Annotated in this window: 43 protein-coding genes (1 of these 43 only partly in view); 24 read left to right on the top strand and 19 right to left on the bottom strand. The window is 54.8% G+C overall.

The features are described 5' to 3' along the window. Nucleotides 1–1,751 carry the 5' portion of a DEAD/DEAH box helicase gene (locus tag KTT_RS26505; protein WP_126600488.1) on the bottom strand. It extends 3,460 nt beyond the left edge of the window, so the window shows 1,751 of its 5,211 coding nt (coding positions 1–1,751); the start codon lies at nucleotides 1,749–1,751; the stop codon falls past the left edge of the window. A gap of 499 nt (nucleotides 1,752–2,250) precedes the next feature. On the opposite strand from KTT_RS26505, the gene KTT_RS26500 reads away from it, so the two are divergent. Both KTT_RS26500 and KTT_RS26495 read left to right on the top strand, forming a co-directional pair. Beyond that, nucleotides 2,251–4,335 (top strand): UvrD-helicase domain-containing protein, encoded by a 2,085-nt coding sequence (locus KTT_RS26500; protein WP_126600486.1) that lies wholly within the window; start codon nucleotides 2,251–2,253, stop codon nucleotides 4,333–4,335. Between the two features lie 25 nt (nucleotides 4,336–4,360). After that, complete coding sequence (locus tag KTT_RS26495) at nucleotides 4,361–4,996, top strand: dual OB domain-containing protein (protein ID WP_126600484.1); 636 nt, start codon at nucleotides 4,361–4,363, stop codon at nucleotides 4,994–4,996. A 300-nt stretch (nucleotides 4,997–5,296) separates the two neighbouring features. Here the strand turns inward: KTT_RS26495 and KTT_RS26490 are convergent, their stop codons facing one another. Further along, nucleotides 5,297–6,130 carry an MBL fold metallo-hydrolase gene (locus KTT_RS26490; protein ID WP_126600482.1) on the bottom strand — a complete coding sequence of 278 codons (834 nt, stop codon included), beginning with the start codon at nucleotides 6,128–6,130 and terminating at the stop codon, nucleotides 5,297–5,299. Nucleotides 6,131–6,539: 409 nt separating this feature from the next. Between KTT_RS26490 and KTT_RS26485 the strand changes: the two genes are divergently transcribed. The 3 genes from KTT_RS26485 to KTT_RS26475 all read left to right on the top strand — a co-directional run bounded on the left by KTT_RS26485 (nucleotide 6,540) and on the right by KTT_RS26475 (nucleotide 9,535). After that, a complete protein-coding gene (locus KTT_RS26485) occupies nucleotides 6,540–7,394 on the top strand; it encodes a MerR family transcriptional regulator (protein WP_126600480.1) in 855 nt (284 codons plus the stop codon). Between the two features lie 405 nt (nucleotides 7,395–7,799). After that, the gene (locus tag KTT_RS26480) at nucleotides 7,800–8,348 is read left to right on the top strand and encodes a carbonic anhydrase (RefSeq protein WP_126600478.1); all 549 of its coding nucleotides are present in this window, start codon (nucleotides 7,800–7,802) and stop codon (nucleotides 8,346–8,348) included. A gap of 92 nt (nucleotides 8,349–8,440) precedes the next feature. Then, complete coding sequence (locus tag KTT_RS26475) at nucleotides 8,441–9,535, top strand: NmrA family NAD(P)-binding protein (RefSeq protein ID WP_126600476.1); 1,095 nt, start codon at nucleotides 8,441–8,443, stop codon at nucleotides 9,533–9,535. Between the two features lie 47 nt (nucleotides 9,536–9,582). Here KTT_RS26475 and KTT_RS26470 read toward each other — a convergent pair whose 3' ends face one another. Continuing rightward, complete coding sequence (locus tag KTT_RS26470; RefSeq protein WP_126600474.1) at nucleotides 9,583–9,972, bottom strand: MBL fold metallo-hydrolase; 390 nt, start codon at nucleotides 9,970–9,972, stop codon at nucleotides 9,583–9,585. 137 nt (nucleotides 9,973–10,109) lie between these two features. On the opposite strand from KTT_RS26470, the gene KTT_RS26465 reads away from it, so the two are divergent. The 3 genes from KTT_RS26465 (at nucleotide 10,110) to KTT_RS37455 (ending at nucleotide 11,392) form a co-directional block, all read left to right on the top strand. After that, complete coding sequence (locus tag KTT_RS26465; RefSeq protein WP_126600472.1) at nucleotides 10,110–10,418, top strand: hypothetical protein; 309 nt, start codon at nucleotides 10,110–10,112, stop codon at nucleotides 10,416–10,418. 299 nt (nucleotides 10,419–10,717) lie between these two features. Then, the gene (locus tag KTT_RS26460; protein ID WP_126600470.1) at nucleotides 10,718–11,161 is read left to right on the top strand and encodes a BlaI/MecI/CopY family transcriptional regulator; all 444 of its coding nucleotides are present in this window, start codon (nucleotides 10,718–10,720) and stop codon (nucleotides 11,159–11,161) included. Nucleotides 11,162–11,266: 105 nt separating this feature from the next. After that, the gene (locus KTT_RS37455; protein ID WP_268904544.1) at nucleotides 11,267–11,392 is read left to right on the top strand and encodes a hypothetical protein; all 126 of its coding nucleotides are present in this window, start codon (nucleotides 11,267–11,269) and stop codon (nucleotides 11,390–11,392) included. Between the two features lie 251 nt (nucleotides 11,393–11,643). Here KTT_RS37455 and KTT_RS37450 read toward each other — a convergent pair whose 3' ends face one another. Genes KTT_RS37450 through KTT_RS26440 form a run of 5 tightly spaced genes read right to left on the bottom strand, consistent with a single transcriptional unit; the run spans nucleotide 11,644 to nucleotide 20,409 of the window. Next, nucleotides 11,644–11,766, bottom strand: coding sequence for a hypothetical protein (locus KTT_RS37450; protein WP_268904543.1), 123 nt, complete (start codon nucleotides 11,764–11,766; stop codon nucleotides 11,644–11,646). Nucleotides 11,767–11,797: 31 nt separating this feature from the next. Then, complete coding sequence (locus KTT_RS26455) at nucleotides 11,798–12,487, bottom strand: hypothetical protein (protein ID WP_126600468.1); 690 nt, start codon at nucleotides 12,485–12,487, stop codon at nucleotides 11,798–11,800. Beyond that, entirely contained in the window at nucleotides 12,484–13,926 is a 1,443-nt protein-coding gene (locus KTT_RS26450) for a hypothetical protein (RefSeq protein WP_126600466.1), read from the bottom strand. Before KTT_RS26450 ends, KTT_RS26455 begins: the two co-directional genes overlap by 4 nt. Further along, on the bottom strand, nucleotides 13,865–18,805 hold the full coding sequence (locus tag KTT_RS26445; protein ID WP_126600464.1) for a hypothetical protein: 4,941 nt from the start codon (nucleotides 18,803–18,805) through the stop codon (nucleotides 13,865–13,867). Before KTT_RS26445 ends, KTT_RS26450 begins: the two co-directional genes overlap by 62 nt. After that, the gene (locus KTT_RS26440; protein WP_126600462.1) at nucleotides 18,802–20,409 is read right to left on the bottom strand and encodes a CHAT domain-containing protein; all 1,608 of its coding nucleotides are present in this window, start codon (nucleotides 20,407–20,409) and stop codon (nucleotides 18,802–18,804) included. Before KTT_RS26440 ends, KTT_RS26445 begins: the two co-directional genes overlap by 4 nt. Nucleotides 20,410–20,822: 413 nt before the next feature. Here KTT_RS26440 and KTT_RS26435 point away from each other — a divergent pair, with 413 nt between their 5' ends. The 7 genes from KTT_RS26435 (at nucleotide 20,823) to KTT_RS26405 (ending at nucleotide 31,806) form a co-directional block, all read left to right on the top strand. Continuing rightward, a complete protein-coding gene (locus KTT_RS26435; RefSeq protein ID WP_160146152.1) occupies nucleotides 20,823–21,503 on the top strand; it encodes an SUMF1/EgtB/PvdO family nonheme iron enzyme in 681 nt (226 codons plus the stop codon). 83 nt (nucleotides 21,504–21,586) lie between these two features. Then, nucleotides 21,587–22,414, top strand: a complete 828-nt coding sequence (locus KTT_RS26430) for a hypothetical protein (RefSeq protein WP_126600458.1) — start codon at nucleotides 21,587–21,589, stop codon at nucleotides 22,412–22,414. A gap of 173 nt (nucleotides 22,415–22,587) precedes the next feature. After that, on the top strand, nucleotides 22,588–23,271 hold the full coding sequence (locus KTT_RS26425) for a hypothetical protein (protein ID WP_126600456.1): 684 nt from the start codon (nucleotides 22,588–22,590) through the stop codon (nucleotides 23,269–23,271). After that, complete coding sequence (locus KTT_RS26420; protein WP_160146151.1) at nucleotides 23,271–26,045, top strand: tetratricopeptide repeat protein; 2,775 nt, start codon at nucleotides 23,271–23,273, stop codon at nucleotides 26,043–26,045. The genes KTT_RS26425 and KTT_RS26420 overlap by 1 nt, the downstream gene beginning before the upstream one ends. A 16-nt stretch (nucleotides 26,046–26,061) precedes the next feature. After that, nucleotides 26,062–27,765 carry a hypothetical protein gene (locus tag KTT_RS26415; protein ID WP_126600452.1) on the top strand — a complete coding sequence of 568 codons (1,704 nt, stop codon included), beginning with the start codon at nucleotides 26,062–26,064 and terminating at the stop codon, nucleotides 27,763–27,765. 120 nt (nucleotides 27,766–27,885) lie between these two features. Next, on the top strand, nucleotides 27,886–28,791 hold the full coding sequence (locus KTT_RS26410; protein ID WP_126600449.1) for a TRAFAC clade GTPase domain-containing protein: 906 nt from the start codon (nucleotides 27,886–27,888) through the stop codon (nucleotides 28,789–28,791). Between the two features lie 105 nt (nucleotides 28,792–28,896). Beyond that, nucleotides 28,897–31,806, top strand: a complete 2,910-nt coding sequence (locus KTT_RS26405; protein ID WP_126600447.1) for a hypothetical protein — start codon at nucleotides 28,897–28,899, stop codon at nucleotides 31,804–31,806. 82 nt (nucleotides 31,807–31,888) lie between these two features. Here KTT_RS26405 and KTT_RS26400 read toward each other — a convergent pair whose 3' ends face one another. Further along, nucleotides 31,889–32,218, bottom strand: coding sequence for a hypothetical protein (locus tag KTT_RS26400; RefSeq protein ID WP_126600445.1), 330 nt, complete (start codon nucleotides 32,216–32,218; stop codon nucleotides 31,889–31,891). Nucleotides 32,219–33,103: 885 nt separating this feature from the next. On the opposite strand from KTT_RS26400, the gene KTT_RS26395 reads away from it, so the two are divergent. From KTT_RS26395 to KTT_RS26380, 4 genes are all read left to right on the top strand, one after another. After that, nucleotides 33,104–33,310, top strand: coding sequence for a hypothetical protein (locus tag KTT_RS26395; RefSeq protein ID WP_126600443.1), 207 nt, complete (start codon nucleotides 33,104–33,106; stop codon nucleotides 33,308–33,310). Nucleotides 33,311–33,517: 207 nt separating this feature from the next. Then, nucleotides 33,518–35,677, top strand: coding sequence for a TOMM precursor leader peptide-binding protein (locus KTT_RS26390; protein ID WP_160146150.1), 2,160 nt, complete (start codon nucleotides 33,518–33,520; stop codon nucleotides 35,675–35,677). Between the two features lie 4 nt (nucleotides 35,678–35,681). Then, nucleotides 35,682–37,709 (top strand): TOMM precursor leader peptide-binding protein, encoded by a 2,028-nt coding sequence (locus KTT_RS26385; protein WP_126600439.1) that lies wholly within the window; start codon nucleotides 35,682–35,684, stop codon nucleotides 37,707–37,709. 59 nt (nucleotides 37,710–37,768) lie between these two features. Then, the gene (locus KTT_RS26380) at nucleotides 37,769–39,208 is read left to right on the top strand and encodes a SagB family peptide dehydrogenase (RefSeq protein ID WP_126600437.1); all 1,440 of its coding nucleotides are present in this window, start codon (nucleotides 37,769–37,771) and stop codon (nucleotides 39,206–39,208) included. Between the two features lie 129 nt (nucleotides 39,209–39,337). Here the strand turns inward: KTT_RS26380 and KTT_RS26375 are convergent, their stop codons facing one another. Beyond that, nucleotides 39,338–39,955 (bottom strand): TetR/AcrR family transcriptional regulator, encoded by a 618-nt coding sequence (locus KTT_RS26375; protein WP_126600434.1) that lies wholly within the window; start codon nucleotides 39,953–39,955, stop codon nucleotides 39,338–39,340. Between the two features lie 449 nt (nucleotides 39,956–40,404). Here KTT_RS26375 and KTT_RS26370 point away from each other — a divergent pair, with 449 nt between their 5' ends. Further along, on the top strand, nucleotides 40,405–43,365 hold the full coding sequence (locus KTT_RS26370; RefSeq protein WP_160146149.1) for a tetratricopeptide repeat protein: 2,961 nt from the start codon (nucleotides 40,405–40,407) through the stop codon (nucleotides 43,363–43,365). Nucleotides 43,366–43,504: 139 nt separating this feature from the next. On the opposite strand, the gene KTT_RS26365 is transcribed toward KTT_RS26370, so the two are convergent. Then, the gene (locus KTT_RS26365; protein WP_126600430.1) at nucleotides 43,505–44,878 is read right to left on the bottom strand and encodes a branched-chain amino acid ABC transporter substrate-binding protein; all 1,374 of its coding nucleotides are present in this window, start codon (nucleotides 44,876–44,878) and stop codon (nucleotides 43,505–43,507) included. A gap of 340 nt (nucleotides 44,879–45,218) precedes the next feature. On the opposite strand from KTT_RS26365, the gene KTT_RS26360 reads away from it, so the two are divergent. Then, nucleotides 45,219–46,019, top strand: a complete 801-nt coding sequence (locus KTT_RS26360; RefSeq protein ID WP_126600428.1) for a Cof-type HAD-IIB family hydrolase — start codon at nucleotides 45,219–45,221, stop codon at nucleotides 46,017–46,019. 224 nt (nucleotides 46,020–46,243) lie between these two features. After that, nucleotides 46,244–47,143, top strand: a complete 900-nt coding sequence (locus tag KTT_RS26355; protein ID WP_126600426.1) for a S1 RNA-binding domain-containing protein — start codon at nucleotides 46,244–46,246, stop codon at nucleotides 47,141–47,143. 57 nt (nucleotides 47,144–47,200) lie between these two features. Here KTT_RS26355 and KTT_RS26350 read toward each other — a convergent pair whose 3' ends face one another. Further along, nucleotides 47,201–48,994, bottom strand: coding sequence for an ATP-binding cassette domain-containing protein (locus KTT_RS26350; protein ID WP_126600424.1), 1,794 nt, complete (start codon nucleotides 48,992–48,994; stop codon nucleotides 47,201–47,203). Continuing rightward, nucleotides 48,991–50,742 (bottom strand): ABC transporter ATP-binding protein, encoded by a 1,752-nt coding sequence (locus tag KTT_RS26345; protein ID WP_235845882.1) that lies wholly within the window; start codon nucleotides 50,740–50,742, stop codon nucleotides 48,991–48,993. Before KTT_RS26345 ends, KTT_RS26350 begins: the two co-directional genes overlap by 4 nt. Before the next feature lie 243 nt (nucleotides 50,743–50,985). Between KTT_RS26345 and KTT_RS36290 the strand changes: the two genes are divergently transcribed. After that, nucleotides 50,986–51,132, top strand: a complete 147-nt coding sequence (locus KTT_RS36290) for a hypothetical protein (protein WP_160146148.1) — start codon at nucleotides 50,986–50,988, stop codon at nucleotides 51,130–51,132. A gap of 147 nt (nucleotides 51,133–51,279) precedes the next feature. Here KTT_RS36290 and KTT_RS26340 read toward each other — a convergent pair whose 3' ends face one another. From KTT_RS26340 to KTT_RS26320, 5 genes are all read right to left on the bottom strand, one after another. Beyond that, a complete protein-coding gene (locus tag KTT_RS26340; protein ID WP_126600422.1) occupies nucleotides 51,280–51,615 on the bottom strand; it encodes a HepT-like ribonuclease domain-containing protein in 336 nt (111 codons plus the stop codon). After that, a complete protein-coding gene (locus KTT_RS26335) occupies nucleotides 51,612–51,902 on the bottom strand; it encodes a nucleotidyltransferase family protein (protein WP_126600420.1) in 291 nt (96 codons plus the stop codon). Before KTT_RS26335 ends, KTT_RS26340 begins: the two co-directional genes overlap by 4 nt. 138 nt (nucleotides 51,903–52,040) lie before the next feature. After that, nucleotides 52,041–52,712, bottom strand: coding sequence for a metallophosphoesterase family protein (locus KTT_RS26330; protein WP_126600418.1), 672 nt, complete (start codon nucleotides 52,710–52,712; stop codon nucleotides 52,041–52,043). 288 nt (nucleotides 52,713–53,000) lie between these two features. After that, a complete protein-coding gene (locus KTT_RS26325; protein WP_126600416.1) occupies nucleotides 53,001–54,842 on the bottom strand; it encodes a S53 family peptidase in 1,842 nt (613 codons plus the stop codon). A gap of 493 nt (nucleotides 54,843–55,335) precedes the next feature. Beyond that, on the bottom strand, nucleotides 55,336–55,749 hold the full coding sequence (locus KTT_RS26320; RefSeq protein ID WP_126600414.1) for a hypothetical protein: 414 nt from the start codon (nucleotides 55,747–55,749) through the stop codon (nucleotides 55,336–55,338). Nucleotides 55,750–56,071: 322 nt separating this feature from the next. Between KTT_RS26320 and KTT_RS26315 the strand changes: the two genes are divergently transcribed. Next, nucleotides 56,072–56,551 (top strand): PLD nuclease N-terminal domain-containing protein, encoded by a 480-nt coding sequence (locus KTT_RS26315; protein ID WP_126600412.1) that lies wholly within the window; start codon nucleotides 56,072–56,074, stop codon nucleotides 56,549–56,551. Between the two features lie 27 nt (nucleotides 56,552–56,578). Here the strand turns inward: KTT_RS26315 and KTT_RS26310 are convergent, their stop codons facing one another. Continuing rightward, a complete protein-coding gene (locus KTT_RS26310; RefSeq protein ID WP_126600410.1) occupies nucleotides 56,579–57,538 on the bottom strand; it encodes a helix-turn-helix transcriptional regulator in 960 nt (319 codons plus the stop codon). Nucleotides 57,539–57,671 lie beyond the last annotated feature (133 nt).

Raw genomic sequence — 57,671 nt, 5'->3', positions numbered from 1 at the left:
ACGCCGCAGTGCAGGCAGAAGCGGAACGGCGCCGGCACGAAATGGCAGGCCAGCTCATCCTCGGCGGGCGTCGTATCGCTGCTCTCCCGGAACGAACCATCGGGATGCACGCGCAGTGCCAGCGGCAGATCCTTTCTGCGACTGCTGCGCACGCGCACGCCAGATTTCGTTTCTTCGATCCAGCTGTCGGGGAGCCGCTCCAGCTGCGCTTCGCCCTCCTGCGGCCAGGGATGATCAGGGCTGTAGTAGAGGAAGCCGATCTGGCTCTCATCATCCACATGATCATTGAGGGCGCGTGGCACGAAGCGCTGATCGCGGATGCGCACGCAGTAGTATTCCTGTCCGCACTCGCGGCAGAAGACCAGCGGCAGCAGGACGTGCATCTGCTCGCGCGTCCCCGGCACAAATTGCTGCCGCTGCAGGGTCAGATAGCGCCGCGCCTCCAGCGAGGCATAGAGCGTATCCCCCTTGCTGATAAACTGATGCAGGCGGAAGGCAAAGGGAGGCCGTCCCGTTTCCGGATGCGGCTCGCACTCATAGCCGGCCAGCAGGGTCTGCTGGATGGCCGCGATACAGCGCTCCAGCGGTGCGCCGGTCAGCTGACTCAGCTCGGCGGCCGCGCCCCGTTCGCCTTCGATACTCTTGGGGACTGTGCGCACAAAGCGGCCGTCGCGCTCGGTAATGCCGAATGTGCTCTCGATCCAGATCGACAGCGGATCCTGGATAAAGCTCTGATAGTCCCTGGGTGGCTGATAGGCGCGATCCAGTACCCGCTCGCTCAGGCGGCGCTGAAACTGCTCGTCCCGCTCGGTCACGCGGGTCGTCGGGATCAGCGTTTCACCGATGATATGCTCGGGCCGCACCTCGGTCCCGAAGATCTGCGTGGCCATGCGCGCCACCTCGGCCTGCTGCTCCTCGTAGCGACCGGCCCCGGCCAGCGTCGCCGAGGTCCCGATGCACTGCAAATCGCCCGCCGCCAGGCGATCGCGCACGCGCCGCACCAGCAGCGCCACATCGGAGCCCTGCCGACCGCGATAGGTATGCAGCTCGTCCAGCACCAGAAATTGCAGGTTGGGCAGGGAGATCAGGGGACGTTCCACCGAGCGCGTCAGGATCAGTTCCAGCATCACATAGTTGGTCAGCAAGATATCGGGCGGCTGCGCGATGATCTGCTGGCGCTGCTCGTCCGACTCCTGCCCGGTATAGCGCGCGAACGTCACCGGGCTTCTGCGGCCCGCGTAGCCATACTCCAGGAACTTCTCCAGCTCCTTCAACTGACTGTTGGCCAGCGCGTTCATCGGATAGACCACGATGGCCTTGATCCCCTTGCCGCTGCCCTGGCGCAGCACATGATCGACGATGGGGATGATATAGGAGAGGCTTTTGCCCGATCCGGTGCCGGTGGTCAACACATAGCTGGCCCCCTGCCGCGCCACCCGGATGGCCTCCGCCTGGTGGCGGTGCAGGCGCAGCGGCGCTCCCAGATCGTTGCTCGCCGACTTGCCGCTACGGAAGATGCGCGCGCATTCGCGGTGCAAGATCCCCTGCGCCACCAGCTCATCAATCGGCTCCCCCGGCTCAAATAGCGGATTGAGTTGAATCAGCGGCTCCGGCCACAGCACCCCTTCGCGCAGCTTCCCCTCGACAAAGTCTCTGATTGTGGTATCGCGGATCTGGATAAAGCTCTGAATATACGAGGCATAATCGTGAATGAGCTGATCACGAAATTGAAAAATAGTGTTATCAGGCATGATCGGGCAGCTTTCTATGCACCAAGCACTAGAAATCAACTCAGGAGTGGAGAAATAAAACCAGTGAACTACTTATAATTAAGTATTTCAATGCATCGCCATTGTAGGGCCTTTAATACAGCTCTGTCAAGAGAAAACGGTAAAATTTTTTGAACTTCGGTGAATACCGAAGAACTCGCCAGACTATGAATTTCGTCCTCAGCCGAAAAACTGTGGTAACCTGAAAAAAGATCGCTCGCTGCCAGCATAGCTCTCTTTACTTCAGTTCCTTGCCAAACCAGTAAAGATCTCTGTATGCTCTACGCAGTTCTTGCGAGACTCCCTTCCTTTGTAATGAAAAGTTACCATCAGCTTTTTTGGGCATCATACATTGCAAAAGTTCTCTTTTTCAGGTAAGATACGGTATCGGCGACTTATTTTTACTGATGGCTATTTTTCCTCTCAAAAGACGCACCATGCATGATGCAACATCGACGATAGAGTAAAGAGGTGACTTGCGATGGAGAGCAGCTGGTACACAACCATGAAGCCCAGCTTCAGAAATGAATGGATGGCGCTGCCACCCAAAGAGGTGCAGCAGATTCACGAGAAGATCAAACTTCTTGAATATGATCCCACGCCGGATGCCAAAGTGAAGAAGCAGCTGAAGCACCTCCATCCGCGTCTGCACCGCATTCGCAGCGGCAAGTACCGCCTCTTCTACACCTTCGAGAAGCCGTATATCAGCCTGCTCGCGCTGCGCCGGCGCGATGACGATACCTATGATGAAGAGATCGACGCCGAATTCCTGGGCGGCCTGATTCCCGAACTGCGCATCGCCCAACCCGGTGTCCATAGCTGGGAGGCACCAGCGAGCGACGAGCCTGCAGTCACGCGCCTCCCCCAGCCCATCACCGCGGAACTGCTCGCCCGCCTGCAGATCCCCGAGGAGCATTTTGCCCGCCTGACGCCCCTGCAGACCGAGGATGACCTGCTCAACTGCCCCGATGTCCCGGCCCAGATCCTTGATACCGTGCTGGAGTATATGTTTCCACGCCCCATCCAGCAGGTGATGCAGCAGCCAGACCTGCAGGTTCAGCATCTCGACGACCTGCTGCGCTTCAAAGAGGGCGAATTAATCGGCTTCCTGCTGAGGCTTTCGCCGGAACAGGAGAAATACGTCACCTGGGGCATGAAGGCCAGCGGCCCCACGCTGCTCAAAGGTCTGCCGGGAACGGGCAAGAGCACCATCGCCCTCTACCGTGTGCGCGCGCTCATTGCTGAGCTGCGCAAGCAGGGCCGCGACGACATCCGCATCCTCTTCACCACCTACACCAATGCCCTCGTCAACTCCTCGCTCCAGCTGCTTGAGCAGTTGCTGGGCGAAGACCGGCGCTTCGTCGAGGTGCAGACCGCCGACCGGGTCGCCATTACGCTCTTGAGCCAGGCCGGCAGCGCCCCCCACATCCTTGGCGATAGTGAGATCAACACTCTGCTGCGGCAGGCGATCCAGCAGACGCGCTTCGATGGCAGCGAGCAACAGCAGCAGAGCCAGCGGCAGACCATCGAGCAGATGAGCCTGGACTACCTGCTGCAGGAGATCAACCAGGTGATCGTCGCCCGCCAGCTCCACACGCTCAAAGACTACCTGAGCGCCGCCCGGCCCGGTCGCAAGCTTCCCCTTAGAGGGATTCAGCGCCGCGCCGTCTGGAGCGTCTTCGAGACCCTGCAGCAGAGCCTGTCGCGGCAGGGCAAGATCACCTGGCGCCAGGCCAGAGCCATGGCTGAGGCCTACGTCGCGCAGGGAGCCTATACCCGGCTCTACGATGCCGTCATCGTCGACGAGGCGCAGGACCTCGATCCCAGCGCCCTCCGCTTACTGGTCCACCTCTGCAAACAGTCCAACCGGCTCTTCATTACCGCCGACGCCAACCAGTCCATCTACGGCAGCGGTTTCAACTGGAGCGACGTCCACCAGGATCTCAAATTCCAGGGCCGCACCGCCATCCTGCACGCCAACTACCGCTCCACCCGTGAAATCGGTGAGGCGGCCCAAAACTACCTCGCCGAAGGAGCGCTGGATACCGATAATGAAGAGCGCCTCTATGTCAACAACGGTCCCCAGCCTATCATGCGCCGCATCCAGGATCAGCACCAGCAGCTGCAACTGCTGGTCAGCTTCTTCCGTCAGGCCCGCAGCGCCTACCGCATGAGCTCGGGCGCCTGCGCCGTCCTCTGTCCCACCATCAAGGCCGGCCGCGCCATCGCCGAAGCACTCAGCCAGCAAGGACTGGAAGCCACCTTCATGACCGGCCAGGAGCTCGACCTCAAGCGTTCCTGCATCAAAGTCATCACGCTGCGCTCCGCCAAGGGACTGGAGTTCCCCATCGTCGCCCTCGCCGGCTTCCTGGACAGCGCCTGGCACACGACCATGCCGCACACCTCCAGCGACGAGGAACGCGAAGAATACCTCTCACTTGAGCGCCGCACCATGTTCGTCGGCATGACCCGCGCCATGCGCGCCCTCCTGGTCGTCACCCCCCAGGACAGCACCTCACCGCTCATGCAAGGCTTCGACAGGCAGTACTGGAATATAGCAGAATAAGTATAGCGAGAAGCAAGGATGTGCCATGAAAGTCTGGATTAGCGCCAAAATTGCGTATGGGAGTAAGATTTGTTTGCATGGATTGACGGAAGATAGGAAAAATGTTCGCTTGTTACGCACCGATGGAAGTTATTATCCTGCGGCCACCGGGTTCAACGTGGGGCAGATCTGGGATATGACCTTGTCTCGCGCTCCTCGCTTGATTGCTCCTCACAGTGAAGATGTGATTGTGGCGTCCTGTAAGCTCATTGGCCAGGAGGCAGATATGAGATCGTTTCTCTGCACTCATGTTTCACCCTGGCAAGGAGGCCCTGATCAGCTTTTCGGAGGGGCGTTACGATCGGTTTTGAATAAGAAAAAGCTCTTTATTTCAGAGGGAACATCCTTCCAGCCAATAAGCATGGGATATTGGCTGCCTGATATCCCACTCATCAAATGGCATGATGAGGAAGATCATCCAGGCTATCGCTACTATACCCCTATGACAGAAAACCTCATTGATTATCAAGGGGCGGCCGCGCAGATATTTAAGATTCCGGCAGCTTCACTCGTACATGTGGCTTTAATGCGCTGGTGGACGCCATCAAATCGCTATGCAGCCCATGAAAGCTCAAAAGTGAAGCGCCGTTGTTATCTCTATATCGCCGGTTGGTATGAATAGGTGTAGCTTATCTCGCTTTAACCATCCTTAGAATGTGTCTGACATCCTTCATGTTGAGGGTGCATGCGCGCCCCCGCACGCGCGGCCGCACCGGTTTTATATGTTGTTACATCGGGCGCGCATCCGCGCAGCCGATGTAACAACATATAAAGGAATTCTGACACCGGAGGTGCGAAAACCCATGCAGGCCGCAGGCCATCATTATGAGAGTCAGACACGCTCGCAGAAGGTTCTTACCTTCGTTACCATGGGGCACGTGAGCACCCGCGCACGCGCGTCTGCTACGCGGCCGCACTGGTTTTATCCCTGTCGGATGGGGAGAACGGTCTGCAGGGCCTCGATGTAGCGGTCGGCCGAGCGCATGACAGCGTCATGGGCGTCTTCTGGGACGATGGTGTCAAACCAGGCGGCGTAGATGCGATCGAAGGCATAGGGCCTGATGGCGTCGCGGATGCGAGCCACCTCGGCGGCTGGCAACGGGATCAAGTTGGGATAGCTATACATAAAGCTGACCCAGCGGCGATCCGCGACCACGGTGATGATGTCGCCGGTGAGCAGTGCGCCCTTGCCCTCGGCTCCTTGCGGCCAGTGCAGCACAGTCCCACCCGGGAAGTGTCCGCCCAGGCGCACCAGCGTCAGGTTGCCGGGCAACTGCTGCGTCTCGCCGCTCCAGAAGATGATGCGCTCATCGGGACGCATCACCCATTGCCGGTCGTCCGCATGCAGGTAGATGGTAGCGTCGAAGCGTTGCGCCCATTCCACCATACATGAATAGTAATGTGGGTGAGAGATGGCGATGGCCGAGATGCCGCCCAACTCCTTCACAGCCTCATAGGTCTCGTCGTCCAGGTAGGTGATGCAGTCCCACAGCACATTGCCCTGCTCGCTGCGCACCAGCAGGCCGCGCTGCCCGATGGCGAACTTCGGCGAGGTTCCGATCCCCACCAGTCCTGGCTCATGCTGCTTGATGGTATTGCTATACTCGCCACTGCCGCGCATCTCCTCCAGCGTCGTCCACTGCTGTCCCTGGTGCCCCACGTACTGGCGCTGGTCCAGGCAGATTGGACACGACTCCGGCTTTTCCTCGCTGGCGGCGAACTGTGTGCCACATGTGACACAGATCCAATGTTGCATCGCTAAAAGTTTCCTTCCTCACTTTATAACAAAGGGTTCTGGCATCATTATTACCACATTCTGGATCGCTTATAAAATACTCCACGGATGTGCCCCTGTTTCTCATCAGTCAGCGATTTCTCTGACCTTTTCTCGCAGCCGGTGAATCTCGCTCATCGGCGGGATGCCGAAGAGAACGGCGTCTATACAGCACGCTGACGATGGCTTTTCATTTGGGGACTATGTTAGCAATCCCCAAATGAAAAGCAGTACAGTTTGTGCCCAGAAACAGATGCATCCTTCGCCTAAATAGCTTATAGGTAGGGGGGATAGGGCTCGAAAAGCACAGGTTTCGCGACTGGTTCTCTTGACATTGCCGTAGCGTCAAACTATATACTTCCTCTAGAGAACTTCCCAAGGAGGAATCGACATGTTTCGTATCGGCGACTTCTCCAAAATCGCCCGGGTTTCAGGTCGCCTGCTGCGGTATTACGACGAGATTGGTCTGCTGAGCCCACAGGCTATCGACCCGGAAACGGGATATCGCTACTACAGTGCACGGCAATTGCCTCGGCTCAATCGCATTCTGGTTCTTAAAGAACTGGGCTTATCATTGGAACATATCGCCCAACTTCTGGATCAGGAGACCTCGGTTGATGAAATGCGAGGGATGCTGACCTTACGCAAAGCCCAGATCGAGCAATCAGTTCAGCAAGAGATGGAACGATTGCGCGTCGTGGAGAGCAGGTTGCAGCAGATCGAGACCCATGGACAGGTGCAGGAACCTGATGTGATCCTGAAAGCGGTGGAAGCCTCGCCATTTCTTGGGCTACGCGACGTGCTGGCAGGCATGGACGCGATCCAGTATCTTGTTCGCAGCATTGCTACTACTGTTCCGGCCATAGTGGGCCGCAACTGCCTTGGACCTATCACCGTCATCATCCATTCCCCCATGTATGATTCCGAAGCACTCGATGTCGAAGTCGGCTACTTGCTCACCCAGAAAGGCCCGCAGTCGGTCAAACTCGCCGAGGAGCGCCTGCTCACTGTGCGTACCTTGCCTGCCACTCAGACCATGGCGACCCTTGTACACGTCGGGCGCGTCAGCGACATCCACAGGAGTTATGGAGCACTGGCTGCCTGGATGGAACACCACGGGTGGCAGATAAGCGGAGCGGGGCGAGATCTCCTCCTCCAACTGCCGCAGTCGGAGCAACAGGACGAAGCGGTGATCGAGATCCAACTGCCGGTAACAAGGTCCGATCATCCTGCTCCCCTTACTTGAGCCGCCACAGATTGAAGGATTGGAACGAGTTTGACGCGTTCTGTTGATCCCACGTTTTCAACGCGCATACCCACCAGCCTACAAATAGCCATGCCTTCTAGTTTCCCCTTCAGCTTGCGCCCGGCTCTTTTCAGATCTTAGATTTTCATGGCTGTGCCTATTATTTCTTTTCTCCGTGCCAAACAGCATGCATACCGATCGATGTATTGAAAAGCGGGGCTTGACTTTGCCGTTACGTCAAACAGTATGCTCATTCTGTCAACGGTATGAAGTGGTTTGAAGCAAAAGGAAAACTCCATGCTGCCACTATGACAGCCGCTAAATGTCCCCTTAGATGTATGTCTGAGAGAACGCACAAGATGGCGACCGTCCATGAACTGTTATTAGTAAGGGAGAAGAATCACCATGACAATGCTTGACACCCTGGTAGAACGGAACCAGGGCTTTGTATCCCATCAGTTCCAGAAAGATTTACCCCTGATGCCGACCTTGAGAGCCATGATCATTGGCTGTGTTGATCCGCGCGTCGATCCGGCTCACCTGCTCGGCCTGGGTCCCGGAGAAGCGGTTGTGATCCGCAATGTGGGTGGGCGAGTTACTCCAGGGGCGTTGCAGACCTTGGGGATGCTGGGTAGGATAGCCCCGAGTGAAGAAGGCAATCCTGCGGGTGAGTTTCATCTTATCGTGCTTCAGCATACCCAATGCGGAATTGCTCGCCTGGAAGGGAACCCTGACCTGCTCGCGAGCTACTTTGGTATCGGCCAGGAAGGACTGAGCTCCAGGGCGGTCACTGATCCTTACGCAGCGGTTGCGGTGGATGTGGCTACGCTCAAGGCGAACCCCACCCTGCCCGGGAGCTGGCTGGTTTCTGGACTCGTCTATGATGTAACGACAGGGATGGTCGAGGTCGTCGTGCCACCTGCTCCTCTGCGTCATCCCGAGAATCATGAGTAAGAAGAGTATTCGTGTCTGCGATATGCTCAAAGACGCGCATCTCGCCAGAGGAGAGTGGCATCTCTCCACCTATCAAACAGGAGCATCCTCCTATGAGTAAACCAAGAATCCTTGTTCTGACAGCCGCCGGAAGGACTGGCATGCCCATTGTTCTTCAGTTGCTCTCCGAAGGCTTTCCCATCACCGCCTTTGTGCATCAAGCAGATCAGCGAAGCGAACACCTCAAGGCGAAAGGCGCAGATATCGTCGTCGGCTCGCTTACGGATATCAACGATATGAGAACTGCGATGGCAGGGGGCAGGCGTGCCTACTTCTGTGTTCCCAACGAGGCCGGGTATCTCAAAGCAGCAGCCATTTTTACGGTGGTCGCGGCTGAGCAACAACTGGAATCCGCCGTCGCGATGAGCCAGTGGCTCTCCAACCCCAATCATCCCTCCATACACACTCGTGAGGGCTGGCTAGCGGACAGGTTGTTTGCGTTATTACCGGGAACCGCCGTCACCTTCATCAATCCTGGTTTTTTCGCGGACAACGAGATGCAAGTCTTACCGTTCGCCGCTCAATTTGGGCAGTTGTCCTTACCCTATGGTTTTGGCCTCAACGCGCCTCCTTCCAACGAAGATATGGCCTGTGTGGTGGCTGAGATTCTCACCAGGCCAGAAGGACACGCCGGAAAAACGTATCGGCCCACTGGTCCAAAGCTCCTCTCTCCACAAGAAATCGCGGCAACTCTCGGCAAGGTCCTTGAGCGCAAGGTCACTTACCGCAATGCTCCGATGTGGATGGTGTCGAAGGTGATGAGAGGTCGCTTGTCTCTTTATGCGCTTGCCGCATATTCGCAATACGTGATCGATTACCAGAAGAATACGTTTGGCGTCAATGCGCCAACGGATGTGGTTCGCCGCATCACTGGCAGAGAGGCAGAGGATTTTGAGACCATCGCAAGACGCTATGTGGCCACCACCCCGGAAGTCAGGCCTGGCTTTGCTATCCAGTTCAAGCTCATGCTCGGGATGATCATCTCGCTGCTCCGTCCAGCCCCCAAAACGGTTCCCCACCTGGCTCTCGATGAATTTTCCGACGGATCGCATGTGGTCTTCAGCGCTGACTCTCCTGAATGGCATCAAAGCCACGAACCACAAGGCCACGAACCATCAGCAGAGCAACCAGCGTTCCGGTTGTTGTGATGCCATAGCTACGCGTTTATCAGCGCTGAGGGTTGATATACCATCCCTCAGTGCCCGTGGATACCAGGAATGCGGACTTGCGCCGCATACATGCATGAATAGTAGTGTGGGTGGGAGATGGCGATGGCCGAGATGCCGCCCAGCTCCTTCACGGCCTCGTAGGTCTTATCGCCCAGGTAGGTGATGCAGTCCCACAGCATATTCCCCTGCTCGCTGCGCACCAGCAGACCGCGCTGCCCGATGGCGAATTTCGGCGTGGTCCCGATGCCCACCAGCCCCCGGCTCGTGCTGCTTGATGGTATTGCTATACCCGCCGCTGCCGCGCATCTCCTCCAGCGTCGTCCACTGCTGCCCCTGGTGTCCCACATACTGGCGCTGGTCCAGGCAGATCGGGCCTGAATCCGGCTTTTCCTCGCTGGCGGCGAACTGCGTACCACATGTGACACAGATCCAATGTTGCATCGCTAAAAGTTTCCTTCCTCACTTCATAACCAATGGTTCTGACATCATTGTTGCATATTCTGGATAGCTTATAGCATACGCCATAATTTCAATTGGCGCGCAATGAGGCGTATTGGAGCAGATGAGGCTTATCGCGGCCTATGCGGGCAATCCTCTAGCGCTAAACATCATCGTGCAGAGCATTGCGGATCTGTTTGGAGGTGAGATTGCCGAGTTCCTGGAGCAAGGTGAAGTTGTCTTTGGCAGTGTGCGGAATTTGCTGGATGAGCAATTCAGGCGTCTCTCACGGATTGAGCAGAGTGTTCTATTCTGGCTGGCGATTATACGTGAACCGATAAGCCTGGAGGAACTGCTGGCACTGTTTGTTCATATTCCACAACTACATGTGCAGGTATTGGAGGCTGTGGATGGTATGCTTTGAGTAGGCTATTCTATGTACAGGACGTTGTGGACGGGGGCGCGGTTACAGGCTCTCTGAGGCTGGCATGGACAGGTACGATGGTGAAAACGTGACAACGGTGATGGGAGAGATGATCGAAAAAAGAGAACGGTTGCTATTCTTGAGTTGTACTATGCTCTCTGCGCACTCTATGGTAGAATACGCACATGCATGAGAGGAACTTGCCAGGTGAAGAGATGGTTGAATGGTGTCGTGTGTGTAATAAACGTTCCTCTTTGCCTGTGCATAGATACCTCTGACACTGTGAGAAGGAGATACGTATGGACGCAGAGATCGATTTGAATACGTTTCGTCCCGATCGTCCTGGCATTCGCAAGGTGTTGGGTGATCTGGAAGCGGAGATCATGGAACTCATCTGGGCCAGGCCTGCTCATGAGGGGACCATGGTGCGGGATATTTTTGAAGTGCTCTATGAGCGGCGGCGCATTGCGTATACCACCGTCATGAGCACGATGACGCGCCTGGCGAAGAAGAAGCTGCTGCGTGTGGAAAAGCGGGATCAGGCCTATGTGTATTACCCAAATTATACCCAGCAGGAATTTATCTCACACTTCGTGGGGCGGATTCTTGAAGATCTCTTTGTCAGTTTCTCGGGAGAGATGCTCGCCGGCATTCATACCATCCAGGATCCCCAGGCAGCGCAACAGGCTCGCCAATTGTATGAGGAAATCGCACGTCGACGACGCCAGGAAGAGACAGAGTAGCACCGGGTCTCTGTCTCTTTTTTTCCATCCAACTCTGAACTGTTCTTTTGGTAGCATCCTCTCTGTCATGCTTCGCGCCTCACATACAAAAAGTGCATATTTCTGTTGATCCCACCCAGACCAATCTGGATGCGCTGCCTGGGATTGCTGGTCGCGTTCGCCGTGATCCTGCACGACATTGGTGATGGCCTCAATACGATGACCCTGCTCCTGCTGAACAAGCTCACCTGACTCCACACCTTTCGCTTGCTCCTGCTGGTCGCGGTGGCACCGATCCTTGGGGCGGCATCAACGCTCTTGATCAAGATCCCCGAGGGACAGATGCCTTTATACCCTGGTTTCCTGGCGGGGTTTCTCCTGTACATAGGCGCCTCTCACGTCCTCCCAGAAGCCCATCAGGAGAAAAGCAGTATCTTTACGCTGGTGCTTACCGTGCTTGGCGCCGCATTTGCATAAAGCACCGCTTTAAAACGTGCTTTTTGTTAGAGTGCCATCGCTACGCGCTTATCAGCGCCGGGTTGATATGCCACCTGCCAGTGCTGGTTGCGCGCACCGCTATCGAGAAAGAAGAGAAGAAGATCAGGATCGATTGACGTCCATGACAAATGCATACCATGCATTGCGCGTTGCCACAACTCATACTGGACCACGTAGTATAGGACGCAGCCCCAGTTGCAACATGCGCTCGCCTATATCGGAGTGGCGCAGGGGATGGAAGATCTCCTGCATGCTTGTGCCGGATCTTCCTGATTGGGGCAGCACCCCACAGGCGCTGCAGCGGTTGTAAGTAGTATCCTGGTATACGTACTCTAACATGCCAGAACGCAGCATAAGCTGATGCGAGAGCCTGCGCTCCGTCCCGTCTCGCAGGCGTTGATACGCCGGTAAGATCTTTTCACAGGACTCTAGCAAGTGCCTGGCGCGTGGATGCAGTCCTGGCAGGGCCATGATCTGCTCGATAAAAGCAGGGTGCGCCTCCAACTGGTCAAAGGCCTGTAAGGCTCTGCCCCACTCCTCAACGGTGGGCAGGTCAAAACCTCGCCCGTACCAGTGAATGACCGCGCGCGCTTCAGAGAGAGTGATACCGGTGAGAAACGCGCACAAAAAATTCTGGGCGACGAGCTCCTCGGGTGTCAGGCGTGGGTTCATGCGCATACGCTCACGATACCAGGCGCGATCAAACCGGCTATCAATCGTCTCACACAAAAAGTATTCGATCTGGATTTTAGTGATGGGCAGCCAGAAAAGCGCGAACCCTTGCCCTGGTACATCGACCAGCGGAAAATGGGTTCGCGGATCGACACGGAAAGACAGCGTGCTCATCATGGTTTTTTCGTCCCCGCCATTACATGTTCCAGGAAGGCACTGGCAGCCGGAGCTATTTCTCCACTATGCGTAAAAATCCGGCGATGAGGTAGCCAGGTCGCGACCAACTCTCTGCGAGCAACGACCAGCAGTACTCTTTCCATCCAGTGCGTGGAGAACAGATCAACAAAGTCCAGGGGCAGCGTATCGTTCACAAGAAGGACAACAGCGGTACCGGGTTTAAGATTATCCAGGATCGGACCAATCAGCGCCAAGTGGTAAGATGATTGAATCCCCTGCGGTGAGATGCCCAGGGGAAATGCCGGCTCGATCTGCCCCGGATAGTACGTCGCAACATAGCCTCCATGCGCGCTCAACTCATCGTAAAAGCGTACAATCGTCTCCTGGCTGGCCAGACCCGTGCTCCCGATCGTCGCAGGCACGATCAGAGCTACTTCCTGTTCAGCGGCCCGTGGTCGATCAAGCTTGATGGCCCAGATTAAAGCGTCAAGTACGCGAATGGCCCGCACCTGGATATTCAAGACGGTATCGCTCGCATCCATGTTGCTACCATACGCAGAATTGATCGTAAAATAGACTTGCGCGCCGGCATCCTGGACCATATTGACAAAAGCACCGCCCCCATCGACAAACTCGATCGTGTAGTCTCGCAAGATGTCAGATATTTCGCACATCTTTGCAAAGTAGGCATCTTCATCCAGCGCCGGTAGCTCGGAACCACGCTTTTCTCGCAATTGATCGTAAGGATCAGCCGACAGATAGTCGACGACGTCAAATGGCAGCGGCTCTAATCCGGGTCGCATACCCAGGAGGATATCTGCTTTGGTGTAGACGACCAGAATGTTTTTGTCGCGAATCGGAATATGCAGCTCGGACATAGCATCCAGGTAGATCGTAAATAAACTATCCAGCGAATAGCCCGCTTCATTCTTGTTGACCAGGTCATCCAGGCTGACCACGCACCAGATGGTGTTGACCTGGTGCAGTGCACGTACATATTCTGGCTGGCTACCAGCTTTGTCGAGCACTTCACCGGCCAGATCATAAGCTACCATCGTCGTCGAGTTTGCAATCAAAAATTTATTGTTCATTATTAGGAGCGGTTTAGGCTGTGTACTGGGCTGTGTCGCTGGCAGTTTCACATTCCCGCTTTTATAGCGCGCAGACCACTCGGCCAGCTTTTTCTGCGTGGCGTCATCGAGTGGGCGCACATAACTACCGAGGGCAATTTTTGCCACCCCCTGGGCGGATTGCATAAGGCTGGAGAGTAACGCCGTTTTCCCATGGGATGGCAATCCGAACGTGCCCAGGCACATCACATTACCGTTTCGCGCGCACTCAACGTACTTGGGCGGAAGCTTTTCCCCGCAATCCGCGTTATTGCACAGATTGGTTTGCTGCGGTTCCTGCATGGTCAGGCAATAGGGACACATGATCATAGCTTTCTCTTTCTCCTCCAGGTCGTTTCAGTAAAGTTTCCAGGGTTAATTGCGTGCTCTCTCCCAGGGCAACTATCTCACCACGATAGGGATGCCATCCGCCAATCCGGGCCACCCACAAACGCGACGCCCAGTGCTCCTGCTCGACCCAATCATCGTAATCAATCACGGGCGTAGCCGTGATAATGAGCACAAAGTCTACCTGCTCGGCAGGATAGCGTTCGAGCAGGGGACCGATTAGCTGCGGGTGTTTACGCCGATCGCTGATCTCTCGCTCGCTTATTTTGCGGCGATTGTTGCGTACCTTTGCCCGAATCTCTTTCTCGCCCAGCCGCTGTAACATCAGCGTGATACGCTGGCCTCTGCCCAGCCGCCGCTGTCTGACAAACTCATCAAGCACGAGGTTAGCCTGGCGAACAGCGGTTTTGTTATGCGCTTCGACCAGCACGATTCCATAGTATTCGCCCTGTTTCAAGCGCTCAATGGTGCCATCCAGGCGGTTCTGGAGTGCATTCATCAGGTGATTAAGCAATACTTCCAGATTTTGCAGGCCGGCCAGGGTAGCGGCCCTGGTGTCGGGATCGCGTAAACTGGCCTGCTGAAATTCGATTTGCTGGAGCGCCCACTGGTAACGAGCGTTCTCTTCTTGCGCGTCACTGGAGGGCAGAATGGCCAGGAACTTGCTGTCCATCTCCGTAGGTGCAGGCGCCCCTTTCCTGGCAGGTCGAGCCGGTTGCGACGAGAGGTAACGACGAGAAACATTTTCACCAAAGGCACGAAAGGCATTGAAAGATTGATTGAATTCAATAAACAGCCGGGTCATAGCGATCAATTGATAATCATACTTCAACCAGTCGCGCAAAGGAGCGATATCTCTGGCAGGAATTCTGCTGATGCACTCGAAGAGTGCCCCCTCACTCTCGTTTAAGAGCTGGAGCCAATCACTCGCCCTGGCGAGCTGGAAAAGCACAGAGAGCACAGGCGCGATCTCTGTATACGAACTGGCGCAGGCCACGACCTGTGGCAGCAGGCCAAGCAGGGCTCCGTACGTATTGGCCGCCAGGGTTGGATTATCCACTCCGTAGAAGTAAAAAAGCATACGCGTACAGGCGATACCCATCTGCTGCCTGAGTTTTCTGGCCTTCTTCGTCGCTTTATCTTCGCGCCCTTCTGCCTTCTCGCGCAGCATATGCTCAACCAGATGGATGGCCTCAGGCAGGTTTTCCCGCGATCGCAGCATGATCGTCCAGAGAATAAAGAGCGAGACATCAGGGTAGAGAGCACTGGTATCCGAAAGTTGCGCTAACCAGGTCTCAATTTCGCCGCGCAGACTCTCGAACGAGCGTGGTTCAACCACGGGCCCTCCTATATATGCGCGCAAGTCACGCCAGAGATCCTCTAACGGGCAGGCGCGCAACGTTGTGGTAACCTTCCGCCGCAGTTCCTCCTCCAACGCGTCCAGGCTTTCGGGGCGTACAACCGTCAGAAGAGCAGCGAGTGAGGCGGGCAGAGCCGTCTCCGCCGTAGGTGACAGCAGATATACTTTGCCCCGCCAGGACTGGTTGGTGGACGCTGCGGTCGCTTTCTGGCGCTGAAGATGCTCCTTGAAGATATTGCCTTTGGGTCCTTGCGTAGCATCAGTGGCATTGCGGTATAATTCCGCCAGGTCCAGAATTGGCTCGGTATGAAAAACCGTTACAAAGTACGTCTGCTCTGGCGCGTATCCCTGCCCCAGGCTGGGAATCATCACTGGCAGCAGAAGGGACGGACGATTGGCTCCTCGGAGTTGCAAATCATCCGGACCAAAAGAGGTAATCCCATCGTCGCTGCGCGCCTGCCCATTCGCATTCCGGTTGTCGCTGCTCAAAAAACGGCTGCGACCAGTATAACCCAGCCAGTGCAGGTGGACAGGGGTGATGGCGGAGATGTTCTGCAGCAGATAGAAGATGCGCTCACGGTTTTCACGCGATGCCTGGCCGCCATCAACGACGACAACCCCGGCTCGTTTACTGGCCGGAAGGTCCAGCACAATCCCATCCATGACGTAGGAATGAGAGATCAAGATGCGCGCGATGCGGTTGAGCACGGGGTAGCCAGATTTGATCCAGAGAAAGAGAACATTGCGCAACCTGCGGCGCTCCTCCTGGGCCGCGCTGTTCATGGCTTGTGACAGGACCGCGTAGACAGCCTTTTGCCAGCTCTTCTGGTGCGGATTCTCTGCCTCGCCAGCTTCTGCCAGCTCGTCTTCTGCCAGTTCATCCTCTTTAGCGGCCGCGAATTGACGATCATCTGCGGTGTGCTCCTCCCGAACTGGCAGGTGCGACAGGCTCTCGTACCACTGCTGAATAGCGTAGAGGGCATAAACCAGGGGATCATCCCCCAGCAACTTGCCCACCTCCACATGGATATCCGCGGTCCCGCTCTCCATGAGATCTTCGAACTGCAAAAGAAAATTCACATCATGCAGAAAAGCCTCCAGAGTCATGATGTGTGTACGCATTGCCATGGGAACCAGGTCCAGCAGGGGGTATGCCGATTGCTCCAGCAGTGAGGCATCCTTGATGCTGATTGATGTATGAAAAAGATAGTTCAGGGCCATATGTCCGATTTGCCAGAGAGGACTCTTGGTATCTTTACGATCCAGCCAGACACGGATCAAGCGCGTGATATCGCGCGGCCACATCTGCGCAATATGTCCCAGCGTTTGCACCAGAACCATGCGCATCTGATTTTTCCAGGAATTGGTTAGCACGCCAATATCGCGTCGAATGGCTTCATCAATGGCGCCTTTGTGGCGCGCATAGAGACCATTGAGATACTGCTCCTGCTCGATCTCGCTGAGGTTTCTGAAGAGGCGGCCTTTGTCCGTGACAGGCTCCACGGCAGTTTCTGCTTCCTGCCTGAGGCGTGCCCGGTACGCGGCATACATGTTACGTTGCTCTTCATTGATCGCCTCTTCACCAAAGCGACCATGGACCTCAACCAGCTCTGTCAGGATATTCCGCAACGTTGCCAGTTGGGCTTTCCCGCGTTGTTTCTGGTCCTGCATCATCGTGGCCTGACGTCCCCGCAGATCAGTATCGTCCTCCTCTTCCAGCTCATCCTCTCCGCTCAAAGTAATGTGCTCATCTTCCAGTGTGCGGGCAATAGCTTCGTAGATGTAGGCAATACTGGCAGCGACCGCCCACATCTGGTCGAAGCGTTGACTGCGGCACCAGGCCCGCAAAAGCTGCTCGATAAAATCGAAATGCTCGCCGCGACGCGCAATTTCGGCCAGTACAAAAGCGGCCGTGAGCGAGACCGGGGCTCGTTTATCGCCCACCAGTTGCTCCAGCAGGATACGCAGTTTTGTGAGATGGTAGACCCCCACCTGGGCAATCATCACCGCGATCGCGTAGCGCAGCTGGCGTAATCGATCACTGGAGGCTGTATAGCGCGCATCGCTGGCCGCACGCCTCGCCAGCTGGAGATCATACTCGCTTAAATGATGGATGGTGCCAAGCAGGCCTGTAAAGGTAGAGGCATCGTCGGGATCGATTAAAGACCAGAGGAGCCGTTGAAAATTTTCAACCTGGGCCTCGACATACTGGCGATACTTACGATTACGGAACTCCAGGATATTAAAGCGCACCTGGATGTCCAGTTTGCTATGCATCAGGTGGGTGCCAATGCGCCGTGGATCAATAAATTCGTCCGCACCATCCATGCCTTGCCTTCTCAAGGCGTTCGTCGCTTCCGTATATATTTCTTCCAGCATTGGCATATCCAGTTTATCGAAAAGAACCACCAGCAGGGCATATAGCTGATAGTTCATCGGTTTTAATTCGTTAAACCAGGTATGCGGCGCCTTGATCTCCTGATCTTTTTCTTTAGTGAGCTCATAAATCAGGACTTTTAGATCCATATCCTTCTTCTCAAACAGGTGATACAGATCCGAGGGAGTTAAATGCGGATTGAGCTTCTCCCGGGCTGCCAGCAGTTCAGCCCGCTCGTTGCCGAAGGAAAATTTTTCCGGAAAAAAAGAATCGATCAGTTTCTCCATCACGAGCCGGCAATTGACGCCTGTCGTATGCAGGATAGGAAAGTTTTTGATTTGCAATTCTGCTAAATGTGGACCATTGAGCACCGTAAAAATAAACCAGACGTTGGTCAGATTGGCCAGGTTCTCATTGAGATGGATAAAACGATTAGTCAGATCGTCGAGCCTGATCTGATTTTTATCAAAGACCTCGTCAAAGAGGATGACGGCATTGGTAGGAAGTTGCTCGTCGGCAATAATTTCAACCAGAGTTCGCTTGCCGGGATCAACAAACTGATATACATCCAGCGCCTTTTGGGGCCAGAGGTGTAACGCCAGGTACAGAGCTGTCATAAGTTTACCACTGTGTTCCTGGCCGGCAACAATGAAGATATGGTCGGTCGACTGCCTGATGTGCCGCTCAAAGTCCTGATACCCTTCCGGTTCAACAAAAAGATCGTTGACGAGCTTGAAGTCGTGAGGCTCAAAGCGCTGCAGCGTAATGTTTTGCCGACTAAATTCAACCAGGCGCTCATCCTCGCGCTGCTTTATCCACTGCTGCTGCTGAAAACTGGCGTCCTCCTGCCACGTGGCCCGATCATCCTGATGCCCCATTTCTTGCGGATCCGTTTCAGAGCCTGGCTGGTTGTTCGCTTCCTTCTCATCATCGTCCTCTAACTCGTCAACAGGCAGTGGCTGTGGGGGAAGTTCCTGTTCTTCTGCCAAGGACTGCTGTGGTCTCACAGCAGGAGGCTGATCGGATTCAGTCCGGGGAGTCGTGCCGTGCTGCGCATTGCCCTGGAGCGGTTCCACAGTCGGTATTGGCTGATCCTGGTCTCCGGGCTCTGGCGTCTCTATCATATATTATCTTCCTCTGTGTGCACAAAAAAGAGCGAATCGGGATCTACTCCGGGTTTGCATTTCAGGTGAAAAATTTCCGCTTGCGTGGCCTGGTGACGGAGAGAAATTTCATCACATGCCTTGTGAAAAGCCTGGCCCACGCTCTCTCCATAGGACAGAGCCTGGTAAAAGAGATTGGAGAATTGAACGGCCAGGCCATCATTGATAGTTCCACGTATGCCAATCGCGCAATCTATGTACTCGCAGATGGCTTCAGCCAGCGGCTCTGTGTAGCAGGCGTTGAGGACGACGCAGCGCAACATATCCTGGTGTCTGCCCAGGATGCCAGCAATGGTTGAGAATGGAATAAGGTCTGGCTCCGCGCTCAATCCCGTTGAGGCGTGCATCCCACCACGCGCTTCGCTGAGGGTCGTATACTGTTCCAGGGCCAGTTCCCCGGAGGGGAGGGCATGGCCTGAAAAATGCAGGATCGCGGGACGATGGCTCAAAAGATAGCCTGAAAAATCCTGTATGCGCACATTCTCATCGCGCCAATCAAAGCAACGCCAGTTCTCGCGCATCGCGAATTTGATCTCTTTCATTTCGTGGTCGATGCGCAACCCTTCTCGGGTCTGATCGCGGTGACGCGGGTTCGCCTTCAGGACCAGTATCCTGACACGGGTGCGCGTAACTGAAGATTTCCTGGGCCGGCGCCTGGAGACACGTATGGGCCCTAGATGCAGTTCAGGCGTCTGTGCCAGCATGATCAGTTCGGACCTCTCTTCATCTTTGGCCTCGACCGGGTCGTTTTCCAGGCATGCCAGTGTGCAGGCAACCGCCAGATCGCGCGTCAACAGCCGATTATAAAAGCCCTGCAAAAGTTCAGGTGTCGGGTTGGTCTGAGCCGACTGGCAAAGCAAAAAAGGCACGTTGAGCTGGCTGAGCGTAGAAGCGGCTGGTGCCTCCTGCTGTGTTGATAGCACAAAGCAACGCATACCCGGTTGCATATCCAACAAAAAGTTCAGATTATGTACCCCTGGAGCGGCATCCGTCAGCACCAATGCGAAATCCGGACGGCATGGGCCAATGTGATGCCAGAGATGAAAGGGCATCGACGCATCCCGAAAGGCTCGATGCAGGCGCCTGGCGTCCAACTGGCTGACCCGGGTCACCAACACCCGGTCTGCGTGGCGCTCGTGCAGCGCATCTACCATCCGCACGATCGCAGCGCCCATGTCGCTCTGTTCCTCACCAGGCGCCAGCGTCAGCAGGAGGCGCAGCGGCCCTCGCTCTAATCTGAGCGCCGGCATAGGATGATTCTGGCGCGCCGAGGGCAACAGCACAATTGGATGGCGCAGAGCAAGCGCGCACACGCCATCGTGCAGCAGCGACCAGGGCCAGTCAAACAATTCAGCAGGGAGATAGAGCAGGAGGCGATCTGGTATACGCTCCTGATACCGCTTCAAAATAGGACCTGTGAAGATCTGCTGATACAGCCAGTGGCCTGGCGCAGCGGAAACCGCCGAGGGTAACGAACTGAATGCCAGAGGCGCCTGCTCGCCGCTTGAAGCGCGGATAATGAATCCGGCAGAATCTTTCCTTATCGAAAGAATGAAATCATCCATGACCTACCCAGTTACATTCTACCTATGGTGGACGCCCTACCAGCAGCAATTCTCGATTATCTAATCCAGGAAACGCAAATAAAGATAGCCCACTCAACAAACCTCTCTTCTTCTCTATCTTATCTATCCTATTTGCGGGCCTGTTGCAAGTTTTCCATACTTTTGATTACTGCAAGAGAAATATCTTGCGAAATCTACCATTTATGGTTACTATATTATACCAGACAAGTAAAATAATATATAGGGATGGAGTAAATTGCCCTGTCTCTCTAGCAAAGAGAAACAGTTTTTTCCATAAAAACTGGGGGCTCTTCAGTAAGAAACGCGCAAGTAATGTACAGGTAACAGACAAAAGCCTCTGCGGGATTCTGGTGGTAGAGGTCTACGTAAGCTGTGAAAGGAATAAACTTCGCATGACTGTGCCTTTCAATCTTTCTCTGGATAAAACTGGTTTTCCAGTCATAGAAGTGCCCGGGCTGCCCTTTAAGATGCTCTGGTTGCCAGTGACAAAGATCCAGTTCGAATATTTTCTGGTGGATACGGGCGCCTACGATAACGATTGGTACCAGGACAAGCTACGGCACTACAATCCCAGGATTTCCGCGGGCAATCTTGGCGTCACAAATTATTGGCAGGCGTTTATGACTGGCCTTTTGCCATTTGAGGCCCGGCGCTATGCCGAGTGGGCCGGACACGGCTCCGATCTTCCGACTGCGCAGGAATGGAAAAACGCGCTGAACACACTGGGACGCTGGCCGGCCGACCCTGCGTTTGTAGACGCGGTTCTTCATCTATCCGGACTGAACGAGCGCGCCCGCGTGTTAATCCAGGCAATTGAGCATGTGCTGCTCGCAGAGAAAGATCAGTTATCCGGAGGTCATTTTCTATGCGATCAGATGGCTATGCGTTTGGGTGTACTTGAGCTCCTCTATGAAGATTCACAGCGCCTTTCGTATTGCTGCTGGGGCCAACCGAACAGGCGCTTCGCCGGCGGCCTCAATAATCCTTTGCGCGATACAGCGCCCACCCGCTTTAATGATAGAAACGGGATACGCATGAAAACGGTAGGGTTTCGCTTAATTCTCTGGCAATAGTGCACTATGACGATAGTATATGCATGAAAAACAGTAAAATCATGCTTTATAGATAGAGATGCATATATTGATGCGGAGGCTGCATGCCTGATTTACAGATTCAGCATGTGATTTTTACACGCGTGGAGAGAGCCTATTCACCCAATAATGTTAGTGGCTATCAAATTGCCTATAAATCGGCCGCATTGGGAAACGATACCACTGCGATAGAAAAACGGCTGCAATGCTTTGAGCCCGGTAGACAGGAAAGCGCCCGCTACCAGTTTTTCTGGACGGAGCAGGGCCAGGCGGTGCTGGCACGTAGCGTCCCCCTCGCTGAAATTGATCCGGAGGTGATTGACCCGGCGCAGCGCGATGCCTTTCTCGCTCACGCCCTGGTAGTGAGTAGAGCGGATTTTGCGCGCATTCGTAATGATCCCTTTGCGATCTTTGATGCGGCGGAAAATAACGATATTTTCGCGGAAGACGCAGACCGGCTCGTTGACTATCTGCGCGCGAGAGCCGCGGAGCAAATGCTGGCTGTGCCACTGCGCAAACGAGCGGCGGTGAATGACCTGCTGGAGGGCTGGCGGTCCGAAGATCTATTGCGGCTCTACCACCTGGGCATGCAGGCGCCTTTATTGAGCCGGCAAGGACGCTCGCTGCTGCTGCAGGCTGACGACCGGGATGAAATCTTCAATCTCTTGAATGTCATATGTATGCTGATTCCACCTGATGATCGCTCGGCCTGCACGTTTGATACCTGGGTAGATGGCTGCACGCCGCATGCCGGTACGTTGTGGGCGGTTGGTACAAGCACTGGAAGAAGCCATCCAGGCTTTCTGCCGATCCGACTTGTGGACCAGGGGTTGGAGTTCAAAGGAGGAGGGGATGGCTTTTCTGACCCAAAAGCGCTGGCCCGGTCAGCATAACCAGCACATTTTTCAGAAGGTTAGGCTGGATACGCCGGGCTCAATAAGATATACCAACCATCATCGAATAAGGACGATTTTCTTTGTGACACGCTGGTCGCCGAGGTATCACACCGGCCAGGCTGTAACCCGGTAAGGCAAGCCAGGCAAAGAGCAAAGGCATGGAGGTCTCAATGACAATGGGCTCAAAGCAACCCGAAAACCTGTTCGCGCACGAACTCGTGCATATTCTTGCCGCGCACGACCTGGATATGACTCAACTGACCGATTTGGCGGGTATTCCATCCGTGGCGGTCCAGCGTATCCAACAATCGTTACACGATCCCACCTTCTCTCCTGTACTCAACCTGGATGAGATGGAAGCCATGGTCACAACCCTGTTTATCAGTGCGACAGAACAGGACCGCCTGCGGGCCGCGCTGCTGGGTACCGCGATCAAAAACCTGCTAAAGCAACAACTCGGCTCAACTTACGCGCGCCAACTTACAGCGCAGATCTATCCTCTGCTGCTTGATGCATTTTTGCACGCGGACCCGGTAACGCTGGGGGACACTGTACGGGGACAGGACCATGAGGCAAACGAAGATCTTGAGACGGACAGCGCCTGGTTCGCTATCATGGAGGCCATGGACGCCGCCGACCTGGCATTGCAACTCAGTCGTGGTCAGACTTCATATACCGAGCAGGTCCACAGGCTCAAAGAAGCTCGCATGCTCCTGGATGAGGCGCTGGCCGAGAGCGAAGACCTGGACGAGGTCATACAGTCGCTGCCACTCTGGCGTACATGGCGGCAGCGGATACAAAGCGAGCGCACGGCTGTTGGCAAGCGTCTGCGTGCATTGGGCATCGAGGAGTGATGATGGAACAGGTTTGGCCATCACCCGGGAGTATTAACGTTTTTATCTCTTCCGTGCCCCCAAGAGAGAAAGCTTTGCGCCGCTCGTTAATTACGGCCCTCAGCCCTCTGGTCAGGCAGGCCTTGATCACGCTCTGGTCTGATGAGAACGTTCTGGGAGGGCAACAAAGCGAGCAGGAGATCACGCACCACCTGAACGCCGCGCAGCTGATCCTCCTGCTGGTCAGCCCCGACTGTATAGATTCTCGCTTCTGGAATCAACAGATGGCCGTCATCATGGCGCGGGAAGCACATGGTGATGTGCAGGTAATACCAGTGCTGCTGCGCCCGACCGTAGGCTGGCAGGACGCCCCTTTTGGACACCTGCCCACCCTACCGGCCGATGGTAAACCGGTAGTCGCGTACAGGCCGCGCGATGAAGGCTGGTACGAGATTGCCAGGAGCATACACAGATTGGTCGCGCACGTGCAGCAGGTGCCACCTGCAATCATCTCCCGCAGGCTGAGAACGCAACCGCCAGTGCCGCATCCGTCCGCGAGTGTTCCTCGACCACAGCTCGTGGTCGACATCTATCAGCAGTTGACCAGCCCCACCACGAGTGCCCTGGTGCTGACCGGGATCGGCGGCCTGGGCAAGTCGGTTCTGGCGATCCAGGTCTGCCACTTTGTCGAGGAACAACGCCGGGCCGGGCACGGACCTTTTTTGTCCCCTGCTCTCTGGCTCGATATCGACGCGACAACAAGCCTGCAGGAGGTACTAATAACACTATGCGAGGCATCTGGCGCAGCGTTACCAGCGCTGCAGACAATGTCCGTCTACGATCTCGTTGCGGCTCTGCTGCAGCTCGTGCAAAACAACCCACAACCACGCCTGATAATCATCAATCAGCTTGAACACTGGCTGGACCCGCAGACGCGCTATCCACTGGCACAACATGCCGGCGTTGGCGAATGGCTTGAGCTGCTCAATACCCAGCCGTGCGCCAGCCGTATACTGTTCACCAGCCGCATCTACCCACATGGCAAGCAGCAGCACCTGGACGCCTATGTACAGAGATTCGTCCCTGCCGGTTTAACCGTGGCAGAAGGTCTCCAACTCTTCCGCCTGGGAAACATCGCGGAGACGGATCAAGACCTGGCCGCGGTCGTCGCCTCTTACCAGGGGCATCCCCTGGCACTGGCTTTGCTGCGCGATATTCTCAAAGAGAATCGCAGCTTATCGCTGGCGACCCTGTTGCAAGATCTCGCGTACAAACAACTCTGGGTCAACGACATGGCTGAAAACATCCTGCAATATATTTATACGCAACAATTAAACCAGGAGCAGCGCGAACTCTTGCAGGCTTTTGCGATCTATCGCCTGGCCGTGCCCCTGCAGGCGGCGCAGAGCATCGTCCACCGCAGGATCACGATGCCCGTCAGCCGTACCGGTGCGGTGTTGCGCGTTTTGCTCGACCAGGATCTTCTCCAGGCCACCGGCAACCTCGAGTATCGCCTGCAACCGGTGCTGCGTGATTTTGTCCAGGCCTGGGAGAATGAGAACGACCCTGGCCTCGACGCGGAGAAGAGGCGCCAGGTTCATCAAATCGCGGCCAGTTACTACCAGGAACGCTTCTCCGATGCCACCAGGCGCATGTCACAACCCCACATAAACGATTTCCGTCTGATATTAGAAGCCGCCTGGCACTATTGCCAGGCGGATCAACCCGCTGAAGCGTATCAGCTGATACACCGCGAACAACTCTTCCTCTATTTCCACCGCTGGGGAGGCAATAGCCTGCTGCTGGAGCTGTATGAACTTTTACTGCCCGCCGAAAAGTGGCACGCGGCCCCTCTAACCGCAGGGCAGGTCAACCACGAAATGGGGTCTATCCAGAGCGCGCTGGGCAACAAGCACGAAGCGCAATTGTACTACGAACGTGCGTTGCCTCTGTTACGCCAGGCAGAGCAGCCGGTTGTGCTGGCCGAAGCGTTGAACGACCTGGGCATGGTATACCGCGCCCTCAATCAGGAGGCGCTCGCAGAGCAGTGCTATCGCGAGGCGTGGGTACTGTGTGAAGAGGCAGGCAAGCATTTTCCCCAGCGGGGGATTACACTCAACAACATGGGTCGCCTCCTCTATGAGCGGGGACGGCAACACCAACAGCGCCGACAGAAAGCACAGGCGCGCGAACTCTTTCAGGAAGCCCTTGCCCGCTATGAGCAGGCGCTGGCGGCCCATCAAAGCAACAATCAACCAGAGGAACGAGGCTGGACCCTGCTCAATCTCGGCGATGTCTACATGGCCCTCAACCAGCACGAAAAAGCTCACAATAACTACTGGCAAGCTCTGCAACAGTTCCGTGGTTTTGGTGAACGCCGGGGCGAGGGGACGGTCCTGAATAACCTGGGCGTTCTTCTAGCATATGATCGCGCAAAAAAAGACCAGGCCCTGGCCTGTTATGTGCAAGCGATACATATTTTTCGCGCAGTCGGTGATCGCTGGCAGGAAGAGAAAACGCTCCGGAACCTGGGACGCTGGTTGCTCATCTATGTTCCCGAGCAAGAACCGTCGCGCACCCAGGGATACATATCTGGCCTTGCTTGCTTCTTTGCTGCCCGAGCTGTATTTAAGAAGCAACACACTACCCGCGATACCTTCATTCCGGACTGGCTACTCGCATCCCTGCGCCAGGAACTGGGAGCACAAAAGGTGGAGGAACTTGTCAAAGATGCGGAGACGAGGTCCTCACAAATTGTCGGAGAACTTTTGCATATGCCCCATGATTTTGTGTAGTACGGAGGAATACAGAATGCCCATAATGCCAGAGGTACAGATTGCTGTCGAACATGTCATTTTTACCCGCGTTGAAAGAACGTATTCACCCCAGGGGTATAGCGGATATCAAATCGTATATCAATCACCCTCGCTGGGCGCGGAAACGGCGCAGATCGAGAAGTATGTCCAGTGTTTCCAACCTGGTAAGCAGCCCGTGCGCCGTCATCAGTTCTTCTGGACAGAGAAGGGCCAGGCGGTTTTCACCCGGAGTGTCCCCCTGACCTCGCCAGATCCGGAGGTGATCGATAAAAATCAACGCGACGCTTTCCTTGTGCATGCCCTCGTGGTCAGTCGAGAACACTTCGCGCGAGTGAGAAATGACCCGTTTGCTATCTTCGCGGCGGCGGAAAACAACCAGCTACTGACAACAGACGTCGCGCAACTCGTTGCGTATCTCAGAAAAGATCCACCTCCCACGCAACTCGTGGTACCGATCCGCTCAGGAGCAATGTACCCGCCGGAATGGTCAGTATGGAACCTCTACCTGCTGTGCGTGGCCGCGCCCAACCTGCACGAGCAAAAGCAATCGATCCTGATGATCGCGGCCGATCCAGAAGAAATCTTTCAACTGCTCAGCTGTATGCTGGCATGGTTACCCGCCGATCAACGCGTTGCCTGCACCTTTGATACCTTTGTTGATCACTGCACGCCTCCCGCGGGCAACTTCTGGATCGTCGGGGGAACCCGGTCGATCGGCAATAGCAGCTTTATATCGATGCCGCTGGCCGAACGCAAGGTTGTGTCACTCAAGGGAAGCGATGAGCGATCTCTGTATACTACGTGGTTTGCCTATGCGCTGCAAAACACTGAGAGCGATGCTCAGATAAACGAAGACCTATATACAGCACAGGTAGTGGCGGAAGTTTTCACTGCACACCGCGCATTGCCTGCGTTCCCCTTGAGCAAGCGCGCATTAAATACATTTTACAACCTGAATAGCCGGGCTATTACCACCAGGCTGGCTAAAGCTCTGGCGACGGTTTTGCCCGGACATATCGCTGAACTCCTCGCGCCTTCGCTACATACCTATATCTATGAGCCGCTCCCAACAATTTTGAGTATCGCGGCCCAGGAGACATGCGATACCCAGATGCTGGCTCACATCACGCTGGCCAAAATCGTCTATTACTGGCTACTCAACGAGCAACCGGAATGGAAAGAGTGGGAGAGTGTACTCACATTTTCGGAGCAGGCTACGTATATGCCGCTGATCCTGCTGGCAAATGTGAAAGCAAAAGCACGTCCGCAGACCCTACTCTCAAGTATGAAAGCACGCTCGCCTTTTTTTTCCACGAGCGATGATAAACCCCAGGCTCAAGATGTAGCCGTGGGTGCTCTGCTGAAAACAGGTGAGCTGCCGCAGGTACTGGATGAGCTCCTGGCAGGGGTGCAGCCAGTACAGGACCCGCTACCGTCCGACACAGCGCAAGCCGCGCGCCAGTCGCAATCGAGTTCAACGCGCAGGCTGCAATTGAGTGATGAAGAGTTTCAGATGCTGGTCAACGCTCTTTTGCACCAGCAGGCGGGTAACTTGCTGCAAGGTCGATGCGTGTGGCGCGTTGAGTACCTGCAAAACTCCAGAATTGTTCGCAGCCTGGTGAAAGCGGTAGACGCGAGCCAGAATGTTGCAGCCGAGTTTGTGCATGCTTTACATCATCATCCACTGTATTCCAGGTAGAAAATCAAGGGGGTTAATCTTCCAATGTTAGGTAAAAATATCCAGTGCCCGCGATGCCTGAGGCGTTTTCGCATTCCCTCCCGAGTAGATAAGGGCATCGTTTGCCAGGAATGCCATTTTATGGTTCCTCTGGCATATATCCGTGGATGCAAAGATGCGCCGCCAGTCTTTGTGCAGTTGTTCGGGCTGACCGAGGCCGGCAAGACCATGTTTCTGGATATGCTGCGTCTGCATCTCTATGATATGGCCCACGTCTGGGACGCCACTGGCTTCTACGCCCAGCCCATCACCCAGCTCGATGTCGAGCACAAAAACGTGCTGCAGGCCGAACGCGTCGAAGGTGTTCTTCCCGGCAGCACCCCCAAACGCGATCGCGACCAGAACGAGGTCTATATTATGTCCCTCAAGCATATGGTGCGCTGGGGTTCACGCTTCCTGGTGGTCATGGATCACGCCGGTGAGCAATTCGGTAGGCTGGTCATCGATGTGGCCGAGATTCCCTTCCTGCAGCACACCCCGGTCACCATTATGCTGCTCAGCCTGCCCGATTTACTACGCGATAAAATGCGCGTTGATAACCTGGTCAATAGTTACATCACTTCCCTGGAGGAGCGGCGGGTGAACTTTGCCCGCGAGCGCCGTCAGCTGATTATCGTCTTCAGCAAAGCCGACATCATCCCTGATCTGGCCCCCGAACTGCGCGATTACCTCAGCCAGGACACTATCTATGCAGCATTATGCGACCCGCGGCAGCGTCTCCAGTTCGGCGAAATAGAGGTGAACAATTATTTGCAAGAAATGGCACATATCAGTGATGTGACCAGGCAATGGGTTAGAGAAAAAGTTATGAGCGGATCAGCCATGCTCAATATGCTGGCCGATCGCGGCATCGACACCCGCTTTACCGTGATGTCAGCGACCGGGCATCCGCTTACTCCTGGTGGAAACACGCTCGCGCCCAGTCCGCGTCGTGTGCTGGACCCGTTCTTCTGGGTACTCGAATACTATAAACGAAATAATCTCTAAGATCTTATTCCGCGACTCAGCGGCACTGTCCTGGCTTGTACCGCGCACTCAGTTTTTTGGATAAGTAAATAAATTATATGACAGAACACGATCAGGGATGATGTTATGCTCAATCAAATTCTAAATTTTATCGAAGGCCAGTATGTTTATTGTCCACGTTGTCTGCACCGTCTACCCATCAGGTCGCAGGTCAAGCAGGACGTTCCCTGCGAGGAATGCCATTTTACGATCCCCCTGGCATATATCCGTGGATGCAAAGATGCGCCGCCAGTCTTTGTGCAGTTGTTCGGGCTGACCGAGGCCGGCAAGACCATGTTTCTGGATATGCTGCGTCTGCATCTCTATGATATGGATCGCGCCTGGGGCGCCGCTGGCTTCTACGCCCAGCCCATCACCCAGCTCGATGTCGAGCACAAAAACGTGCTGCAGGCCGAACGCGTCGAAGGTGTTCTTCCCGGCAGCACCCCCAAACGCGATCGCGACCAGAACGAGGTCTATATTATGTCCCTCAAGCATATGGTGCGCTGGGGTTCACGCTTCCTGGTGGTCATGGATCACGCCGGTGAGCAATTCGGTAGGCTGGTCATCGATGTGGCCGAGATTCCCTTCCTGCAGCACACCCCGGTCACCATTATGCTGCTCAGCCTGCCCGATTTACTGCGCGATAAAATGCGCGTTGATAACCTGGTCAATAGTTACATCACTTCCCTGGAGGAGCGGCGGGTGAACTTTGCCCGCGAGCGTCGTCAGCTGATTATCGTCTTCAGCAAAGCCGACATCATCCCTGATCTGGCCCCCGAACTGCGCGATTACCTCAGCCAGGACACCGTCTATGAGTCGTTAAAGGGGAATTTCACTCTGTCCGAGGCAGAGCTTGACGCGTATATGCAACAGATGGAAGTGATCAGCCATGCGACCAGACTGTGGGTGGAAAAGAGCGTACAGGGTGGGGCGGCTATGCTGCATATGCTGGATGATCGCGGCATCGACACCCGCTTTACCGTGATGTCAGCGACCGGGCATCCGCTTTCTACCGATGGTAACAGGCTGGCGCCCAGTCCGCGCCGTGTGCTGGACCCGTTCTTCTGGCTGCTCGAATACTATAAGCGCCTCGGACCTCAGAATATTGTGCAGGCGCGCTGGAGCACGATCCTTGCTACCTTCTTGCCTGGCCTGCGCTTGGCCAGTTCGCTCGTACTACTGATACTACTGTTCTGTTGCGCGCTTGGAGGTGGCATCTACGCCTTTCAGTTTTCTCAAGGCTCCTCTGCGTTTACTGGTCTTAGCCTATCGCTCGTTTTGTTATGTATCTGTAGTCTGGTCCAACAACGGCTAACAGACAAGCATGATCCGGTACTGCGTGGCCTCCTCCGCGTAGCCATACCGGCCTTTTTTCTCGCCTGTGTGGCATTGCAAACCATACCCACGGTACAGCAAGCACTCTCTCAGATTATGCTCTACCAACTGCTGGGTATATCCATTATTGGCACCGCCCTGTTCTCATGCTTCCAACCAGCGGCACGCGTGACCGCGCAGAGCCGGGTCACACTGGCGACCATCGTGGGGTCCGCCGCTTTACTCCAGTATGTGTATGGAGCGCAGCAACAGTTGCCGTCGCTCCCCTATCTCCAGACCGGTATATCAGCCAGTACCTATAGCGCAATCAATACGACGCTCGTGGTCATATTGTTTTGCGTTGCTGTGCTCGTCCTGCTGCTTTCAACGCCAGAGCGTATCTGGTTTGACCGCGTCGCCCTGGGTATGGTCGCGCTCGTGTACGGAGCCTTCCAGCTTGTCTATGGAACGCAGGAGATCAACGATGCTTTTTCATCTGCAGGCCCCCTTTTCCAGTCCAGGGACAATATCGCCATTATCAACAACATAATTATTTTTGTCGTCGCTATCGTTCTTCCGATCTCCCTCTTTATTCTGCACCGTTTCGCGCGTATAGATCGTCTGCCATTGTTGATCCTGGCTCTCGTCTGTGCTGGCATGCTCAACTTCCTGGGGGATGGGGTAGCGCTCCCCTACGGACCGTATAGCACATTTACACTGACCTGGACGATCGCTGACCTGCTTTCGTCAACACAGATTGTCATCTATGGGTTGATAATAGCAGGCGTTCTGATGCTTATTCGCTGGCTATTTACACGCTTTTCTGGCACCTTTACCTTTTGGGATCATGTTATGCTCTTTTTCACTGCGCTTGTCTGCGCGCAGCTACAGGTGTTCCCATGGGAGAGTTCTGTGCTGCTGACACAGACTCCTGAGCTGCAAGCAACGTTCTCTACACTAAACAATAGTATCGCTGGTAGTTTGACCTGGCTCATGCTCGCTGGCAGTATCGGTGTGCTTGCCTTGCTGCTTCTGCCTCTGGCACGGCAGATCACACAGATTGAGCGAGTTGCTACGCTGATTAGTGAGCGTGCGTCCTGGCTTGTGCACGTGCCCGTATGGTTTGAGCATATGCTGATCGCGTCAACAGCCAGCGGATGCGCATTATTGATAGGGCTCTATGGTCTGACGGACCCAACGCCGGCGATCCTGTATGCTATTGGAGGTATTGGGATCACCTGGTATCAGATCGCGGCGCTCCTCTTCGTCATCCTCGCCATCATCAGCATCGGCAGATTAACGCGACCACTGACGAGAAGCGATCGTTTTCTGCTTCTTATGAACATTGTCCTCTGCACCGTTTTTTACGTTGCCAAAGGAGTTCCCCAGATTCCCCTCTCAAGTGTGTTGCAAAACTGGGACGAGGGTGCATATAACTCCCAACTGCCCAACCTGCTTTTCGGCATGCTGCTAGCCGGAATGGCGCTCATCTTTTTATGGTGGTCAACAAACCAGAAACGCTCGGGCGATCGCCGCCTGCTCCAGATTATTTTCGTGCTGGCTCTCACCAGCAGCGTACTACAGTTGTGGGTATCTTCCCTCTTCTTCACGCTTCTTGCGCTCCTTGCCTTAATCATGGGTGTGGTCATTGCCGCGCTATCAACAAGTTCCATGCTATAAATGTGGGATTTACAGGTTGCGTCCCTGCAACGAGCACAGATGCGCCTTGATAGAGCATTCTGGAGTGGAATGGTTTCCCCTGTCAGCTGTTTTCTTTGCCAGCCGACTCCTGCTCCGTGTGAATAAAGACAAATCCAGGTGACTGATCATTGATCGTTACCCGTACCTGATGTGCATTCCGCAGCATATCAATCAGGCCGGGCAGTGCCCCCTGCTTAAAGGATACGGTAGCACTATTGAGGTCGGAGGAGAGGATCGGCTCAGGAACGGGAGAAGTGTCCTCGACAAAAGTGACATTCGCTACCGGAATTGTCGTCGGGCCTTGCCCCCAGAGCTGTAATCTCCCCGGACCTCCAACTCGCGCATCAAAAGAATAGTTGTAACTCTGAATCTGGTGCACTTTGAATGCCATAATGATAACCTCCTATGCTAATCGAGATATTTCAGGTTACATCACCTGCACAATAGTGAAATGTGCTATTCGGAACTTATTGGAAATCTGTAGGGTTCCTGACCAAGAAATGCCTGAGGGGTAAGGTGGCACAAGTTTACCGTTCTCTTTCACTACCGGTGACCAGCGCTTAAGATGAGTTCACTACGATGCCGCCATATTTCAGTGTGTAGGCCAGTTGAAGTATAATAAGCATAACATATTTCGCATAATATTCCAAATATAAAGTTATTTATTCTATAATAAAGGTATTATAAATGCTTTATGAGAAATTATGTTGTAAAGGTGCACTTCTCTACTGCTCTCTTTCTGGCAGGCGTCAGGGATTGGGGGGTGTTCCTTCTTTCTCAAAACTGTTACCTGTCTGATATACATTCAGAATCTATGTGGCAAACACCTGGTGACCACACGGTTTCTGTAATCGATGGCACTAGCAATACCAATGCGGTGCTCGGTCCGCCCATTGCAGTTGGGCGTGGCCCAGAGTGCGTAGGGGTTATGCGTAACGGGATCATCATCATGGAGAACCCACTCCCGGTCACCAGAAGCATTCCACCTGTCGCTTCCGGTGACTGGGAGTGCTTACGACAACGGGATACCACACGTGTGGCTAGTTGCGTTGCTTCATGTCACCATGTGTAGAGAAGGGGATGGGTATGACCCTTCCCTTAGATAAAAAAATATTTAAAATGATTAAATATTGCGCATATGTATAATAAGACAATAAGAGCATAATGCTCTTATTATGGGCGGAAGATAGATGGATAGCCGCAAAAACAAACGCAAGGAAACTTCAACAAGCGGAATTAATGCGTCACGTGCTTTGCACGGAAAGGAAAGCGTATTATGAAACCCGAAAAGAAGCTCTCCGAGCAATTTGTTGATTTTGTTGACCTGACCGATGAAAGCCTGGAAGAGGTTGAACTCATTCAGGGTGGCACCAGCGCTAGTAACTGCGGTGGTGGTTCCTGGGGTTATGGTTATGGGGGGTGGTTCTGCAACAATGTTGGTTTCTGCAACTATGGTTATGGTTATGGCCATTTATGCGTTTGACATAGCTTCTGTCGTGGTTGCTATTTACTAATGCAGCTGTTTGCCTGGTAACTGCTCATGCGGCGGTTACTGGGACAGAGAGGGCCAGAGCCGATTGTTTGTGTGCCGGCTAGATCGGCTCTCCCTTTTTTCCTTTGCTATACATCCTCGCATTCAGAATTGAAGCTCTGTTTATCTGGAATGTTTTTCTCCAGGAGAGAGTTTTCTATGCTCGTGCAAAATATGCACCCAAAATGGAGAGCCGATACATATTTTATTCCGATGCCCGATGGTGTCTATCTACGCGGAAATAGCAGCCGCCTTTTCCTCAAGGGCAAAAGCCTCTTTGCTCTGCTTGAACGCCTCGTTCCCATGCTCGACGGAAGTGTTTCTATTGAAGAGCTAACTGACGGTCTGGACACAGCTAAAAAGCGCATGATTACGAATTTGCTTGAGAAATTACTGGCCCATGATTTTCTGACAGATACAAGCCAGGATCAACCACATACGCTTCGTTCCTCAAAGCTGGAAAGCGTTGCCCTCGACATTGCTTTTCTCGCTGCTCGAAAACCGTCAGCAGCCTCGCGCTTTGAACGTTTTTGCCGGCAGCCATTGCTCCTTATCGGTTCTGGCGCCAGTTGCATCGCGCTGATAAAGGCGAGCATCCAATGTGGCGTAAAAAAGATCGACGTATTGATTACGCCAGAGGGTGCGGTTGGGGCGGATGCTCGCCAGATGATGCTTGATTTCTCCGCCGAGAACGCACCTGAGCAAACGGTGCGTTTTCTTGCTACTCCCTCCTGGAACGAGGAGTCCGCAGTGCGCGATACGATCCAGGCTTATGATGCCCTCTTGCATGTCTCTGAGCGACCGATGTTGGCGCGTGCGCTCCTGCTAAACCGGTTGTGCCTTGAGCAAAGGAAAACGTTCATGCAGGCGGTGGTCGTCGATGATCGTGCCTGGCTCGGTCCGCTGGTGAGTCCAGAGGCCCAGAACTGTTGGGAGTGTGCCTGGCGACGCCTGCAAGCCAACCTGAGCTATTTTTCATCACAACCCTCACACTATGAATTTGAGGATCAGCCGCTGGCCGTGCCTCATCACTTGCTCACCGCAGCGGGATCTACCATGCTTGCCAATCGGCTGATCTTTACCCTGTTTCAATCTGTGACGCAGAGCGGCTCCCCCGAGATCGCTGCCCGGTTAAGCACGTTTGATCTGGCAACATTTGAGGGAGAGAGCCACACGTTTCTGCCACATCCTCACTGTCTGGCCTGTCAGCAACCAGCCGTTCCAGGCGTATCACAGTTCCTGCAGCAGATGCAAAGCCTGCAGAACCGGGAACCAACCGACCCGGAGGCATTGCTGGAAAATATTGGCGGATGCGTTGACAAGAGACTCGGCATTTTTACCGCGTTTGAGTATAGTGATTTTGCCCAGGCTCCGCTGGCGGTTTATCAAGTCCATAGTTCCAATCCCCTGCCCCGGCAGATCTCGTCCGAACCGTTCAGTGTCGTCGCGTTAAGTACGCAGGCAAAAGACGCCTGTGTACAGGCCGCGCAAAAGGCGTGCGCGCGCTATGCTGCTTCTATGGTAGATCGACGCCGCTTGCTCTCCTCTGCAGCAGTTCCACAACAGTCCTCTTGCCCCACCATTACGAGCGATCAATTGCTTGAGATATCTTCCCTCCCTGTAGTAGAAGAGGAGATGTGGATCTGGGCATTGGACTTGCGGACACAGCAGGCGGTGCTTATGTCTGCCAGATACGTTTTCTTGGCTCCTGACCGCAAAGACCGAGGCTGTGCAGCGGGGATGAGTTGGGAGGAAGCGATCTGCCAGGCTCTGCTGGATTGGTGTAACTATCTTACGCTAGAACAGGTGCGGGATACCCAGCGGGCGTATCCTCAGGTTGATCTTGCGCAAGTGTCTCTGACGCCAGAGGGGGCCTATCTCCATCGTCTTCTCCAAACGATTGGAGAGCAGATCACCGTCTATGATGTTACAGGCACCCTGCGCGTTCCTACCTTCGCGACGTGCTCAGGGGAGCAGGTTATCGCGTATAGTACCCACTGTGATGTCGCGCAGGCGCTGAGCATGGGACTCATGGGAGCCGTGCAGCACTACCAGGCTACCCAATTCCAGCAACCTGACTACGCGCTGGAGCCCGTACCAGATTTTCCGGCGCATCTACGCGGCACGCACGTCTCTGTGCCACACGCTTCCTTGCCAGACGCGTGGCCAGCCAGGCGAGAGTGGTTGTTAGCACAATTGTGGGCGAACGGTTTCCGCGCTTTTGCTCTTCCGCTGGACCATGATACGGCCCTGGCGCGGGTGTTACCCTTTATCGTGCGTGTACTTGTGGGCAAACGAGATGTGAAGAGGGGTGAATAAGGCGATGGCGAAGCTTAAAGGGCGTCCGCTTGGACTCATGGGACAGGGACGTATCTATCAGAAGGTGAAACAGTATACCGAAAGGGTGTATGAGGATATTATATTTTTCAGCGAGGAAAGTTCTCCCCAGCAATTGGCCACCTGTAAAATCATTGTCTCTTGCAGCGATACCTGGTCTCCCAGGAATCTCCAGTCGATCAATCAGCGCTGCCGGCAAGCCAACGTAGCCTTGCTCCCCGTTTATACCCAGTTTGACGAAGCCATTATTGGACCCTGTGTCGATCCACAGACCCAGGGGTGTACAACCTGCGCCGAGTTGCGTAAATTGTGGGCGACTTCCTCTCAAACTGATTACGAGCTTTTGCAGCGCTATCTCTCTGGGGAACACACACCCGCTGTATCTCAAACCTGGCTCTCATCGTTCAGTCTGGAAACGCTCGCGGTGCTGGTAGGAGAAGAGATCGCGACCTACCTCCAAAAACCTGACCGTCTACGGACACATGGTGCCTTGCTCTTCGTCTCATTGGAGACGCTGGAGTGTAGCAGGCACGCTTTCCTTCCTTCCCCTGCCTGTCCTGATTGTCAGCAACCGGTCGAAGATAGAGCTGAACTGGCGATGGTGCCGCTGCAAGATAGCCCGAAACAGGGGGTGTTCACCTACCGTATCCGCCAGCCTGTCGCCAACGCTGAACAGCTCCTCGCATCCTATGTCGATCAGCGCACCGGCCTGGTCTCCGCACTTACCGTAGAAACTACCAATCTGCTGCCGATTGCCTCATCTCGGCTCTCTGTTGAACCAGAGAGAACAGCAGTGGGGAGCGGAAGTACTTTGCGTCCAGCGCAGAGCAAGCTTGTCTCGGTTCTGGAATGCGTTGAACGCTATGCCGGTTTATCTCCCAGAGGCAAACGTACGATGGTGCGGGCAAGTTACCATCAACTGATGCAGCAACAAGAGCAAGCGCTCGACCCCACCACGTTGGGGCTACACAGCCCGCAAGCATACGAGGGGAGCGCGCAGCATGCACACCATCCCGGCTGTCGCCATCCGGTACCCTATCAGCACGATCTGATGTGTCATTGGGTGTGGGGATATTCCTTCCAAAAGCAGGTTCCTATCCTCGTGCCAGAGCATTGCGCCTATTATGGAGTTCCCGCAAGCGAAGAAAACCCTCTGTTTCTCGCTGAGACATCCAATGGGTGCGCATTGGGAAATAGTCTGGAAGAGGCGATCTTTCATGGGATGCTGGAAGTAGCCGAGCGTGACGCCTTCTTGCTCACCTGGTATGCTCAACTCAAGTTGCCACATCTTGTACCCTCCTCAGTCACTGATCCCACTATCCGCCTGCTGATCGAGCACCTTGAGTATCATTCTGGCTATACCATCCATATCTTGAATGCCAGCCTGGATCACGCTATCCCTTGCCTCTGTCTACTGTGTGTCGACGAGCAGGGGCGGGAAAACACACCCAATGCCTTTGTCACAACTGGTTCACATCCCCACCCGGAGCAAGCTTTGCTGAGAGCGTTGTGCGAAGCTGCTCTGTTCCTGACCTTTCGACACAGCATGGATCAAGAGAGTCGTGCTCAAGCTCTCAAGATGCTTGCCGATGGCAACCTGGTTCAGGAAATTGATCACCACCCGCTCACCTACTATCTGCCAGAAGCCTTTGAGCGATTACATTTCTTGTATCATGTGCAGTGCCAACAAACCTTCCAGGATGCCTTTGGTGATTTTTATCGTCATCCGCCAGAATGTATGGATTTACGTACTGATCTGGAAGCGCTTATCAACACCTATCTCATCCAGGGCATAGATGTCATCGTCATCGATCAAACCGCTCCTGAACACCAGCCCTGTGGATTACGCTCTGTCAAGGTTCTCATGCCGGGTATGCTCCCGATGACTTTTGGACAGCGCAACCGCAGAATCACAGGTTTCGAGCGCTTACACCAGCTCCCATTTGTCCTGGGATATCAGGATCATCCATTGACAGAGGCAGAGATCAATCCATATCCGCATCCATTTTTGTGATGACGTTCCATGGCTTGCAGTGAGCTACAGAGAAACCTGTCTCTTGAAAGGAGTTGACGATGGACACTATAACGAAATCTTCACATATTTCTTATCGTTTCAAAGAGGATGTAGAGATTCTGGAAAACGAAGATACAATCATTGCCACCTCTCCTTGCAACCAGTTAAAGATCGCTCATCTTAGTCCGGCTCTACGCCATGTGCTGATGATGTTGTCTGAAAGGGCCTGTTCGGTACAAGGGATGAACGAAGCTCTGATTACCGCCCATGAAGAGAGTATGCTGGCGACTTTCTATCGTTATTTGTCCTTGCTGATACGATGTCAGATGGTTTATGTGTATGCCGGAAGGGAGGATGAGCAGATACCTTTAGCGACGTTGATCCCCATTTCACCGTCCTTTCAACATAGATGGGCTGACATTCAAGCCAATCAATCGTATAGAATGTCACGTTTTGCTTATGTCAGGAGAGATGAGGAGGGGCTTCAGTATGTGGAATCTCCTCTCTCTCATGCTCGTCTGCGTCTGGATTGTTCAGTTGCTGCAAGTGTTTTGTATCAACTGGGGACAGCGGTTACCCCGGTCGAACTGGCCCAAACGCTCCCTGGAGAAGATGTCGATAATGTTATTAGTGTGCTCACTTTATTAGTGATGGGCAATTTCGTGTTTCCAACGACGCGTGAGGGGCGACTGGGTGAAGATGACGATGAACGTTACATGCAGTGGGACTTTCATGACCTCCTGTTTCATAGTCGTAGTCGGATGGGGAGACACAATAATATGCTTGGAGGGACTTACCGTTTTCTCCATCGTATTCCTCCTCAACCAGCGGTGAAGCCAATGTCGTGGCCTGTGACAACACCATTGCCCAGACCCGATATGGATCGACTCGCTGAAGTCGATCCAGGCTTGACCGCTGTAATGGAGGCTCGCACCTCAATACGCGATCATGGTGAGCGTCCCATGACGGTTGCTCAACTGGGTGAATTTTTCTATCGGGTTGCCCGTATCAAAGAGGTCTCTCATGGTGGAAACATGTATGACGTTACAAAACGACCGTATCCTAATGGTGGGAGTTGCTATGAAATAGAGTTTTATCTCACGATCGATCGATGTGAAGGGCTCACCCCGGGTTTCTACTGGTATGATCCCTTGAATCATGGTTTATCTTTTATCCAGGGACCAAATAAAGATACCGAAAAACTCTTATCGGATGCATCTAGAGGTGGATTTGATCACCCTCAAGTAGTAATCACCCTTGCTGCGCGTTTCCAGAGGGTTTCGTGGAAGTACGAAAGTATAGCGTACGCGCTGATACTGAAGAATGTCGGAGTAATTTATGCGACGATGTATCTTGTGGCTACTGCTATGGACCTGGCCCCCTGTGCTCTGGGAGCAGGTGATTCTGATCTTTTCACAAAATTATCCGGTTCCGATTATCTCACAGAAACGTCTGTCGGTGAATTTCTCCTCGGCAGCAAGCGGGTACAAACTCCATAAGAAATTGCGCGGTGGAGACTACTGACTTCAGATCAAATCCATAGAAATGAAAGAACCAGATTCCACCAGTTCGTCGTGAGCGCGCCCGTGGGCAGAGGCAACGGCGGTTCTCTCCGCGTTAGCAGGAAATCAAGCGCTTTGATCTGGTGGGCGTGGTGAGACCCAGGTGCTCGCTTCGCGAAACACTGCCGAAGCGAGCAAGGCTGTTCTCGTCGCCATCTCTTTGGGGGTGGAGGGTTGCCCTTGCTCAAGCCACCAGGTGATGGCCTCCACGAACATCGTGGAAACGATATCCGGCACGAACTCATCGGCGAAGGGGGGAATGGGGTGAGCGGACTCATGTGGGCCGTGAGGATGGTGCCCTCGCTCCTTGATCAGGTGAACCAGATCTGCCCGCATCTTTCTCACAAACCAGGGGCTTCCCTTGCTGCCCAGCAGTGCTCGATACAGTCGGTCATACTGGGCGATATGCTCAAAGAATGTGACCCAGACGTCCGCCGGATGTTCTCGCCCCAGTGCCGAAATTTCACCGAACAAAGCGCCCATGGCTTCCTCAAAGATCTGTTCCACCAGGTCATATTTGTCTTGATAGTTGCGATAGAATGCCGCCCGGCTCACCATTGCCTGCTCAGTCAAGTCGCCAACGGTGAGAGCATCGAAGCCCTTTTTCTCGATCAACGCAATGAGGGCTTCTCGCAGCAGGATTTTTGTGCGCCTTACGCGCAGATTCTCGGTTTTCTGAGTCATTTTCCCCTCTTTGTCTCATTCGGGATAAATTCTGCTCATTGATTCTTGTCGTATGCTGCTCAGTTGACTACACTCTTTCTCAGAGACAGCAACTCATATGGGAGAGTATGACCCAATAGAGACAGATTGTCAACAGATCAAGGAGGAATAACTGGTATGCATCACCGTCATCACCATCCGAGCCGAGGGTCCCAGGAGGAAGACGCATCGACCAGGGGACTCATTCGACAGCGCATCGCTGCAATGACGCGCGCAGAACTTCTTTTAGCTGTATCAATTTACCTGTCGAAAAGGGGCAATGTATTGCAATTCTGGTAAATCACATGTTATCATGCACATGTGAGAAGATGAGACCCGCGCTAGATTCTCTATTCGTCTGTATGGCAAAGATAGTGCGTGGCTTCGAGTCCGCTGGTCCTGGTATACGTCCACACAGAAGAGAATTTTTCATGAAAAAACCAGCCAGAAATGTTCCCAATCAGCACCTCAAGCAGGCACGGGTGCGCCAGGGGTGGTCGCAGGAATATGTCGCACGTGAAGTGGGAACAGACGCGTTTACAGTGAGTCGCTGGGAGCGTGGTGTCACCATGCCTGGCCCACACTTTCGTCTTCAACTCTGTACACTCTTTAAAATGAGCGTTCTCGAACTAGGACTTGTTCCCGAGGAACTGGAAGAAAGAACAGAGCCGGACCCTTCCCCACCACCCTCAGATCTCCCGCAACTGGTTCAGACGCCTATCTGGGACCCGGCTATTCCTCCTGCTCCAGCAGGCGGGTCCGGCTTGATAGGACGAGACGGGTTGCTTGGTCAGATAAAGCAGCAATTGATGTCGGAAAGGCGAGTGAAACTCTCTGCACTCCATGGTTTGCCGGGCGTTGGTAAGACTGCCCTGGCTATCGCGCTGGCACATGATGCGGAGATCCAGGCACATTTTTCTGATGGTATCCTCTGGGTTGGGTTGGGACGCCAGCCTGATGTCCTGGGACTGTTGAGCCGCTGGGGAGCCATCCTGGGCTGCGCGCCAGCCGATATGGCACAGCGTAGTAAGCCAGAAGCCTGGGCTGCCAGTATACACGCCGCAATTGGACAGCGCCAAATCCTGTTGGTTCTCGATGATGCCTGGAAAATTACGGATGCCCTGGCCCTGCAGGTAGGGGGCCCTCACTGTGCGCATCTGGTTACCACGCGTTTTCCTGAAATCGCGCGACGCTTCGCCGTCGATGGCACAACCATCGTTCGTGAACTGGAAGATACCGATGGGCGCCTGCTTCTGATGCGCCTGGCTCCCGACTCTGTGCAAGCCGAACCACAAGAAGCACAGGCCCTGGTCAATATGGTAGGTGGGTTGCCGCTGGCCCTGACCCTGCTCGGAAATTTCTTACGTGCTCAGTCCCACAGTGGTCAACCACGGCGGATACGCGCGGCCCTGGAACGCCTGCGTAGCGCGGATGAACGCCTGCGCCTGGCCGAACCGCAGGCATTAATTGGAGCTCATCCCAGCCTGGAGATCGGAGCGCCTCTTTCACTACAGACCGTCATTGGTATAAGCGTGCAGCAAATTAGTGATGACGCGCGCACGACGCTGGGGGCGCTCGCGGTCTTTCCTCCCAAACCCAATACATTTTCAGAGGAAGCTGCTGTGGAGATCAGCGCTCTGCCAGTTGAAACGCTTGATGAATTGAGCGACGCGGGCCTCCTTGAGAGTAGCGGCCCTGAACGCTATACACTCCACCAGACCATCGCGGACTATGCCTCGTCCCATCTGAGCGAGTCGACAGTATATCAACGGCTGGTAACCTACTTTGTGGCTTACGCAGATCAGCATGCGCGGGATTACGTGAAGCTCGATCTTGAAAGCAACAATATCCTGCTGGCCCTGGAATTGGCGCATACTCACAGCATGCAGTCAGCTCTCATTCAGGGCACACATGCTTTCGCGCCCTTCCTGATCACTCGTGGCCTCTATACTCTGGCAGTGACGCTCCTCCAACGTTCATTATCAGCCGCGCAAGCTCTAGAAGATTACCCCGCACAGGTCAGCGCCCTGCTCTCCCTTGGAAAAATCGACGATCAGCGCAGCAACTACTCCAATGCCCGGACAATGTGGCAAAACGCCCTTTCCCTGGCACGCCAGCACGCTGATGTCCGTAGTAGCGCTCAGGTTCTGCGAGAATTGGGCAACCTGGCTCACCGTCAGGGTCAGCCAGAGCTAGCGCGTCAGTTTCTTTCTGAGGCTTTGGAGGCACAGATCCAGCTTGGCGATGAGAGTGGCAGTGCCGAAACTCAGGGAACGCTTGCCGATGTGATTGCTGCCCAGGGAGAGCCGGAATTGGCGCGCAAGCTCTATACTGAAGCGCTCGCTACACTCCGTCGCCTGGGTGACCAGCGTGGCGCCGCCCTGATTCTAGGCAGGCTAGGGGTGCTCGCTCGTGAACAGAGCCAACCGGAGCAGGCACGCCTGTTCTACGATGAGGCTTTAGCCATCTTTCGTAAGGTGGGAGATCAGCATAATATCAGTGTTGTGCTCATTAATCTGGGTAATCTGACCCGTCAGCAAGGCCAACCGGAGCAGGCGCGCCTGTTCTATGAAGAAGCGTTGGAAATTACGCAGCGCATTGAGAATCGGCGCACGTTCGCCTTTACGATCTTAAATCTGGGCAGCATGGCCAGTGATCAGGGGCACTTCGAGCAGGCCCGGCAATTGTTTAACCAGGCGATCCCGATCTTTCGCGAACTTCAGGACCAGCGTAGCCTGGCCATAACCCTCCAGAGTCTTGGCAGCCAGGAGGTCGCCGAAGGTCTTCTGGAACTGGCTCGTTCGCATCTGGATGAGGCTCGCACCCTTTTCAGCAAGATCGCTGACAAGCGCCAGACCGCTCTGATCACACGCGATCTGGGCGCGCTGGCCCGCTGTGAGGGACACCTGGATGAAGCTCACGCACTGCTTGACGAGGCTTTGCCCATCCTTGAACAATTGGGAGATCAACGTGAGGCCGCTGTAGTACGCCAGGAAATGGGCACATTGGCTCTCCAGAAGGGACAACTGGAGCAGGCCCGCGCGCTGTTTGTCCAGGCTCTCGATGTGATGCGCCAGATGGAGGATCGTCGCAACATAGCTCACACGCTGCTCGAACTGGGGCGGCTCGCATGGCAGGAACAGCGGGCGGAAGAGGCGCTACGGTACCTGCTGGGCGCGGGTGTCGGGATGAAGCTGATGCACTGGTTTGAGATTAGCGATGTGGAGAGGTTGCTCGCGTTAGTCCGCGCGCAATTGGGCGATCCGGCCTTTCGCTTGATAGCCAGGCAAGTAGCTCACACCGAGCCAGAGCCAGCCTACGGGCTGAAGCAAGCAGCATGGATTGATATGATTCAGCAGGTGCTTGCGAACTCTCAGGAGGCGCATTTGTAGAGCAAAAAGCGCAGACATCCAGGCCAAATGGTGTTCTGGTAGGGTCACTTCCCTCGGATGCCTGCACCCTTTTACGAGTTTGCGGGTTTGTGAGTTTGTGAGTTTGCCAGTTCACGACTGGCAGTGCTCGCCAGGGTATCTATTGACCCTGTGTTTCCTGCACCGTCGTGCGCGCGTTCCACTGGGCGGCAGATGAGAGCACATCGACTTCAATCGTGTTGTTGAGCGCATCACCATTGGCCGTAAACGTGTACTGTAGACCCGTCACACTGGTATAAGATGTCTGCGCGACACCCCCGACAACTTTCTGGCGGAACGCCAGTGCTGCCTTTGCCTGATTTCCCTTGACTGGTGCCTGCGCCTTGTGAGCGATAGCTGTTTTCAGCGCGGCCAGTAAAATGTTTACGCTGTCATAGCCAGCAGCGCTATAGGTTCCCGGCGTGCCGTAGCTGGCCTGGTACTGCTGGACGAAGGTTCCTGTCGTTGGAACTATTGCTGGTGCGGTGCTATATACGAGACCGCCACCCAGAGGCGCTATTGCACTGGCAAAAGTCGTGGTATGGATACCGTTTCCGCCAAGAAATGGTGTATTGAACAAGCCGGGTATATGGCCCATCTGCATGCGAATAGTTGTTCCCTCGGCATCACCTCCAGCATAGAAAATCGCATCTGGTCGGAGTGCGGCAATCTGAGTCAGAAGGTTAATGTACTCGGCTGCAGGAGCTGCGCTCGTGTGGCCCACGATGATGCCAAAATTCGCCTGAAACTTGCTGATAAACCCACTTGCGAGTGCCGTGCCATAGGCGCTAGTATCATCGATCACATAAACGGTTTTATAATGGATGGCGAAATCTGCCTGGGCCTCTCCCTGTTGTACATCGGTGGGTGCGAGACGGAAGAATGTCGTTTTACCTGTAGGGCGCAACGTACCTGACAATGTTCCGCAGCCAGCAGCGGTGTCTGCCTGGGTCAGACAGGCATAAGTAGCCGAGGGACTCAGGAGTGCGAGCGACGCTTTATTGGTGAGTGGTAGTTCAGCCTCAGCGGTCGTGGTGTCGAATGCTCCAATAATGCCGGCCACCTGCGCATCATTGGTCAACGCATTAACGTTATCGGCACTTTTTGTGCCGTCTGGTACACCGCTCGCATTCGTGTCATCCTTCGCGACAAGCTGTAGTTTATAGCCGGGAAGCATATTCGTCGCGTTGGCCTGACTGATCGCCAGCAGGGCTCCATTCTCAGCGGACTGACCGAGGCTCGCGTCTGTTCCGCTCAGCGGCAGATCCAGACCGATCTTAATGATCGTTGGCTTCTTTTTTTGCGTGTTGAGGATGTTTCCCTGGCGATGTTGCGCAGTTTCAGAGGTGCTGACAAAATGAGTAACGCTGCCGGAAACGGTAGATCCAGGTGCTGGATGTGCTGTAACAGAACTGGTGCTGCATGCGCTAAGCAAAGCTGTGAGACATGTAATGGTCAAAAGCAGAGTGATCATCTGTACACGTGATTTTTTCATGTTGATTGAATCTTTCTGAATAAATGAACCAATTTATTGTCTCTAGTATGCAGCAAAGGTGGATTGGGAAGAAGATCATTTACTGGTCATTGACTAGTCTCGTTTTCTGAGCGTGTCAGACTTCCGTCACTCTGGGGGCACATGAGTGCCCCCGCACGCGCGGCCGCTGCGCACCCGCGCTGGTTATATATATTGGTGCAGCGGGTGCGCATCCGCGCACCCGCTGCACCAATATATAATAGAATACGCCACGATTTCAATTGCTCCACAAAAGGGCGTATACTAAGGTTGGGATATATCGATTTTATTGTATGTAATTTGTCAGGAGTTGTTGAGAAAAATGTATCGTCTCCTTGCTATCGACCTGGATGGAACCCTGCTGGACCCTTCCCATCGTATCACTCCCCGGACCCTGGATGTGTTGCAGCGAGCTATGGCCTCCGGCATGTATGTCGTGATCGCCACCGGTCGCGTACCCTATAGCGTTCATGCTGTTCTTCAAGATCTCACTATCAACGCGCCCATGATTACCAGTAATGGCGCGACCATTTTCGATACCCGCACAAATACTATTGTGGCGCAACAATTAGTGCCTGAACAATATATATTATCAGTGCTTGATGCCGCCCGTGGCCTGGATTTACAGTTTTGTTATTATACCCATGATTATCTGTATGCTGAACAGGTTCTCTATACTGGACAAAACTGGTACCTGGCCGATGTGCCTGTTCGCGCGGTGGCTGATATTACCGAGGTCTATCCACAGCCCTGCATCAAGATTGGCGCTTATGGCGAGGCCAAGACGCTGCGTGAGAAGCGTCGGGAGCTTGAGCGGCGCTTCGCGGGTCAGCTCTATATTACCCAGACCGCGGACCGCTGGCTGGAGTTTATGCATCCCGGGGTCTCCAAAGCTAATGCGCTCAGCATGATCGCGCGCCAGTTGGATGTGCGGCCTGAGGAGATCATCGCTTTTGGTGATAACCATAACGATCTGGAGATGCTGCGCTTTGCTGGTCTGGGGATAGCCATGGGCAACGCGCATGCAGAAGTGCAGGCGGTTGCCGATTATGTTACTTTGACCAATTACGAAGATGGTGTCGCCGCTGCCGTGGAAAAATTCGCTTTCGCTTTGCAGCATTAATGTGTGTTTTTTGCATTGTTCCCTATTTTTAATTACATTCCTGCGCCATTTGAAGTACCATTTGCAGCTTGAAAACCGTGTATAGGTAAAGGAGCATAGTGTATCACTATACTTCTATGGTCTATCTGCAATCGATGAGTAAAGAAACTCATGTCGTGCGATAGTATGCCAGCTACTTGTCGAGTGAGAGCCGGTTGAGCCACGGGAAGAAAACGAGGTGAACAATGTCTGAAGAGCAGGCAAGAATAAATCCACAACCAGAAGATGAAACATGGTCGCTGCTGGAGGTGCATTATAAGAATGGTCGACCGCTGGTTGGAAGGATTGTGGAATTGGTCGGCGATCATTTGATTGTGGACATTAACGGAATTCAAGGTACCATTGAGGATGCCACCCTGGGTATTACCTGGAGCGTTGCTGAACTGACGGATGATGAGCAGCAGTTGCCGGAGGAGACACTGGTCTCTCGGCGTCTGGATGCGTTGAAGGGGCAGGAGATCCTGGTCCGGGTACTGCAGGCTGATCGCGATCTGCATATCCTGACGCTCTCACAACAACTGGTGAGCAATCCAGATGATATCCCTGAGCACTATTCATGGCGGCAGCAGTTGCAGGACCAGATGCAGCAGCGGCGGCAACTATTGAACCAGTTACGGCCCGGTGACATCTGTAGCGCCAAAGTGATCTCGATCTATGGCCACCAGATTAATGTGAATGTGAATGGCGTCTCGGGAATTGTCCCGCCGCAGCATGTCTCGGAGCAACAGCGCCTCATCGATCCCTGGCGCATTGTGCAGCCGGGTCAGATGATTGAAGTAATGGTTCTGGACAAGGATAATGATTGTCTGACTTTGTCGCTGATCTATGCCCGGCAGCTCGATGAGGTACTGGGCAGTTTGAAGCCGGGCGACACCCACCAGGCCAGGATCTCCTCCCTGACCAATGAAGGCATCTATGTTGATCTGGGCGGAGCCCTGGCCCTCATCCCTGTTGACCAGGTCGTCTCCGGCTACATCACCCATCCGGCGGATCTCTATCATCGTGAGCAGACGCTGGTGGTCAAGATTCAAGAGATCACGGCGGACAGGCGTGTCATGGCCTCTCTTTCCAATGTGGACTCATAGCCTACGACTCTTGAGGTCGTTTGGCCGCTTGTGGTCTTCGTTCCAGGATAGGATGGATCAGGTCTCGTTCGCGGCCGGGACGCTATCCTGTTGCGACTCGGCCCAGAGCAGACGCATTTCGGAGCTGCTGGCCAGTAGCTCATTGAGCGTGCCCTGTGCCTCCATCCGGCCGTCTTTGAGCACGATGATCTGATCGGCGCGCTGCAGAACCGCGCGACGGTGCGTCACCACCAGGTAGGTCTGCTCGCGCCTGCCGAACAGGCGCTCCCATAGCTGCTTTTCCGTCCCCCCATCGAGGGCGCTGCCTGGATCGTCCAGTACCAGCAGCTGCGCCGGTCGTGCCAGCATGCGCGCCGCCGCCGTGCGCTGCGCCTGTCCGCCCGAAAGCTTCATACCCCGGCTCCCGATCTCGGTCTGCGTTCCCTGCGCAAAGGCCGCCACGTCCTGTTCCAGCACCGCCTGCTGGAGCACCTGCGAGAGGTCTATATTCGCCTCATCCTGTCCGAGCAGAATGTTTTCCTGGAGCGTATCGCTGAAGAGATGAGGGACCTGCGGTGTATAGGCGGCCCGGGGCGGCACAAAAAACGCAGCCGCGTCCTGAACGGGTTTGCCGTTCCAGTGTATCTCGCCTCCTTGCCGGGGTAGCTGGCCCAGCAACGTACGTACCAGCGTCGTTTTACCAGAGCCAACCCGGCCGACAATTGCCGTTAGCGTGCCACGCGGTAAGCGGAGATCGATGCTCTCAATCCCTTTGCTACTGGCACTATAGTGATACGCAAGCTGCGTGGCCGTTACCAGCTCTAACGCATCACTTTGAGGGTCCAGGGGTATATCTTCCACCGGCAGGGGTCCTTTTTTGAGCGAGACCGGGTGGCGCTCGACCAGCAGTCGCTCCTGCCTTCCTCTGGCCTGCATCAGCCTGAGCAGCCGTTCAAAAGCGATGCGCACCTGGGCGTACTTGCCCAGGTTCTCACCCAGTCCAGTGAGGGCGCTGGTGATGTATTCCATATAGAAGATGAACAGGGCGAGATCGCCGATGCCCAGGTGGGTCGAGTGCGCGTTGAGCGCGGCCAGGAAGAGCACGAGGCCCGTGCCGAGACCGACGGTATTGCCCAGCACGGCATTGACGGTATCGTTCTGCAGCCGTTCGCGCAGCATCTGAACCAGCTGCAACTGGCTCAGACGGCGAAAGTGTGCCACCACCGGCTGCTCGGCGCCCGCCACCTGGATGGCCTGGGCCGCGCCCAGAATCTCTCCGGCCATGCCGGTCACCTGTCCCGTGGCCTCGCGACTGGCCTCACGATATTTCGCCACGCTCTTCATCCACATGCGCCCCAGCACGACCACCAGCAGCAGGGGGATCAGCACCGCCATGGTGATGAGGGCGTTGAGGCGCCACAGGATGACCAGGGCCACCAGCGCGCCGACCATAGGCCCGCTCTGATTGAGTCCCGGCGCGTAGGCGACGGTCTCGGTATCGTCGCGCAAGATGTTGAGCGCCTCGCCAGCGGTCATGTTCAGCGCCCTGGCCCCTGGCTGCTTGAACAGGTGGGCCAGCACGTTGCGGCTGAGCAGGCCGCGCACCGGATAGTGGACCTTGAGCGTGTTGTCGAAGCCGATGAATGTCATGCCCATAGTGAGCATGGTCAGCGCGAACAGAGCCAGCAGTATCAGGCCCAGGCGCAGATCAAAATGCGGCCGCTGCGAGAGCGTTGCGAAGAGCCGCTGCAGCAGGAGTCCAAAGGCGATGGTGGCGCCGTTGCCCAGTAATCCTATCACTACGCCTCTGATCTCATAGAAGAGCCGGTAGCGCAGCAGGCCACCCAGCATTAGATACAGTTTTGTTGTCATACAGGAATCCTTCCCAGCTCATGTTGTAGCAGGCGGGCAAAGTGTGAATTCGGATTGCTTGCCAGTTCCAGGCGCGGTCCCGCCTCCAGGACGCGTCCATTCTCGATTACCAGGATGTCGTCGGAGCGCTGCAGCGTGGCCAGTCGGTGGGCGATGACGATCCCGGTACGTCCATCGAATAATTTATCCACCGCCTGCTCGATATACTGCTCGGTTACAGGGTCCAGCCGCGAGGAGGCTTCATCCAGCAGCACCAGGTCTGGTTGAGTCAGGAAGACGCGCGCGAAGGCCAGCAGCTGCGCCTCTCCAGCCGAGAGCCCATAGTTGTCAGCGCCCAGCTGCGTATCCAGCCGCTCTGGCAGCGCCTGGTACCAGTCCCGCAGGCCGACGTCGGTCAATACCTCTATGATGCGCTCATCGGGGATTGAACGATCGAAGAAGGTCAGGTTGTCGCGCACCGAAGCCTGAAAGAGCTGGATGTCCTGCGTGATCAGGCTCATGCGCCGGCGCAGGTCGCGCACGCGCAGCTCTGGCAGTGGCACATCGTTGAGACAGATCTGGCCCGCTTGCGGATCGTACATACGGAACAGCAGGCGTGCGAGCGTCGTCTTGCCGCCGCCGCTGCGCCCGACGATCCCCAGCACGCGGCCCGCCTCTAGTCTGAATGACACCTCCTCCAGCACCGGCTCGTCTGGCGTGTAGCCGAAAGAGACACCCTCGAACGAAACCGCTGGAGCGCCCGGCGCCGGCACGCGTGTCCCCGGACCATCCTGGATGGCCGAGCTGGTCTTGAACAGACCATTGATGCGCCGGATGCACGACTCGGACTGGTAGAGACTCTGCAGCTGCCACTGCACCTGTTCCAGCGGCCCCATCAGCAGCGCGCTGTAGACGAAGATCAGGTAGACGGTACCGGGTGAGGCGAGCCCGATGCTCCACAGGTAAGCGGCCAGCACCAATCCAAGTACCTTGCCCAGTGTGAAGAGGGCCTGCGAGATGATCCAGGGCGTCGCTCCCGACCAGCCGGCGTGACAGGTCGTGCTGTACCAGCGGTAGAAGCGCTGGTAGAAGTGGCGCCAGATATAGTTCATGCCGCCGTTGCCGCGTACATCCTCGGCGGCGTCCAGCGACTCGCCCAGGAAGCCGAAGAACTCCGAACTGGCCTGTCGCGCGATCACCCAGCGATCCACCGTAGGACGGCGCATCCAGGTCAGCACCACCGCCACCAGCAGACAGTAGAGTCCCATGCTCACGCTCAGCATCCAATCGATGGTGGTCAGTACGATCAGCATGCCGGCCATCAGCAGCAGATGGAAGAGCATATGCACCACGAATTTCGAGAAGAAGTCCGAGAGATCGTTGACATCGCCATCAATGCGTTCTAGCAGCTCTCCCTGCGTATGGCTCTTGTGGAAGGCCTGGTCCAGCGTCAACACGTGCGCCAGCAGATCGCCGCGCAGCGCGTTAGTCGCCGTCCAGGCCACCTTCTCGCACAGATACGACGAGGCCACCGACAGAGTCTGGTTGAGCAGCGAGAAGGCCAGGAAAAGCAGGGCCGCCCACATCAATCCCTGTGAGAGCCCCTGGCGGGCGGTCGTATCGATAAAGTAGCCCAGAATCTTTGGATTGATCAGCTGCAGCGCGATACTGGCCAGCAGCAATACAGACATCAAGAGCGCCGTGGGCCATTGCGGCCGCAGGTAGCGCGCCAGCAGCTCAAAGTAGCGTCGAAAGGGTCGCAAACTCACCGTGCATCCTTTCACAATAGCAGGCCTGCAACAATGCGATTCTTATAGCCTGAAGAACGTCGAACGAAGACCCTTTTCAGATGCATGGTGAGCGCAGGCAGAGGGTAGAGGGGAAGGGCAGAAGATGGCAAAGGGGTTGACGCTTATTTGCCGCTATACATGTCCTCTGGCAGGCGGGAGTGATCTCGGAGATCGCGAAGGTCGAACCGGCGTAGAAAACGCGAACCATGGCGTGCCTCAGACATGCCTTCTGTACCTGCCAGCGTTTCGGCCACCGATAAACGCTCTCGCGGCCTGCCTGCATCAATACAGCAAGCGGCCTGGCAAGAGATCGGGCCAAAGAACACCTGGCGCACTCTCATTCTGAAAAGAGGAGCGGTACAGAATTAGCGGCAGTCGGGCATACGTTTCTACTCCTGAAAAAAAACGTCATTAATGTAAGCGCCGGGCTTGTCCCGGCTGCAAGCGTCCTCTACAAGGATAAAAGACAGCATGCGATTTGTCAAGCTTTTTGTTGTTGAAACTTTTGTAGACGCTTTACTCGTCTTCAGCGAGCAGCGCTTTCATGGGGGATTTGAGGGACGGCAAATCATGCTCGATGACGGTCCAGACAAGGTCTCGATCAACACCAAAGTACATGTGGATGAGAATGTTACGCATGCCGCTGATCTGTCTCCAGGGGATTTCTGGGTGAGAATTGCGGAACTCCTGTGGAATTGCGCGTGCCGCTTCCCCGATAATTTCTAGATGGTGGATAACCCAGATTTGTATAAGTTCATCCTGGTCAAAGGAAGTGCGACCTGTTTTCGTGTATTTTTCGATGCGTTCAATAGCTTCCTGCATATCGCGCAGACGTTCCATCACGCTCATCATAATGGAATTGCCTCGCTCAGCACGCGATCTTTGATACGATTACGTAACCCTCTCTCTGTGACGATATCAACTGGATATCCCAGAAGCTCTTCTAGATCAGCCAGAAGTCCACCTAGATCGAAAAGGCTACGGCCCTGTTCCATATCGACAAGCAAATCAAGATCACTCCGCTCATCGACCTCTCCACGAGCCACCGAGCCAAAGATTCTCACATTATATGCCCCATATCTGGCTGCTATCTGCAGAATATCGTCACGTCGGGCCTTGACGAGTTCAGTCAAAGGCATAATAGCCTCCTTTTCCTGTACAAAGATAAAAGAATCTATGTGACTTGTCAAGCTTTTTGTTGCCGGGGCTATTCATTTTTTTGCCTGTTATCTTTCCAACCGGGTCGCGGAGCTCCAAAGCCGGGGCGAGCCCGGCACCTACGACGATGGGGACGGATCGCGGTGGACCTGGAAGATCTGGCGGTCGGGGAGGCGGATGGCGGTCAGGGTGCCGGTACGCCAGGCGCCGGTGTCGAGGCCGATCTTGTGCCTGGTGAGCATAGGGGCGGGCAGCTCATAGTGGCCGACGACGACCGGTTTGCCCCAATCGTAGTCGCGCTCCATAAAGCCTTTGGCGCCCCACATCTTATAGAAGGGGGCCGTCCTCCAGAAGGGTTGGCCCGGTACCACGCCGGCATGCACATAATAGGCGTGCGCGTCCTCGTAATCGACGCGCGTCGTCTGCTGTAGCCACTGCCCGATCTCGGCGGGCACCTGCCCATCACAACTCTCCCACACCTTGCGCGCGCCCGGCATGGCCGGTTTCTCCTGAAACACCGTGCCGTCCCATACCTCCAGCCACGCGTCCTCATGGTTGCCGCGCAGGAAGATACAATGCTCATGCTGCCGCTGGAGCTCCTGCAGCGTACGAATCACCGCGATCGAATCCTCGCCTCGATCCACATAGTCGCCTAAAAAGATCAACTTATCCTCTGGCTGATAGGGGAGTGAGGCCAGCAGCCGCTTGAGCAGTGTAACCTCTCCATGGATATCCCCGATCGCGTAGCTCTCGTACATGATCGCTTGACCCTGGTCTTCGATGTCTGGCATGAGCTTTTCTTTCTTATAGACTATATTCGCACTCACGCTTGCTGAATGTTGATAACTGCAGTGATATTTTTGTGTTGTTGCATAAAGCAAATATCTAGCAATCGCGCAAGTGGGGAGTGGTAATCTTTGAGATGTATAAGATACTCTTATTATAATATAGATAGTCGAATAAGTAAATGCGCATATTGCATTTTTGTTGCTGGCTATTGTCAGGCGATGGAATAAACACCCGACCTTTTTCGGTGCCAGGAAAGAAGGTCGGGTGTGTTGCGTGTGTCGTGCGCGATGTTATCGCTTGCAGTGTTTATCGTGTTTCTGACACTGTTCGTGTTGTGGTTTCCCAAACAGGGTTACCAGGCCGAAAATGTCGGGACTCCCGATGCCGGTGACCATATCGTAGGCTGGCCCGGCCGGGTAGTGACCATTGTTGCCCACCGTGATATCGTGGAACACACGATGATAGCCGAAAGGTGAGTTGAGGTGGTAGATGAAGAAGTTGAAGAGCCCGAGGCGTCCTTTTTGGAACGTGTCAGCCAGCGCAGCGATAGCCGACCAGAGTGGCGCTGAAGCAGATGTGCCATCGCCGTCCATGAAGCCAGTACATCTGTTATCGCCAGGGTCGGTGCAGTACATGGAATACGGACTGTCAGGATCGGCATTCATGGAAACATCGGGGACCTGGCGGCAGAGCACACCGGCTGGCTGACCGCAGTATGCCCCCGTCCGACTGAAGCCAGGCTCAAAGACGCCTGGACCCCGTTGATATGCTGGGCTGGCCCAGATCTGGCTGACGCCGCCGCCGCTGCCATCCCAGGCATGTTCGGCAGGCAAGGGTGGATAGCCTGGATGGGGATTGTTCCCGGGATCGAAGGTGCCGGCGAATGAGGTGCCTCCCACGCCTGCCATATAGGGTTGCGAGGCTGGATTATCTACCGCCAGTAGTGTGGGGTCGCCCTGCTGCTTGCAGTCAAAGGCTCCATCATCTCCTGAGGCTGCAAAGATACTCTGCCCTTGACTGGCCATCTGTATGAAGGCGATATTTTCTGCCCGTATCTCGGATGGGTTAGATAGTGGCTCACATAGTCCCCAACTGGTGCTGATAGCGTCGGCCAGATTATCAGTGGCAATGCGGAAGTACTGATTCACTATGCTTTTATCATCATTCGGGCTTTGATAGACCAGAATCCGTTTGGCGCCCTGAGCCAGGGCGATTTGCATCTCGATATCCAGCGCAACCTCGACAGCTCCTGAATGATCGGTGGCCCCGCCATCGACGAGGATGTTTACCAGTGGTACATGGCGCAGATGAAATGTATTCTCATACACAGTGATATCAGAAGGTGTGTAGCCCGAGAGCTGGAAGAGGCCCAGGGTGGTTCTCTGTCCCCAGTCATGCAGCTTCCGATAGACTGGATCGGCGTTGTAGATGCTTGCGATCTGGGAAGGGGTGAGCCCGGAGCCGTTGGGCCCGCCGCCATAGTCGGCAACTTGACTGGACCTCCTGCTGGCAGGTCTGGTTTTGACTGAGCGAGGGTAGGCCGCGGGAGCATTGTTGAGCCCCAGGATGCCGATGACGATGCCCTGTAAGCTGGCAGGAATCTGTGGATCGGTATTGTTGGAGAAAAAGACATTTCCTCCAGCCCCTTGATAGTACCGGATGGAGACATGGAAGGCAGCCTCGACATTGTGTACGGACCCCCGTGCGACGATGAGAAATGCGCTGTTTCCCGGCGCTTGCGGCAGAACCGTCAGGCCGGATGAGACCAGAAAATATTTCGCTGCCTGTACCTGAGCAGTTGTGGGACCAAAAAAGGCGTTAAAACCACCGGTTGCCAGCCAGTGGTGATACGAAGAGGAGTGAGGATCATGGAGCGCGTCGATGAATGCTCTGGCCCGCTCGGGATGGTTCATTGCCAGCACTAATTCGATCGTCATCTGGGTATTGGGATTCAAGGGGAGGCTGCTCAGTAGGCGGGCATTGGCCAGGCGGAGCGCCACATTGTCGGGGAGGGTTATCCAGCCGGGAGGAGTGTCCGCGTGTGAATGAGCGATGGGCCCGGCTAGCCCGATTGCCAGGATCGTGGTTAGCGCGACCAGCCTGCTGATCGCATGCAGGATACTTGTTTTCATATCACTTTCTCCAGTTTATGGCATCCTTGCCGTATAAAAACATAAAATTCTAACTATATGGGTATATCATGGGAAAGCTATATATAGTATAAAAAATACAAGAAGCGATACGTATACACCATATGGCGTATAACGCCTGGGGTGATTTATAAACATTAACCCGTATGATTAGATAGAGAAAGCAGCGATGCGAAATGGAGCAAAGAGCGCATCGCATCAGTGTAAGGCTAGGAGGAGTTTAGAGAGTGTCAGACTCTCGTCACCCTGGGGCACATGAGTGCCCCTGCGCGCGGCCGCTGCGCAGCCGCGCTGGTTTTATATGTTGGTGCACGGGGTGCGCATCTGCGCACCCCATGCACCAACATATGGAAAGATGGAGAGCTCGCCGAAATCAAAAGCTCATGAGGAAAGATGGCGCACACGCTTAGACCACACTGTTATTTTGTGTTGGGGCATCGGGGCGTATTCGTGCCTGAACGAGGTACTATGAGGCTTATGACGAGCGGGTTGCCTGAGCTATCAGTGCATCGACTTCCTTTTTCAAATTCTGGTAGAGGGGTGGATCGGAGGAATTGATGCAGGAGATGTCGCCGCTTTTCTGTCCCTGATAGAACATATTGGTGGTTGAACCCATTGAGATCGATTTTATGCAGGAATGACCGGGTATGTTCTGGATCGAGCCGATCTGCGAGAGGAGCTGACGGATCGGCGAAAGCTGGAAGGTCTGCAGAGGAAAGGTTTTATCTTCTTTCTGGCACTGCGGTCGCTCAGGGGCGTAGCGACATTCCTCATAGACCAGTGTGCCGCTACCAGCGTCGTTGATCGTGATGGTATAACCCGGAAAGTTGGTTGAACCGGAATTATGAATGGTAAGGAACGTATCCTGTTTGTGCGTATCTGCTGCCATAGCTGCCCCTTGCATTATGTGCGCTGATGCTTTATCTATACAATGCCCATGCTTATAGAGTTTCCTCTCTACTTATAGATACTCTAAAGCGGTGCCCAAAGACGCGCATAGAAGCTCTATCTTTTCCATAAGATGTGATGTTCCGTGTGCGACTGGCTGAAAGCCTCACTTCCATTAAGGCTGGACCGTGATTCGCGTCTATTCATTACATAAGCGATGCGTTTGTGTTGTGTATCGATGCATGCTACTATAGAGGAAGCTAATCGTAATAATGTATGTTGGAATGAATTGATGCAGAGTATGGAGTTGAAAGGACCGCGCCTTGAGAGATCTTATTGGAATGCTTGTTGTGCTCGTGCCGATGCTAATCTGGTTCGGGGCGCTCTGGCATTGTTTTCGCAACCGGGCTCTCGGTGGGGGAGCAAGGCTCCTCTGGCTCTTATTCATCTTTTTTACCTATATCTTTGGAGCTATTATCTACTGGATCTTTGCGCCCAAACGGAATGCCCTTATCAGGGTGAGGACCACACAGGCATACCAGCGTCAGCGACCGCCCCAACAGTATTACTATCCCTCGAACAGGCAGCAGCAATATTATCAGCCCCCGCGCACTCCCGAGCCCTATTATCGACCGAGTGAGCCGGAGCAGACGCGTCCGGAGGAGTACCGCCCCTATCAGCAGGGGTATGCGCGCCGTGCCGATCCATCAACCGAGCAGGAACCCATCCAGGCATCGGAATATAGCTCCTATGAATATCCTCAGGCCACCTATCCCGAGCAGACGCAGCAACAACAGCAATAGGCTTAAAAGTCAGGGCAAGCCCGACACCTACGGGGCCCGTTTCGCGTAATCGATCATGGTCAGGGCGTACTGGCGCAGGGCTGTGCGCAATTCGGGGGGATGGTGGATGGTAAATGGAATGCCGAGTCCGGCGAGATGACAGGCCATCCATTGCAGGTCTTCAACATCAACGCGTAGGAGAACACCTCCGTTCTCCTCTGTAAAATGGCCCTGTGTGAGCTGGCTCTTGCGCCGGGCCTCCTCAAGCGTTGCCTCCAGCCATACCTTTACCTGCCATACACGTGGAACGGAAGCCAGGGCCTGCAGGACCGCGCCTCGCATATCAAAGTTTTCAGGGCGCAGAAATGTTTCGTCCGTCAACGCGGCCCACGTGATGCGGTCCAGCCGCAGGAGGCGCTGGCTCCGCCGCAGATGGCAATAGCCGATGGTATACCACACCCCTTCATGAGCCATAATCCCGTAAGGACTAAACGTGCGCTCCGTCGCTTCCGCCCGTGCCGAGCGATAGCGCAGACAAACGCAGCGTCTACGATGAACGGCCGAGCTCAATATGGTAACCACAGCCAGCGTGGGCGCAGCACGATACGCACCACTCTCAATGATGACCGTCTGCTCAACCGCCTGGACATGTTCACGGGTCGTATTCGGCAGGACACGCTCGATCTTCGTCAGCGCCCCCTCAAAGGCAGGCGAGGTCTGCGCGAGCTCATGCTCACGCGCCATGAGCAGGCTGAGCGTGAGCGCCAGGGCTTCATCTTCCGTAAAAATCAGTGGCGGAAGCTTATAGCCTGGCCGCAGGCGATAGGCCCCGTAGCGTCCCCGCATGGCCTCCACCGGAATACCGAGATCCGCCAGCACCTGAATGTAATCTCGCACCGTGCGAACATTGACTTCGAGACGACGAGCGAGCTCCGCGCCCGTCATGCGACCATGCGTCTGCAGCAGTTCCAGTACCGTCAGCACGCGGGCCGTTGGACGATAGACCACGTTCTTTCTTGCTCCTCGCGTTGAAAATTCAGCAATTCACTTTAATCAGGGTCAATAGTACCACCTTTTTCCCTTATACTCAAACACAGACGGCTGATTGATCTGGGCCGAGCTTGAATAGCAAAGAGAGGAA

It is taken from the genome of Dictyobacter aurantiacus (assembly GCF_003967515.1).
Lineage (GTDB): Bacteria > Chloroflexota > Ktedonobacteria > Ktedonobacterales > Ktedonobacteraceae > Dictyobacter > Dictyobacter aurantiacus.
This window is presented reverse-complemented; position numbering and strand designations above follow the sequence as displayed.

Excerpts from the sequence above, each read along its gene's own strand:
- KTT_RS26500 (WP_126600486.1), top strand. The coding sequence starts at position 2,251 with ATGGAGAGCAGCTGGTACACAACCATGAAGCCCAGCTTCAGAAATGAA.
- KTT_RS26495 (WP_126600484.1), top strand. The coding sequence starts at position 4,361 with ATGAAAGTCTGGATTAGCGCCAAAATTGCGTATGGGAGTAAGATTTGT.
- KTT_RS26490 (WP_126600482.1), bottom strand. The coding sequence starts at position 6,130 with ATGCAACATTGGATCTGTGTCACATGTGGCACACAGTTCGCCGCCAGC.
- KTT_RS26485 (WP_126600480.1), top strand. The coding sequence starts at position 6,540 with ATGTTTCGTATCGGCGACTTCTCCAAAATCGCCCGGGTTTCAGGTCGC.
- KTT_RS26480 (WP_126600478.1), top strand. The coding sequence starts at position 7,800 with ATGACAATGCTTGACACCCTGGTAGAACGGAACCAGGGCTTTGTATCC.
- KTT_RS26475 (WP_126600476.1), top strand. The coding sequence starts at position 8,441 with ATGAGTAAACCAAGAATCCTTGTTCTGACAGCCGCCGGAAGGACTGGC.
- KTT_RS26460 (WP_126600470.1), top strand. The coding sequence starts at position 10,718 with ATGGACGCAGAGATCGATTTGAATACGTTTCGTCCCGATCGTCCTGGC.
- KTT_RS26455 (WP_126600468.1), bottom strand. The coding sequence starts at position 12,487 with ATGATGAGCACGCTGTCTTTCCGTGTCGATCCGCGAACCCATTTTCCG.
- KTT_RS26450 (WP_126600466.1), bottom strand. The coding sequence starts at position 13,926 with ATGATCATGTGTCCCTATTGCCTGACCATGCAGGAACCGCAGCAAACC.
- KTT_RS26445 (WP_126600464.1), bottom strand. The coding sequence starts at position 18,805 with ATGATAGAGACGCCAGAGCCCGGAGACCAGGATCAGCCAATACCGACT.
- KTT_RS26440 (WP_126600462.1), bottom strand. The coding sequence starts at position 20,409 with ATGGATGATTTCATTCTTTCGATAAGGAAAGATTCTGCCGGATTCATT.
- KTT_RS26435 (WP_160146152.1), top strand. The coding sequence starts at position 20,823 with ATGACTGTGCCTTTCAATCTTTCTCTGGATAAAACTGGTTTTCCAGTC.
- KTT_RS26430 (WP_126600458.1), top strand. The coding sequence starts at position 21,587 with ATGCCTGATTTACAGATTCAGCATGTGATTTTTACACGCGTGGAGAGA.
- KTT_RS26425 (WP_126600456.1), top strand. The coding sequence starts at position 22,588 with ATGACAATGGGCTCAAAGCAACCCGAAAACCTGTTCGCGCACGAACTC.
- KTT_RS26420 (WP_160146151.1), top strand. The coding sequence starts at position 23,271 with ATGATGGAACAGGTTTGGCCATCACCCGGGAGTATTAACGTTTTTATC.
- KTT_RS26415 (WP_126600452.1), top strand. The coding sequence starts at position 26,062 with ATGCCCATAATGCCAGAGGTACAGATTGCTGTCGAACATGTCATTTTT.
- KTT_RS26410 (WP_126600449.1), top strand. The coding sequence starts at position 27,886 with ATGGTTCCTCTGGCATATATCCGTGGATGCAAAGATGCGCCGCCAGTC.
- KTT_RS26405 (WP_126600447.1), top strand. The coding sequence starts at position 28,897 with ATGCTCAATCAAATTCTAAATTTTATCGAAGGCCAGTATGTTTATTGT.
- KTT_RS26400 (WP_126600445.1), bottom strand. The coding sequence starts at position 32,218 with ATGGCATTCAAAGTGCACCAGATTCAGAGTTACAACTATTCTTTTGAT.
- KTT_RS26395 (WP_126600443.1), top strand. The coding sequence starts at position 33,104 with ATGAAACCCGAAAAGAAGCTCTCCGAGCAATTTGTTGATTTTGTTGAC.
- KTT_RS26390 (WP_160146150.1), top strand. The coding sequence starts at position 33,518 with ATGCTCGTGCAAAATATGCACCCAAAATGGAGAGCCGATACATATTTT.
- KTT_RS26385 (WP_126600439.1), top strand. The coding sequence starts at position 35,682 with ATGGCGAAGCTTAAAGGGCGTCCGCTTGGACTCATGGGACAGGGACGT.
- KTT_RS26380 (WP_126600437.1), top strand. The coding sequence starts at position 37,769 with ATGGACACTATAACGAAATCTTCACATATTTCTTATCGTTTCAAAGAG.
- KTT_RS26375 (WP_126600434.1), bottom strand. The coding sequence starts at position 39,955 with ATGACTCAGAAAACCGAGAATCTGCGCGTAAGGCGCACAAAAATCCTG.
- KTT_RS26370 (WP_160146149.1), top strand. The coding sequence starts at position 40,405 with ATGAAAAAACCAGCCAGAAATGTTCCCAATCAGCACCTCAAGCAGGCA.
- KTT_RS26365 (WP_126600430.1), bottom strand. The coding sequence starts at position 44,878 with ATGAAAAAATCACGTGTACAGATGATCACTCTGCTTTTGACCATTACA.
- KTT_RS26360 (WP_126600428.1), top strand. The coding sequence starts at position 45,219 with ATGTATCGTCTCCTTGCTATCGACCTGGATGGAACCCTGCTGGACCCT.
- KTT_RS26355 (WP_126600426.1), top strand. The coding sequence starts at position 46,244 with ATGTCTGAAGAGCAGGCAAGAATAAATCCACAACCAGAAGATGAAACA.
- KTT_RS26350 (WP_126600424.1), bottom strand. The coding sequence starts at position 48,994 with ATGACAACAAAACTGTATCTAATGCTGGGTGGCCTGCTGCGCTACCGG.
- KTT_RS36290 (WP_160146148.1), top strand. The coding sequence starts at position 50,986 with ATGCCTTCTGTACCTGCCAGCGTTTCGGCCACCGATAAACGCTCTCGC.
- KTT_RS26340 (WP_126600422.1), bottom strand. The coding sequence starts at position 51,615 with ATGATGAGCGTGATGGAACGTCTGCGCGATATGCAGGAAGCTATTGAA.
- KTT_RS26335 (WP_126600420.1), bottom strand. The coding sequence starts at position 51,902 with ATGCCTTTGACTGAACTCGTCAAGGCCCGACGTGACGATATTCTGCAG.
- KTT_RS26330 (WP_126600418.1), bottom strand. The coding sequence starts at position 52,712 with ATGCCAGACATCGAAGACCAGGGTCAAGCGATCATGTACGAGAGCTAC.
- KTT_RS26325 (WP_126600416.1), bottom strand. The coding sequence starts at position 54,842 with ATGAAAACAAGTATCCTGCATGCGATCAGCAGGCTGGTCGCGCTAACC.
- KTT_RS26320 (WP_126600414.1), bottom strand. The coding sequence starts at position 55,749 with ATGGCAGCAGATACGCACAAACAGGATACGTTCCTTACCATTCATAAT.